The organism is Chryseobacterium sp. CBo1 (assembly GCF_001693475.1).
In the GTDB taxonomy this organism is placed as follows: Bacteria; Bacteroidota; Bacteroidia; order Flavobacteriales; family Weeksellaceae; genus Chryseobacterium; species Chryseobacterium formosense.
Map to the genome: position 1 here is coordinate 1 of NZ_MAUH01000005.1, position 57,671 is coordinate 57,671.

Here is a 57,671-nt window from a genome sequence, read left to right on the forward strand (position 1 = left end):
GGGGAATAAAATCGGGGGCGATATCGAAGTATCAATGAAGCGTCTGCCTTTATCCTGCTGCTTTTACTCTTTTGGTTAATTTTTTTAACTAAGTTATTAATCAATTTCACTTAATGCAAACTTACCACTGGAGCGTTATTGATTATTATTTATCTGTTTTATTTTTTGATGAATTTTTTAGTGTATTTATTTTCTTTAGTCTCTACTGTAATAATATAGTTACCCGAAACCAAATGACTCACATTTGCTCTGTTTCCATCTAATCTAAAGTTTACTTTTTTACCAGAAGTATCATAGATTTCAACTTTGGTAAGTGGTGACAATGTTTTAATATTTAAGAAATCACCTGCCGGATTAGGATAAATCTGTAATGCATTTTCATTTTGCTCTACTTCAGGTAATGATTTTGCAGATATTCTGGTAATATTTGTCTGACAGTCTTCAATGATTGCTGAAAATGATGCTCCATATTCTATTTCCGAATCTGGTTCCATTAGAATATATTTACCTGCTTTAAAATCAACAGAATTACCTGATTGTACCAGATAGTGACTTCCTGTATATATATATTCTGAAGCTTTGTAAATAACACTTGGATTGGTTTCGGTGGTGTAAAATGAATAATTCTGCGGACAGTTATTTGCCGGTCCACAAATCGATTCTCTGTCTGTAACAAAAACTACATCTGAAATCGTAATTATACAACCTGAAGTATTAGTGTACGTATAATAAATTGTATGAGTACCCAAACCAGCTGCATTTGCACTAAATGTATTCCCTGAAACTCCATTTCCGGAAAATGTTCCGTTGAAATAAGAACCGGTAAGGTAAAGCGACATATCGCTAATTACATTATTCGGACAAATATATTGCGGAAGATCAAGTGTCATATCAATCGTATTTTCAAGAGCAGTGATTGAAACGTTATCTACAAAATAATAACACGCACCAAAATCATTAGGCACACTGCTGTCATTATAATTATAATAACCACAGCCATTCACTCCTTGTGGAGACGGAGTATTAGAAATAAAATCAATATTACTCAAACCTCCTAAATATAATGTTGTCTGACCTGCAACATTACCTGTCGTAAAATCAAAAGTAATGGTTTTCCAAGTACTTGCACTGGTAGCATAATTAGAATCAGTAAACAGCATCGAAGGATTTGAGATAGGAATTTCACCATATCCCGGATAAGAAGTGCTGTTATTAGATAAATAAGCCTGGAATTTAATTGCATTTTTACTATTCCCTTCAGCTAAAGAAACCTGAAAGCTCAATCTATACTTCGTATTCGGTAATAATGGACTTGCGAGCGTCGTTTTAATCGACTCCGAGTAAATTTGGTTGCCATAACTTTTTCTTACTACCATTCCTGCGTATCCTTTGTTATTTGTAACATTATCCGGTTGGTAACCCATCATATTACAAGGAGTTTTTATCTCAGGATCTCCATAATTTCCATTAAAATAATCTGCACCTCCTGTGATAATATGAGCATCTGACCAATTACAAGCTTTATTTATATTTCCAATACCTTGTGAAGGTAAAAAGCTTTCAAATTGTGGATTAATGACCAAATTCGCATTCGGATTACATCCCGTTCCTGTAGGCGGTGTACAGTTATTCTGCTCATTAATATAAACATAAACGTACGTAATATTTCCTTTTTTCCCGGAAGAATTTACAGGAATATATCTCAATAAATGCAAACCAGCTACAGAACTTGAATAAGTAACAGATGTACCCGCTGTACCTGAAGTAACTGACAGCGTTGCGGTAGAATCAAAAATATCTTCAAGACATTCAAAACCTGCGGCATCAAAGTCATTACTCAGAAGGTTTGATAAATTAATAGCTGTTCCTGGATTTCCGGTAAAAGTGATCGTTCCGTTGGTGTAGTTAATCCCATCATTAGAACCAGCCACACTAATTCCCGTTAATTGCCCCGAATAACTTGTCGTACCATTGTATGTTGTACCAACTCCGAATGTACTGTTTACACTATATCCTAAATCTACCAATACATTTTTCTCTTCTTGTTTAAGATATCTTCTAATCGAATTGGTCGCGTAAGCACTTTCCGTAACAAAATTTGGATTAGAGGACACACAACTGCCATCAAAATGATTCAAACTGCTTGATTCTGTAAATCCTGGAGGAGTAAATACGGGAACATTTGAGAGTCCAACATATCTTATTTTACTACTGCATAGATTATTTGGAGGGCTTAATATACTATTGCTTAAAACATTATTAAACGAATAATTATACATTTCTCCGCAAGCTGAAGCAGCCTTCTTCAACAGAAACTCTGTAGAAGTACTATTCTTTAAAAACGCATCATATCGGGTAAAGTAATTAAATCCTGTTCCAAATTTAGAATTACCCGAAGCATTGATTAAACTTGAAAATCCTACTGCATGGGTTATTTCATGCAAGACTACAGAATACAAGTCATATAAACCAGGAAAAGATGCGACTGAAAGATCAGTATTCCAGTTTATTGAAGAATCTGAAAAATTGAAGGCCATCATCCCATGATAAAACAAGCCGGAAACACCTGAACTCGATCCGTTTGAGTTTACCGGTGAAAAAACACCGTCATATGAATCGGTACCCAAATGAATTGTTTTCCATATTTCATTATCTGAAATACCACCAAATCCTGCTGTAGCATTATAAGGCATGCTGTAGAAAGAGCTTGCAAGACCTAAAACGCCACTTGGAGTATTTGGAGCAGGTATTGCATTATTAATGTTTCTCACCCATATATTTACCTTATTATTTAATCCGTTTGTTTTTAACGGAGAATTGATAAAATCTGAAAGATCATTAAAAACACGGCATACTACATTTCTTCTTGCCATATGTACCGGATTTGATGCATCTTCCATTCCTGATCCCGTTTCAAAGTATAAATTGAAAAAGCCACAAGACATGGGTGCCGGATTTGTAGATTTGTTTGCCGTTCCGCTCAAACTCTCTCTCTTGTTACCAATGAGAATATCAGAAGGATCATATTTGTTACCATAATGATCGAATATGTTATCTAATGTACCACCTGGGCTCATATAGATTTTATCATTTTTAGCTTGCCCTTTTGTTTGACATAAAATATTGGTCAGACAAACCATAAAAATGAAAAATATTGTATGTTTTCTCATATTTTCATTATTTATTATTAGACAAATTATTTTGCTTGGTAAGCAAAGAATTAAGCTTGTTTTTCATATCGTCGATTTCTCTTCGATTTGATTCTAATTCTGTTTTTTGATTTTGATTGATTTTATTTTGGTCGATCAAATACAACGTCAGTTCCTCTACTTTTTTAAGCAAAAGAATATTCATTTCTTTAAGCTCAATACCATTAGCAATCGCTTCTTCTGTGGTAGGAACTTCTGGTAAATGTCCTTTATCAGAAATATAAGCTTGCAAATCATTTAATGGCATAAGCTTATAGTCTTTATTGAAAACATAATCTGCCCAACCATTATTAGCTGCGATTTCTACTTTTATTCTTTCGGTTTTAATGCCGTCTTTTACGAAAAGACGATATTCTTTGCAGCTTGAGCAGTCTACCTCATATGTTCCGACACCAATTTTTGAAGAATTTGAAATGTAAAATGTTGGCTGTGCAATATTGTTATCTGGTTGTATATAAAGAGGATAAATATGCAGACCCTTTGCAAGCTTTGTAATATAAAAATCGATTTCTTCTTGTCGACCATTTCCAAAGATTAAGCTATTTCTTACATTAGGAGCTATCCTGCTATCATAAAATATTCTAATATTACCGGTAGCAACGTTAAGTTTATCGATGTTGGTACCGGTTCCTATACTCACATTTCCTCTTCTGTAAATATGATCTGCGGTATTTAGTGGTCCATCCCATTGCTGAGAAAATAAAGTGTTTGAAAATAAGGCACACGCTGCCAATAGAAAGATTTTTTTCATGGTTTAAAATTTATGATTAGTTAAAGGTTTAATGTAAAAGCTTAAAAATCGATTATTACAAAAATGAAATAGTTTAATCTACATTGAGACTAAAAAATTATTTCAACTATTTAAAATTGAGTTAGAAAATTTAATAATGAGTTTTACATAAATGTGTATGTGATTACATCATTTATAATATTACTCTAAAATGTCATGAATTAATTGAAAAGTAAAAATTTTCAATTAATTAGTTTACTAATACTGGAGTTATTTAGATGTACTAATTTTCTTTTCCAACATTTCGATACGAGTGTTTTGCTCTTCAATATTTTTCTGCTGTTGAAGGGTATATAAAGTAAGCTCTTCGATTTTTTTAAGCAAAAGAATATTCATTTCTTTAAGCTCAATACCATTAGCAATAGCTTCTTCTGTAGTAGGAACTTCGGGCAAATGACCTTTATCTGTAATGTAAGACTGTAACTCTTGTAAAGGCATTAGTTTATAATCTTTTTGAAAAACATAATCTGCCCAACCGTTACTTACTGCAATTTCTACTTGCACTTTTTCGGTTTTGATACCATCTTTTACGAAGAGACGGTAGCCTGAACATTGACTACAATAAAAATTATCTGTTCCCATTCCAACTATTCCAGTAGCCCCCATTGAAAAAGCATTTTTTAATTGTGGATTAGGGTCTACATCACCGAAATATGCTGAAACATACGGATGCAGATATAACTTAGAATCATTAAATTCAAAATGAAAATTTCCATCATCACCCACAATAGTACTACCAACAGGTGATGTAGAGCCCCCACCAAACACAATCTTATTTCCAGAATTACCCGTTAGTCTAAAGTTTCCATTAAGATTTAGCTTATCATTGTTATTGTCAGTTCCTATACTTACTTTCCCATTTCTGTAGATGTGATCGGTTAGATTTGTAGCCCCATCCCACTGTTGTGAAAATAGAGAATTTGAAAACATGGCACAGATAGCCAGTAATGCGATTTTTTTCATGGTTAATATTTTATTGTAATTAGTTTTTTAAAAGTACAAAAAAATATTTATTCACACCATGTTGAAACAAAAAAATCACCCCAAGAGGAGTGATTTTTTGTTTCTGAAGAATCAGCTATTATTTTTTGATGAATTTCTCTGTAGAAATACCGTCTTTTGTTTCAACATTGATTAAGTAAGTTCCTGCAGAAAGACCTCTTACATCAACTTTATCACCCTCTAATTTCACATTTACTTTTCTACCTGTAAGATCTACTACAGAAACTGCATTGATTTTTGAATCTGTTTTGATGTTTAATACGTCGGTAGTTGGATTAGGATAAATTGAAATAGCACTTCTCTTATTTGCCTGAACAGTATTTACATCGCTTACAGATAATGTAGAACTACTTCCAAATTGTGCAAGAATATTATCAACACCCACAGTATTACTATTTGTATTTCCAGTGGTAGTAATATTTTGTACATATATATCTTTTGCAATCATCCCAGCAATTTGATCAGGATCAGTTGAAATAGAGGTTCCACCTCCAGGCCAAGACCATGTCATAGCCCCGGTAGTTTTATTATAGGTAAAAGATACAGAAACCCAAGTGTTCACCGGGAACACGGGTGCATTAGCATCAGCTAAAATCAAATAAAGAGTAGGCGAACCAGCATTATTAAAAGTTCCCAATCCATTTAACTTTTTGGTAGTGACATTATATGTGAATCCACCAAGAGCTATTGCTGTTGTACTAGATGAACTACTATTCCCTACTACAGAAAACCTGTATTCTCCCGAACCATTAGAAGAGCCTGTATAAATTTCTGCATTTGCTTGTATAATGTTATTTGAAGCGTTGGCAGTTATAGCAGGTTGTCTTGCCGCAGTTCTATTGTTTGGATTTGAAGTTGCAGCATAACCATTACCACTTGTTGTTGTTAATGATAGCCCATGTGCAGCATCAATTGAAACAATTTGATAATCCGTAGCTGTACCTCCACCTGTTACCCATGAATTTTGACCTGCAAGGTTCCCTGTAATTAATGTATTAAAGTTTTCATTAACAAGAACTTGAACTTGCCCAAACATCATCATTGTTGCTGAAACCAACAATAAAGAAGATAGAATTTTTTTCATAAAACTTAATTTTAATATTTTAGCGTAAATATAATAAAAGTTTAAATACAAAAACTAAAAATAATGTTAAAAACAAAAATAATCCTCAAGAAAAACTTCATGAGGATTATTTTTTAATAAATTAATTCACTTTCTATTTTGAATAATTCTCAAAAAACATCGGAATACTTTCAATTCCTTTATAGAAATTAAACAAACCGTAATGTTCATTTGGAGAGTGGATGGCATCAGAATCCAAACCAAAGCCCATTAAAACAGATTTCGCACCCAAAACCTGCTCAAACATTGAGGTTATCGGAATGCTTCCTCCTCCTCTATAAGGAAAAACTTCCTTTCCAAAAGCAGTCTGCATTGCATTTTTTGCAGCAGAATATTCTTTTGTATCTGTCGGCAACACATATGGCAAGCCACCGTGATGAGGAGTAACTTTCACTCTTACGTTTGCAGGAGCAATTTTTTCAAAATATTTGGTAAACTTTTCTGTAATTTCTTCCGGAGTCTGATACGGAACCAAACGCATTGAAATTTTAGCAAAAGCTTTAGAAGGAATCACCGTTTTTGCACCTTCACCTGTATAGCCGCCCCAAATCCCGTTGCAGTCTAATGTAGGACGAATTGAAGTTCTCTCTAAAGTTGTATATCCTTTTTCTCCTTCCACATCATTTAAACCAATCGATTTTTTGAATTCTGCAGGATTGTCTTTCAGCTTATTCATTTCAGCTCTTTCCTCATCAGAAACCGTTTCTACATGATCATAAAAACCGTCAATCGTAATGTGTCCATCGTCATCAATCAGCTTAGCAATCATTCTTGACAAAACATGAATAGGATTCGGAACTGCACCACCATACAATCCTGAATGTAAATCTCTGTTCGATCCTTCAACTTCCACTTCTACATAACTCAGACCTCTTAGACCTGTTGTTACAGTTGGTTGTTCGTTGCTGTAAATATGCGTATCGGAAATTAAAATACAGTCACAAGCAAGCTTTTCTTTATTTTCATTTACCCAGCTTCCAAGACTTACAGAACCTACTTCTTCTTCACCTTCTAAAATAAATTTCACATTACAAGGCAGAGAATTCGTTTTCATCATCGCCTCAAAGGCTTTGATCTGCATGAAAAACTGCCCTTTATCATCAGCAGAACCTCTTGCGAAAATTGCTCCGTCGGGATGAAGCTCAGTCTTCTCAATATAAGGCTCAAAAGGAGGCTTTTTCCATAGTTCTAACGGATCTGCAGGTTGTACGTCATAATGACCGTAAACCAAGACTGTAGGAAGATTTTCACCGATGATCTTTTCCCCATACACAATCGGATAACCTTTTGTAGAACAGATTTCAACATGATCTGCTCCTGCATTTTTCAGATGTTCTGCGCAAACTTCTGCACATTTCAGAACGTCATTGCTATACGCCGGATCGGCAGAAATAGAAGGAATTCTAAGTAACTCAAACAATTCATCAACAAAACGCTGTTTGTTTTCGTTGATGTAATTTAATGTTTCTTGCATTGTAAATTAAATTTTGTTAAAATTAAAAAATTTGTCGGGTCACCACAAACAAAAAAAGTTTTTAATTTATTTAAATGAATTATATCTTTTAAAACAAAAATCCCGCAAAAATGCAGGATTTATATTCTTTTATTTCAAAAAAATTAGTGCTCTGCTTTTGCAGGTTCTTCATGTTTTGCAGCTGTAGAATCAGTTTTTGGAGCTTCAGTTTCGTGAGCACCTTGAGCTGGTTCTGCATGAGCCGGAGCAGCAGTTTCATGTGCACCTCCATGACCGTGAGCTTCTGCACCACCTTGGTGATCGTCAGAATATCTTTCAGTACCTTCTTCCATTTTGATGATATTCTTATTTCCTCCAGCCTGGATTTTTTTACAGCTTACCGCTACCGTTGCAAGAGCTAAACATAGAACTAATTTTTTCATATGCAGATTTTTATTTTTAAGGATCAGTCGGAATTATTTTATTCCTGAATTTTTAATTGCCCAAAAGTAAGAAATATTGCATTTTTCGGCAACATTTTTAGACTGATTTTAATATTATTTTACCTTTTTTGGATTGTGTAAAAATAAGATACTGTTCTCCTCCGTCTTTCAGCTGATATTTTTTCTTGATTTCTTCAGGTTTTAAAGGATAATTTTTTGAAACTAAATTAAATTGTGCCTTTTTTTTAATCCGTTTTGAATCAATCACTTCCATTTCTAAAATTCTACCGGGAAAATCTTCAATTTTAATATCAGAAGTGTACAAATGCGTATTCGGATGTAGTTTTTTAAGTTTAAAACGTTCAGAAATCAAATTGAAAATACCGGCTTTCAGAATCGTATTGTTAGGAATATATATGAATTTTTCAGGCTCAGAATATCCTGCTGCCGCATTTTTTTCTTCATTAATTTTAAAGCAAAACTCTTTTTCATCACTTTCAAGATTAACGCACCTGCAAATTATTTCTCCTGAATAGTTTTTAGACAAGAAAACAACAATTTCTTTTACATCATTTCGAACAGCAATAATTTCAATTTTCGAAATATTTTTTAAAACAGAAATCAAATATTTTAAATCTATTAAAGGTGAGAGCTTAATGATAACACTTTCCGAAATCGAAAGCAATTGATCCTGAATTTCCAAGATATTGGGCGAAAGATCTTCCAAAAGGAACACTTTATTTTTGTTCTGATCTCTTCGAGCCGGATCAAGATAAGTAACATCAAAGTTTTCTTTATTCTGCTCCAGAAAATCTTCCAGTTTTTGATTGATAAATTTTGCTTTTTTCCCTAAAATATTCCAATTATGTTCAACAATTTCTAAAAGATAAGAGTTTTGTTCAACTAAAGTTATGTTTTCAAAATTTTTAGCTAAATAATAAGCATCAATCCCGAAACCACTTGTCAAATCGATAAATTTCTTTCCTTTTAAAATTTCTGACTTATAAAGTGCTGTTTTTTCTGAAGAAGATTGTTCGAGATTGAGTTGTGGCGGAAAAATAATTCCATCTTTTAATAAAAACGGAAATTTCTTCTGTGCAACCTGTTTTCCTTTGATCTGCTGAACAATTTCCTGCATGGAAACTTCAGAAAACGGGGATTTTTTTAATAATAAAGAATGCAAATCTGAATGAAGATTCTGATTGATATAGTTTTGAATTTCTTTTTTTGAATGCCACGAATGCACGAATATTTTTTTAAGAATTTGTTATTATTTATTTATTCCCACAGATTTCACGGATTTTCACAGATGCTTATGTTAAAAAGATCAGTGACAATTGTAGTCAAACTGTTTGATTTTTTATTTAATCTAAATTTCCATTTATTTTTCGGAAGATATTTTTAGCTATATAATCAGTATTGAAGTTGACTAATATTCCTAACTTTAAATCTGACAATTTAAGATAGGTAAGTAATTGTTTATGATGAACTTCACTGATTTCTTGGATAGATTTAATTTCTATAATTACTTTATCTTCAACAATTATATCCGCAATAAAACTTGAATCAATAATGGTATCTTTAAATTTTATAGACATTGGAACTTGGTTTCGAACTTTTAATCCATGATTTTCAAGCTCAAACATTAATACTTTTTCATAAACTTTTTCCAACAATCCTGAGCCTAATTCATTATAAACAGAAAATATTGATTTTCTGACATAAAAACTTATCTCATTTTCTTTCATCGTATTTGTGTTTATAAAATTTTTATAGAATAATATACAGAATCATCTGTGAAGATCTGTGCAATCCGTGGGAAACTACTCAAACATTTCAGCCCAACGAACTGCTTTAATTTCCTTTGGATTATATAATTCCTCAATCGATTTTTTAACTTCTAATTTCGGATATAAATTCACTCCGATCAGCTTTATTTTTCCTTCCTCCACCCATTTCTGTTCTTCAACAGCCTGATCGTAAATCTTTTTCTGGATAATTCCCTGTTTTAAAAGTTCGAGATACCCTCCGCTTTCTTCAATTTCAACAAATAGCTTCCAAGACTTTTCGGCTATCTGATTGGTAATATTTTCGATGTAATAGCTTCCATTTGAACCATCTTCAAAAACATTGATGATACTTTCATATGCCAAGACGATCTGTTGTTTGAAAGAAATTTCTTCCGAATTATCCGTACTTTTTCCAACCAGATAATTGTTGCTGTAAACAGCATCTGCTCCACCAATCATCGCTGAAGCCAGTTCTAAAGTCGAGCGGATCAAATTATTTTCATTATCCGAAATCGCTTTATTTCTCAATGAAGTTTCAGCAAAAATGTATGGTATATGATCTAAATCGTATTCTTTTGAAAGTTGATTAAAAACCAATTTAAAAGCACGAATTTTTGCCATTTCAAAGAAATAATTCCCGCCTACTGCAATTCTGAAAATCAGTTTATTGATGATTTCTGCTCCGTAAATTTCAATTAATTCTTTAGTTTTTGCCAAAGCGATTCCCAATTGTTGGTAAATGGCGGCTCCTGCGTTTTGATGAAGTGAAATATCTACACAAATGTTTCTTTTGAAATCTTTTGCTAAAAGTTCTTTCACCAACTGATCATCCATCTCAGCATTTTTCTCATCAAAAACATCGATCAGTGAAAAATACTGATCTTCATCTTGCGGACTGATGTGTTCTGCTAAATCTTTGTTGTTTACGAAAACCGTTTTTCCTACCAGATTTTCAACATTTTCATTCAATAAAAATGCAAAAACATCATCTTCCAGACTTTCATGATAGTTGGCTACCAAATGTGTACTTTCTTCCACTTTTGGAAGATTTGGTGTGGGTTTTTCAACAGAATTATAAAAAGGTTTCACATCAATTCCCTCTAAATTTTCTTTTTTCAGGATGGTGTAGATATCTTCTGTTTTAAGCTGTTTTTTAACAAGATTTTCCCAGTTTGAGAAGGTTTCCGAGTTTGACATGGAATGTGGATATTTGTGAATTGTCAATCGTCAATTTTGTTTCACAAGTGAATTGAATCGACGAAAATTAGACAACTATATTTAAATTTATATTAATAGCAAAGCGAATTGACCATTCATAATTTACTTTGATTATTTCTTCGCAATATGAGCACTGTCTACAACGAGAATGAAAATTTCTTCGTTGGGCTTTTTCATAAAGTAATTTTCTCGGGCGTATTTTTCTTTTTCCGATTTATTATTCATCAGTTTTTTGTAGAATTTATCATTCTTTTCGTACTCTGATTTATAATAATCGAGCTGCTCTTCGTACTTATTGATCTCACCATTCAGCTCGTGAATTACCAAAAAAGAAGTTTTATCAAAGAAAATCATCCACACCAGAAAAAGAAATATGGTAATCACATACTTATTCAGAATATATTGCTGAATAAATTTAAACGTTTCCGATTTGGGTTTAATGTCTTTAATAAGCTCTTTTACTGCCATTTTAGTGTTTTCTTAATGAGTTTTTAATAACGGTGGTTAAAAAATCAATTGCGACAGAATTCTGTCTCATATTCGGAATAATCAAATCGGCTTCGTTTTTCGAAGGTTCAATGAATTCCTGATGCATTGGCTTCAGAGTTGTCTGATAACGGTGTAAAACTTCGTTCAGATCTCTTCCTCTTTCCTGTGTATCTCTCCTGATCCTCCTGATCAGTCTTTCGTCTGAATCGGCATGAACAAATACTTTTAAATCAAATTCCCTTAACAGTTCTTTATTCGTCAAAACAAGAATACCTTCAACAACCAAAACGTTTTTTGGTTCTACTGTTACATGATCTCCGGTTCTTCCGTGTGTTACAAAGCTGTAAATAGGCTGCTCTATAGATTCGTTATTCTTTAATGCTTTTACATGTTGCAGCAATAAGTCAAAATCGATCGATTTGGGATGATCATAGTTCAAAGCTTCCCTTTCTGTAAGCGTAAGGTTATGATTATCATTATAATAATTGTCCTGAGAAAGAATATTCATCCCTTCAATATCAAGTTGCTGAATGATCTTATCAACAACCGTAGTTTTGCCAGAACCCGTTCCTCCGGCAATTCCTATTACAAGCATTCTGTTTGTTTCTTTAGAGTTTTTACAAAGATAGTATTTTATTTAAAAGTTGGATGATGGAAGTTGGTAGCTGGAAGTTTTTTCTGCTGCTTTATGGTTTATATTTAGTTTAAGAATTTTAAGCCGTGAAGTCGTGGCAGATTAAAGCATCGGGTAAACCCGATGAACGCAATTATATAAAATAAATATATAATAATTTGAACTCTGAAAGAGGAAATAGTTATTTTTAAAACCGATTAATATTTAAACAAACTCCAAAAATAAAACTCCAACAATTATGTCGGAGTCTGTTTTATACGATTTCGCTTGTTAAGCTTCTTGCAATTAATTTTTCATGCATCGGTTTCAAAACTTCCATTGAACCTGTTTTTACCGCGCATTTGCCTTTAAAATGAACCAACATCGTGCATTGTTCTGCCTGAATTGGGTCGTGCTTACAAATCTGGATCAATGCCTCGATGACATCATCAAAAGTGTGAATGTCGTCATTATGCAAGATTAATTTGTAAACTTCATCGATATCGTCCAAAACCAGCACTTCTTCTTCATACTGCCGTTTCGGATCTTCATAATCTTTTATGCTGTTATAAAAAATCATTATTTTATATTTAAACGTCTAATTTATCTAAAATATCGTCTACTATATTATTTGGTTCAATATATACCAATTCAACCATTTCGACGCTCTTATTATTCATTTTTAAAATCTTAAAATGATAATTTTCAAGATCAAATTCCTGATTTTCTTCCGGAATATCCTCCAAAGCATGTAAAATAAATCCTGCTAAAGTGTTGTATTCGCTTTCTTCAGAAAGAGTCAATTTTTTAGGCAAAGATTCGTTGATTTCATCTAAGGGCTGAGTCGCTTTTACCCAATAGGTGTTTTCTGCAATTTTATCAACCAGTTTTTCTTCATCATCCTCTTCATCCTGAATTTCACCTACCAGTTCTTCCAAAATATCTTCCAAGGTAATGATTCCTTCGGTTCCTCCGAATTCATCAATTACAATAGCTAAATGCTGTTTTTTCTGCTGGAAAATCTTCAACAAATCTGAAATTTTCTTGCTTCCTACCACAAAGAAAGATTCACGCATCAATTCCCGAAGATCATCATGACTTAATTCCCCTTTTCTTTTAACGAATTCTCTGATGATTTCTTTTGTATAAAAAACACCAATTACATTATCAATCGAATTTTCATAGACCGGAATTCTGGAATATCCGCTTTCCATAATTTTATTGATAATGTCATTCAGATCATCTGCAAAATCAATAGAAGTAATATTCTGTCTCGGAACCATGATTTGTTTCGCTGAATGATCGGTAAAATCAAATGCATTTTTGATGATTTCGTAGTTTTCTTCTTCAATTTCTCCGCTATCGGCTGATTGTTTTACCAAAAGCTGAAGCTCTTCCGTAGAGTGAATTTCCTGTTCGGAAGCCGGATGGATTTTTATTAATCTTAAAAACCCGTTTGACATTAGGTTCATCAACCAAATAAATGGTTTGAACACCGTATAGAAAACCCTTAAAGGAACTGCAGTTGCCATTGTAGTAGCTTCGGACTTACGAATAGCAATCGATTTCGGGATTAATTCTCCAAAAACAATATGCATTACCGTAATAATCAGAAAGCTCAAAACTAAAGAAATCGTAGTAACAGTAGTCTCGGCAAGATTTATACTTAAAGAATGAAATAAATTATCGATAACATGGTGCATAGCACTTTCACCTACCCAACCTAAAGCAAGAGAAGCTAATGTAATACCAAGTTGTGTTGCAGAGAGATACTCATCAAGATGCTTGATAATATGCTCTGCCTGTTTTGCCATCGAATCTCCTTCGGCAGCTTTGAGTTGAATTTGTGAATAACGAACTTTAACAATTGAAAATTCTGCGGCTACGAAAAAGCCATTTAACAATACAAGAAATAAGGCTAGCAAAAGCCTGACTATGTCCGAATCCATTTAGAAAATTATAATTTATTGTACAAAGATATACAAAAATATAATAACAAAAAAAGCACCGAACGTATCGATGCTTTTGTATTTTTGAATATTTTATTACGAGTTTTTCAAAGCTTCTGCTCCTGAAACGATCTCTAAGATTTCGTTTGTAATAGCAGCCTGTCTTGCTTTGTTGTAGAAAATAACCAAGTCGTTTTTCAGAGCCTGGGCGTTGTCGGTTGCTTTGTGCATTGCCGTCATTCTCGCACCGTGTTCTGAAGCTACAGAGTCTAAAACAGCTTTGAAAACCTGAGTTTTAATAGATTTAGGAATCAAATTATCCAAAATCTCGTTTCTGTTCGGCTCAAAGATATAGTCTGTTTCTACTTCAGTCTCTTCAGTTTCGACCATTGAAATTGGTAAAAGCTGTTCTGTAATCACTTCCTGAGTAGCAGCGTTGATGAATTTATTATAAATTAAATACACTTCATCAAATTGGCCATTCAAGAATTTTTTCATTACAGTTTCTGTAATATTAGAAACTCTTTCGAAATTCAGGTTATCAAAAACGGCACTTTCATTTGAAAATACAGTACGGTTTTTTCTTATTGCGTCGTAAACTTTTTTACCGATGGTAAGAACTTCAATTTCGTACTGAGAATTATTCTGAAACTGGTGGTTTAATTCTTTTACCACAGAAGAGTTGAAAGCACCCGCCAAACCTCTGTTTGAAGTTACAGCAATGAAAAGCACTCTCTTTACTTCTCTTTTCTGAGCATAAACAGAAATCTGATCAGGATCTGAACTGGAATTTACATTCTGGATGATCTCCTGAAGTTTTTCAGAATAAGGTCTTAACATTACGATTGCATCCTGAGCTTTTTTAAGTTTCGCAGCGGAAACCATTTTCATAGCTCTTGTAATTTGCATCGTAGATGAAATTGAACTGATTCTTCCTCGTATTTCTTTTAAGTTTGCCATTCGAAGGATTCAAAGTTTAATATTCCTAATTCAAAATTTTGAACTTTGAATTAGGAATTTTGAATTAATTTTAGTTATATTTTGCAGCTAAATCATTAGCAGCCTGCTTAAGAACACCTGTAATATCGTTATCAATTTTTCCGGCTTTTAGAGCAGCCATCGTTTCAGGATGCTTTGATCTTAGGAATTCGATATATTCGATTTGGAATTCTTTTACTTTTTTGATAGGAACGTTTCTCATTAAGTTCTCAGTACCTGCATAGATCATAGCAACCTGGCTATCAACAGGAAGTGGAGAGTTAACTGGTTGCTTTAACAACTCAACGTTTCTTTCACCTTTAGAGATAACTGCTAAAGTAGAAGCATCAAGGTCTGAACCGAATTTAGCAAACGCTTCCAATTCTTTATACTGAGCCTGGTCTAATTTAAGTGTACCAGAAACTTTTTTCATTGATTTGATCTGAGCATTACCTCCAACACGAGATACAGAAATACCTACGTTGATTGCGGGACGAACCCCAGAGTTGAATAGATCAGACTCTAAGAAAATCTGTCCGTCAGTAATCGAAATTACGTTTGTCGGAATATACGCAGAAACGTCACCCGCCTGAGTTTCGATAATCGGAAGTGCCGTTAATGAACCACCACCTTTTACTAAAGGTTTTAAAGATTCAGGTAAATCATTCATCTGGCTTGCAATAGTATCATCAGCGATCACTTTTGCAGCTCTTTCCAATAATCTTGAGTGAAGATAGAAAACGTCTCCAGGATAAGCCTCACGTCCCGGTGGTCTTCTCAATAGTAGAGAAAGCTCACGGTAAGCAACAGCTTGTTTAGATAAATCATCATAAACAATTAGAGCAGGTCTTCCGGTGTCTCTGAAATATTCTCCGATAGAAGCTCCTGCCATTGCAGAATACACCTGCATAGGAACAGGATCTGAAGCATTAGCTGCAACAATTACTGTATAAGCGAGCGCCCCTTTATCTGATAAAGTTTTTACAATCTGAGCTACAGTAGAAGCTTTCTGCCCGATTGCAACATATATACAATATACTGGCTGACCAGCATCATAAAATTCTTTTTGGTTGATGATCGTATCGATCGCAACAGTAGTTTTACCTGTCTGTCTGTCACCAATGATAAGCTCTCTCTGACCTCTTCCTACAGGGATCATAGAATCGATTGCAACGATACCTGTTTGTAAAGGCTCAGTTACCGGCTGTCTGTAGATAACTCCCGGAGCTTTTCTTTCCAGTGGCATTTCGTATAATTCCCCAGCGATAGGACCTTTACCATCGATTGGGTTACCAAGAGTATCAACTACTCTACCCAACATACCTTCTCCTACTTTAATAGAAGAGATTCTGTTTGTTCTTTTTACGGTATCACCTTCTCTTACCAATTTACTTTCACCCAAAAGAGCAACACCTACGTTGTCTTCTTCAAGGTTTAGTACGATACCTTCTACATCGCTAGCAAATTTTACCAACTCACCGTATTGTACATTTTCTAACCCGTATACACGAGCAATACCATCACCGATGGTAAGAACTGTACCTACTTCCTCAACGTTTGATTGAGTATCGAAGTTGGCCAATTGCTGTTTTAAGATCGCAGATACTTCTGCCGGATTTATTTCTGCCATTGTATGGTTGTTTTTCTTTTTAAATAATTAATTATCTTCCTAAACTAATATTAAAACCGTTTCTTGGTCTTGACTCTTGAATAATAACTGTTTGATTATTATTTTTAATTCTTTTTGAAAAGTCATTGCCATATTTATCAACTAAAATATTTAGTTTATCTAAATTAAATGAAAAATCAGAATTAAAAATATTAGCTTTATAAATAACTTTCAAAATATCTTCAGGTAACTGTCTTATTTCAATTGTTTTATCTGTTCCAATAAATTTTACACGAAAATAATTTGGATTATTAGAATCATTATTGAAAATCATATTACTAGTTAAATCCTGAATAATATACTTTATGAATATTATTTCGTTCTTATTATTATCATAAATTGAATAATCTGAAACATTATCTTTCTCAGCAAATAACCATTCTTTGTTATCAACAAAGACAATGTTCTTCTTAATTTTAACTTTTTGCCCAAAAGCAAAGCAAGAAACGAGAAGCAAAGCTCCTAATAATATTTTTTTCATCGTTATTTGTGTTTTAATTTAACTGAAAGTCTTTTTTAATCTTATTCAATTTTGATTTTACAGAGGCATCAACCTGCTGGTCTCCTACTCTTAAAATGTAACCTCCTAAAATAGCAGGATTTACATTTACCTCAAGATCAAATTGTGCGTTTTGGTTTACAAGATCTGTAGATCTTAAGATTTGCTCAATGTTTTCATTGGAAATCTGCGTTGCCGTAGTCAAAGTAATTCTTTGAACTCCTTTGATGTCTTCAACTTTATTGATGAATTGCTGAGCAACATTTTTAAGCTGATTTTCTCTTCCGTGCTTGATAATCAGTTTGATTAAATTCTGAGAAACCGGTGAGAAACTTTTGAAAATCTCGCTGGCTACTTCAGTTTTCTTGTTTGCATCAATGTAAGGTGTCAGAAAAAACTTGTTCAAATCTGCAGATTCAGACATAATCTTTACAACATCTTTCATTTCTGAAAAAACAGCATCGGTTTGTCCGGATTCGTTTGTGAAATCCAACAGACCTTGTGCGTATCTTTTAGCTACTTTAGATGTAAGCATTCTTAGTTAAGATTTGATTTGTTTAAATAATTCTGAACCAACTCATTCTGAGCTTCAGTGTTGTCTAATTTTTGTTTAAGAATAGATTCTGCAATATTTACAGACAAAATTCCGATCTGAGATTTGATGTCTGCCATTGCAGCATTTTTCTCAGCATTGATGGTTTGTCTTGCAGCTTCGATTAATTTATCTCCTTCAGACTTAGCAGCATCTTTAGCTTCAGCTACGATTCTGTCTTTAATTTCTCTGGCTTCTTTTAAGATAGCATCTCTTTCGATTTTAGCCTCACGCATAATTCTTTCGTTATCCGCTTTAAGAGTTTCCATCTCTTTTTTAGCCAATTTAGCCTGATTAAGAGCATCCTGAATATTGTCTTCTCTTGTTTTTACTGCACTTAGGATTGGTTTCCAAGCGAAAGATCTAAGAAGAACTACTAATAATAAAAATACTACAGCTGTCCAGAATATGTTACCAATTGAAGGAGTTAATAATTCCATTTTATATCAATTATTTTTTTAATTTGTTTTAACTTTTTTAAAAGAATTCTACAAACCAACCGTTTGTAGAATTCTGTTTGTTTACTATCCGTTTCCTAGTAATGCTACTACGATACCGAATAGACCAGCACCCTCGATAAGAGCTGCTGCGATAATCATTGCAGTTTGGATTTTTCCTGATTGCTCTGGTTGTCTTGCAATACCTTCCATTGCGCTACCACCAATTTTACCAATACCTAATCCTACACCTAGAACTGCTAAACCAGCTCCGATTGCTGCGATACTACCTGTCATAATATTATAATTTAAAAAGTTGTTTTATAATTTAATTCTAATTAATGATCGTGGTGAGGCTCTTCTACAGCCGACCCGATGAATAATGCCGTCAACATCGTAAAGATATAAGCCTGTAAAGCCGCTACCAATACTTCCAAAACATAAATGAATAATGATAAACCTAATGACACCGGAGTGATTGCGTAAGTCTGCATGATGAAAATCAAAGCAATCAAACTCATGATGATGATGTGTCCTGCTGTCATGTTAGCAAAAAGACGAATCATCAATGCGAAAGGTTTAGTAATAATTCCTAATAATTCTACGGGTACTAATATAATATAAACCAAGATTTTCCCAGCGAAAGGCATATTGCTTCCCAATGGATCAAACATGTGCATCCAGTATGTTTTTCTACCGCTCAAGTTTACAATTAATAAAGTAAATACTGCAAGAACCATTGTAAATGCAATGTTACCTGTTGTATTAGCAGCTCCGGGAAGTAATCCTAAAATATTAAGAACCCAGATAAACAAGAACAATGTAACCAAATAAGGAACATATTTTCTGTATCTTACAGAACCGATGTTTTGCAGAGCAATTTCGTCTCTTACAAAAACGACAATCGGCTCGATGAATTTTGCGATTCCTGAAGGAACCTGAGATTTTTTATAACTTGATGCTGAAGCAAAACCGATGATTAATAAAATAACTGCAGCTAAAAGCATTTGAGCAACTACTTTAGTAATAGAAAAATCTAAAGGTTGAGCATTTGTCGGATGACCATCGTGCATATCTAAATCACCAGCAGCATTTGTAGAATAAATTTTGTTGTGGTGTACTTTGTAGAAACTTCCGTCTACTTCAGCAACCTTTTCTTCTTCGTGTCCGAATCTTTCAGAACTGAAAACTTTCAAACCGTTGTCCCAAAGAATTACAGGTAAAGAAATTCCTACAGAATTGTGACCTTCACCCCAAAGATGCCAATTGTGTGCATCCGCAATATGGTGCATAATAAATGGAACCGGATTGTACTTTTCATCCTTTGCAGCTTCCGCAGTACCTTCGTGAGTTTCCGCAAAAGAGAAGCAGAAAACAAAAAGATAAAGGGCGATTAACAGTTTTTTAAAACTCATGACTAGACTTTATTTCTAAAATTTTTGCAAAAATATAAATTTTTATTCGATTTTTAGTAATTCTTCAATTTTATATTACATGATATTAGTCTTGTTTTTTGACTAATTTTAAAACAAAAACGACTTCCACCAAAAGGTAAACCCAGTACAGAACGAAGTACGGCACAATGTTCAGCCTGAATTCTTTCTGAAACACAGCAATATAACCCATTGCGAAAAATTTAAAAACGACGAACCCAAGGAAAATAAATCCTATTACATTCTTTTTTTCAAAAGCAAAAACAATCAAAATCGTTAATAAACTAATCAGCGTAATAAAAAATATAAGAATATGGATTTTATAATTGAGCTCCACTACATTATTTTCTGCCAACTGCCACTGCAAAGCAAACAGCACTGCAGAAATCAGCAGAAACAATCCTAATCCTTTTAAAACAACAATCAATTTTTTCATTGGCTGCAAAACTACCAAAATTTATCAATATCAAAAGTTTTAAATAAAATCGTCTTAGGCTACTAGAAAAAAGTGTTTTTGAAATACATTTTAGAAATTAACCCAAAATTTTTTAAATATGAATCATCTCAAGGTTATTAGATATAAAATTATTATTTTTGCAAACCATTAATATAGAAACAGTATGTTTAATAGTTTACAGGATAAATTAGACAAAGCCCTTCATAATATTTCCGGACGTGGAAAAATCACTGAAATCAACGTTGCGGAAACCGTAAAAGAAATTCGCAGAGCATTGGTAGACGCCGATGTTAACTATAAAGTTGCTAAAGACCTTACCAAAAGAGTTCAGGATAAAGCGTTGGGACAAAACGTTCTTACTTCGCTTACTCCGGGACAGCTGATGACGAAAATCGTTCATGACGAATTGGTAGATTTAATGGGTGGTTCTCAGGAAGGAATTAATCTTTCAGGCAAACCTTCTGTTATTTTGATTGCCGGTCTTCAGGGTTCAGGTAAAACGACTTTCTCAGGAAAATTGGCTAATTATTTAAAAACTAAAAGAAATAAAAAGCCATTATTGGTTGCTTGTGACGTTTACCGTCCTGCTGCGATTGATCAGCTTAAAGTTTTAGGTGGACAGACAGGAGTTCCTGTTTACACGGAAGAAGGAAACATGGATCCTTCAGTGATTTCTCAAAATGCGATTAATTTTGCTAGATCGAACGGTCACGATATTGTAATCGTCGATACGGCAGGTCGTTTGGCAATTGATGAGCAGATGATGAATGAGATTAAAACTGTTCACACCACCATTAAACCAAACGAAACACTTTTCGTTGTCGATTCAATGACAGGTCAGGATGCGGTAAATACTGCAAAGGCTTTCAACGACACTTTGAATTTTGATGGAGTTGTTTTAACAAAATTAGACGGTGATACCCGTGGTGGAGCTGCTTTAACGATTCGTTCTGTGGTTGAAAAACCAATTAAATTCATCTCGACAGGTGAGAAAATGGAAGCTTTAGACCTTTTCTACCCGGAAAGGATGGCAGACAGAATCCTGGGAATGGGAGACGTTGTTTCCTTAGTAGAAAGAGCTCAGGAACAATTTGACGAAGAAGAAGCTAAAAAACTTCACAAGAAAATCGCTAAAAACGAATTTGGTTTCGATGATTTCTTAAAGCAGATCAACCAGATCAAAAAAATGGGTAATATGAAAGACTTGATGGGAATGATTCCGGGAGTTGGAAAAGCCATTAAAGACGTTGAAATCAGCGATGATGCGTTTAAGCATATCGAAGCAATTATTCATTCAATGACTCCTGATGAGAGAAGAAGACCTTCAATTATCAATACTCAAAGAAAAAACAGAATTGCGAAAGGTGCAGGAAGAAAAATTGAAGACGTAAATGCATTAATGAAGCAGTTTGACCAAATGGGAAAAATGATGAAGATGATGCAAGGACCACAAGGAAAACAAATGATGCAGATGATGAGCAAAATGCCAAATATGCCTGGAATGGGTGGAATGTTTGGAAAATAATTTTTGCAATTTGCTAATGGTTTTTGCTGTTGGCTTTAGATAAATAAAACTCTCAGATTTTTTCTGAGAGTTTTTTGTTTAAATTATTATATGTAAAGTTGATAGGATTGCATCCTATCCTTTAGAAAATCGTCCCTTCGGGACTCTTTTTAAATGATTATTAAGCTTTTCTCTCTAAATTTAAAACCTGTATCGGCTGATAAACAACGGGAACATATTCTACCAAGACATCATTTCGGTCTAATCCGAAAGCGTCTTCATCTTTTTGGGCATAATTCTTTAAGAAGAAATAAGAATTCAGAATGACACCTTCTTTCAAAGCAAACTCATTTTCGACAGAAAGAAATTTTTCGATCAGAATAAATTTAAAATCGATGGTCGGATTATATTTTGTAGAGCCGTTGTTTCTTAAATGTAAATTCAGTTCTTTATTGGCAATCAGATCATCAATAATTTTCTCGAAGTACAGTTCGGTTTTTGGCTGAATTCTGAAACCGATATTCAACACAATCTTTATCACTTTATCATCCACCAATTCGGAAACTTCATAATCTAAAGTATAAGGATGATTGGTTCTATTGATATGGAAAAACCAATACACATCGGCTCTTTTCGGTTTTTTATCGAAAATAGAGTTGATGATTTTCTCTTCAATCTGATCTCTTCTGTCTGCTTTTGTCAGATAAATAAGGTGCGTTGTATATTTTGGAATTGTTTCATCGTGACTCAATTCTACAATTTGGTTCGCAAACTTACCAAGGTCTGTAAATTTCGTGTATCGGTTGTTAATTTTTCGCCCAAAATAACTGATATACATCACCATAAAAAAGATTCCACCCACAAAAACCGTGATATAGCCACCTTCCTGAAATTTAACCAAATTCGCAATGAAAAATGAAATTTCAATAATGATGAAAACAGAAAGCAATAAAAAGACGAAAATTTTATTCCATTTTAATTTATAAACCAGGAAAAATGATAGTAAAAATGTCGTCATCATCATGGCTAAAGTGATTGCCAAACCATAAGCCGCTTCCATTCTTGAAGAGGTTTGAAAATATAAAACCACAAGCAGACATCCCGCCCATAAAATATTGTTCACACTTGGAATGTAAATCTGACCTTTCGTTTCCGTAGGCTGTTTTATGGCCACTCTTTGCCAGAAATTTAAACTGATCGCTTCATTAATTAATGTAAACGAACCACTGATCAAAGCCTGAGAAGCCACAATTGCCGCTAAAGTAGAAATAATAACGCCGGGAATCAGAAACCATGAAGGCATCATTTCAAAAAACGGATTTCTTCCTTCCAATAAAGGATTTCCCTGGTGAAGAAGCCACGAAGCCTGTCCGAGATAATTCACAATCAGGCAAACTTTTACAAATCCCCATGTAATTCTGATGTTTTCTCTTCCGCAATGTCCCAAATCGGAGTACAAAGCTTCCGCTCCGGTTGTACACAAAAATACTGCTCCCAAAAGCCAGAAACCTTTCGGATATTGCGATAAAAGTTCGTAAGCGTAATACGGATTTAAGGCTTTAATCACCGATGGATAATGCACAATCTGGCTTAACCCCAAAACCAGTAAAACCGTAAACCAAACCATCATAATCGGACCAAAAGCCCGTCCCACATTTTGCGTCCCGAAACGCTGTAAAAAGAAAATCAGTGAAATAACGGCGATTACAATCGGAACTACCGGAACGTGCTCTACTCCCTTAATAATTCCCAAACCTTCAATCGCTGAAGTGACGGAAACTGCAGGCGTTATAATCCCATCAGCTAACAATGCAGCCGCACCAATCATTGTGGGAATTACGATTTTTCTGCCATATCTTCTCACTAAAGAATAGAGAGAGAAAATTCCGCCTTCGCCTTGGTTATCGGCTTTCAGTGTAAGCCATACGTATTTAACAGTTGTTTGTAAGACCAAAGTCCAAAAGATGCAGGAAACACCACCTAAAACCAATATTTCACTGATGTTTCTTTCACCAATAATGGCTTTAAAAGTGTACAACGGACTCGTACCGATATCACCATAAATAATTCCCAAAGCTACCACCAACGAAGCAAGTGTAACTTTTTGTTTGATGTCTGTTTTCACAAATTTTACATTTAATTTCAGCTACAAAATTGCTCTGAAATCTGTTGGTAAAATGTAAATTTTTGGTGGGGTTGTATAAAGATTTTATAAAGATGGGCAATTTCAATGATATTTGAATTTTTAAGAGATTGTTTACTAATTTTAGAAAATTAATATTGAAGTAAAGAATATTACTTAATATTGCTACCTTTAATTATCATATGATTATAAATAACTACAAATGAACTGTATATTTTGTAAAAAAGATTCAACCAATTCTAAAAGTGTTGAGCATATTATTCCAGAATCATTTGGAAATAAAAAACATATATTAAAAAAAGGAATGGTGTGTGATAGGTGTAATAATTATTTTTCTACAAAAATAGAAAAGGAAGTTTTAGAACTTGAATTTTTCACTAATATTAGATTTAGAAATTTTATTCCTTCAAAAAAAAATCGAATTCCTAGGGGGAAAGCAATTTTACCAAAAACTAAATATTTAGCAGAAGTTGATTTAAATGATGGCATTCAAGTAACTCTTGATTCTAAAAGCTTTAATTTGATAGAAAAAGGTGAAATTACAAGTATTATAGTCCCTTATAAATATGACTACCCTAAAGATAACATCAGTGTATCAAGGCTATTAGCAAAAATGGCTTTTGAAATGCTTGCTTTAAGAGTAATCAAAACAAATAAAGATATGATTGATTTTGTTAACGAACCGCAATTTGATAAAATAAGAAACTATGTTCGAAGTAATCCAAAAAATGAAAACTGGGTCTATTCTTCAAGAAAAATATATAGTGAAAATGAAAAATTTTATTTGAAAGATGGAAAATCAGTTGATATGATTTTTGAATGTGACTTTTTAGCAACTAATCGACAAGAGCTATATTTTGTATTTGCTTACAAAGGAATTGAATTTGTAATTAATATGGCAGGTTCTTCAATAGATGGATATTTGGAGTGGTTAAAATTACACAATGACATTAGTCCGCTCTACAGAAAGGGAAGTAATTTCGGATACGACTTAACACCAGAGTTTTTGAAAAATAATTGATGAAAATTTTAAATATTAATAATCATCACTTCCCAAACCTATATCCCACTCCACTTTCCGTAATAATATACTTCGGCTGATTGGGATTATCTTCAATTTTCTTGCGTAAAGTTCCGACAAACACCCGTAAATACTGAGTTTCGGTCTGAAAACCGACACCCCAGATTTCTTTTAAAATAAACTGATGTGTTAAAACCCGGCCTTCATTTCGGGCAAAAAGTGAGAGCAAATTAAACTCTGTGGAAGTCAGTTTCAGGACTTCATCCTTTTTCTTGGCGGTGCGGGAAATAATATCAATTTCCAGTTCACCGATTTTGATATTGGATTCATCGTTTTCGGTGCTGTTTCTACGGATGGCAGCACGAATTCTCGCCAAGAGTTCAGCAGTACGGAAAGGCTTCGTTAAATAATCTGTAGCACCATTATCCAAAGCCGAAACAATGTCTTCCTCATTATCAATTACCGAAAGAATAATAATCGATTTATTGTACCATTCCCGAAGTTCTTTTAGTACGATATGTCCGCTTTTATCGGGTAATCCGAGGTCTAGAATAATCAGTTCGGGAGGATGATGGGCTGCAGAAATCTGCGCTTCTTTTCCCGTCGTTGCCAAACGAACTTTATAGTCGTTGCTTTCTAAGGTAATCTGTAGCAGTTTTCGGATTTGCGCTTCGTCATCGACGACCAAAATTTCGTGCTTATTCATTTTTCAGATGGTTAATGTAAGAGGTTTCTGCAGGAATTTCTATCTTAAAAACCGTTCCGTTCGGATGGTTATTCTGTAATAAAATTGTCCCATTTTGTGCTTCTGTAAAGCCTTTTACGATCGATAATCCCAATCCGCTTCCCCCGGTTTTACTGTCTGGAAGTCTTCGGAATTTGTCGAAAATCAGTTGATGTTCGCTTTCAGGAATTCCGTTTCCATTGTCTGAAATAATAATCTTACAGTTTTCAGATTCGTGAAAAATTTTAATTTCAATAATAGAATTTGACGGTGTATATTGTACGGCATTATGCAAAAGATTCAACAAAATCTGCTCGGTAAAACCAATATCCAATTTAAAAAGCGGAAGATTTTCATTAACGGTATAATTCAATTGATGCCCATCACAGTTTTCAATTTTCTGAATAACGGAATTCACCAGTTCATTCATATCACACCAATCTGATTTCGGCTTTAAAATTCCGCTTTCGATACGGCTCATGTTGAGAATATTTTCAACTTGTCTGTTCAGACGAACGGTGGCAATATCAATATCATTTAATAAATCTAATTGCTGCTCATTATTCAACTGTAAATTGGAATCTTTCAACGTATCGACGGTTCCTAAAATTGTGGAAATCGGCGTTCGTAATTCGTGAGATAACGAGTTTAAAAGCGTATTGTATAGTTTTATAGTCTGTTCTTTTTCTTCTTTATCTCTGGCTTTTCGTTCTGCCTGTCTTATTTTAAAGGTTAATACAGCATTAAGAGACGCCACAAAAAAATACGATAGAAATGTCAAAAGATCTTCCGTACTGCTTATGTGTAAAGTAAATTGGGGCGGAATGAAGAAGAAGTTCCAGATAACCGCACTCAAAAAAGCCGCTAAAAGCACCGGTAAAATATCAAACAGCATCGCAACTACCGAAACGGTGAGTAAAAGGATTAATGCTGCAATTCTGTAGTTTATCTCTTCTTTTATAAGGAAACAAAGCACAGAAACTGTAAGTACAGAAAGCGTACTTAATGCATATTGCCGGTATTGTAAGGTTGCAGAAGTTTTCAAGTTTGATCTAAAAAGAAAGTAAAATTAGGTATTTAGCTATAAAGATTTTATAAATATTTTCCCAATGTGAATATTTAAAGTGATTCAAGAAAGATTAAGCTGAGTTTAAAATAAAAAATCCCGAGAAATATTCTCAGGATTGATATTCAGTTTAAAGTAGAGATTATTATTTATCTGTTTTCTGAGCTTTAGACTTGATGAAATAAGAGAAACCAATGTTTGCTCCGAAAGTTTTCACGTTTGTCTTAAGTTCTGTTCCGAAATAAGTTTCTTTGTTTGAGAACTGATCATAAGAAAGTCCTAAGTTGATACCCAATGACTGAGTTGCCATATAAGTAACCCCTCCTTTCACCTTCCAAGCCAGACCGTCTGTTGTAGATTCCATAGATTCTGATACTCCCATAACATCTACAGAACCTTTGTTTTTAACCGATGCATACCCGATTCCTGCTCCTAAAAACGGAACAAATTTAGAATCGTTTGCAAAATAATACGTAGCAGTTGGCATTACAGCCAAACTTGTTGTTGTAGATTTTGCACCTTCAAATTTTGTAGTCGCTGTGGTAAAACCAAGATCGATCCCTACTGCCAATTTGTCGATCACAAAATATCCTACAGACGGCGTTAAAGAAAATGTGCTTACTTTAGGACCATCTGCAGATTCTCCTTCCGCTTTGTAAGTTGTGTTCACGTTGTTGAAACCCATTCCTGTGTTTCCGCTGATTACCCAATCTCCTTTAGTCATTTGAGCATTTGCCAAACCGAAAAGTGCAATTGCACCAACTAGTAATGATTTTTTCATAGTATTGATATTTGAGCCGCGAAAATACAAAAAAAATCCTGAGAAAAATCTCAGGATCTTGATTTATTTTATGTTTGCTGATTATTTAGCGAAAACATATTTCACACCGATACCTACGTTTGCAAGGTTTAAACCGAAGTTGTAGTTGTTTGTAGCATCACCTTCTTTTGGTTTATAGTTGTTATAACCAAATTCTCCGATAGTTGCTTCAATAGTCCAGTTTTTGTTCAAGAAATAATCCAAACCTGGCTTAACAGTTACACCTACTTGAGTATATTTAGCTTCAGTAGATACTGTAGTCGTTGATACAGTAGATCCTGTAGTAGTAACAGAAGTACCTTCTAATTCTGATTTACCAAACTGCATAGGAACTGCTAATTGACCGAAGAAATATAATTTATCAGACAAAGTCCAGTATTTTCTAACGAAAGGCTCAACTACAAAAGCAGGTTGCTTGAATTTTGTTGTATTAACAGTAGTTGTAGGACCAAATGTAAGAGTTTCAACTTCTGTATTTGTTTGAGTTTTGTAACCAACACCTACTCCAACTGCTAAATTTGGAGCAACAAAATATCCTACTGTAGGAATTACATTAAGTTTCTCTTCTTTAACATTACCATTTTGAGTTTCTTCCTGAGAATAATTTACTGTTCCTGATAAATAAACAGTACCTTTAGCGATTTGCGCATTAGATAAACCGAAAAGTGCAACAGCACCAGCTACTAATAATTTTTTCATTTTTTAATAATTTTATACTTTCTTGACTGCAAATTTATAAGGGTATATTCTAATATTAAAATTTGTTAACATGATTAATATCACTGTTAAACAAAGGCTTTTTATTAATTAAAATCGCATTGCAGAGATTTAATTATCTTTTTTTCAACAATAGCCAAAAAAAAACTCCAATTTTTCAACTGGAGCTTAATATGATCTGTATTTTAGATATTTTACTTTCCTAAAAAGAAATTCACGCCAAGATTAATAGCACCAAAGTTTGAATCGATTCTTCGGTCTCTGTCTCTGTCCCAGTCGCCTCTCTCACTGCCGATATTCTGGTAACCTAAATATAATTCAGCTCTAGACATCTGAAATCCTACTTTTGGATACACATATAAACCGCTGTCGATACCATCTTTCGTAGAAATTGCTCCACCAAGATCAAGACCAACGAATAACGGAATGCCATTAAATTTATATTTTCCAGACGCTGCCAAAGGGATAAATCCGAAATCATCCCATCTGTCTTTACCAAAAAAATGAGAATATCCTGTCGCAACCCCCACATCAAGACCTTTCATGATATTCCACATATAAGATGCATCAACACCCAATGTAAAAGCTGAAATATTTGCAGCATCACCCACCGGAGCACCGATGTGACCGCCCAATTTAAATCCTTCTTGCGCCTGAGCTACCCCTCCAAAAAGGGCAAAAGCACCCAGCAATAGTAATTTTTTCATTGTAATAATTTAAAATTTTGTTATTAACTCAATGCTTCCTTTATAGCAAACACAGTGCCGCAGAAGTTTTTTACAAAAAAAAAGCAAGACAAAACTGTCTTGCTGTATGATAATTGCTTGAGTGGTAATTTCTTAGTTCCCTCCGAACTTGAAACCTACACCAACTTGGAAGAAGCTGTTTTTCAAAGTTTCATTCCCTTCTGGATTTTTAATAAGATTTGATACTCCTAAATTATATCTTGCATCGAAAAACAAACCATTTTCTAGAGTATATTCAGCACCTACAAACGGAGCCAAATTTAATGTGTTAATATTATCTTTCACATCTTCAGTTGTGCTTGTAGACTCTGAGAATGATTCTCCCATAGCTGATCCTGATAATGTAGCACTCGCTTCAATTTTTGCAGACGTTACAATTCCAACATTAAGACCTAATCCAAAAGCTAAGTTCTCAGTAGCATAATATTTAGCACTAACCGGAATTTGAACAGTTCCTAACTTCCAATCTGATTTTTGCGTACCTGTAATAGTTACTCCCATTTCAGTATATGAAACTGACTCTTCTTGCTTACCTCCTAATGGTGAATATAAAACTTCTCCTTGTACTGCAAACCTATCATTGAATTTATATTCAGCCATTGCTCCAGCATAAAAAGTTGATTTTGAATCAAATTTATATGATTCCCCTTCACCTTCTGCTTTAAGCATTGATAATGAATAACCCGCTTTTGGACCAAATTTGAATTCCTGTGCATTTGCAATAGCTCCCATCATTGCAACAGAAGCAATAAGTAATAATTTTTTCATAGTTTAAATTAATTTTTTAACATATTTTAAGAGTTCAAATATATCACTTTTTATAGAACTGCAAAATATTTTTAAAAATTATTGAACTTTTTTCAAAATTATTCTCTGTTACGCTTATCTTCTTCGTTATATGCCAAGATGATTTTCTTTACTACAGGGTGTCTTACAACATCTTCTTCGGTTAAATACACAAAGCCAATTTCTTTCACATCTTTCAAAATTCTCATCGCTTCTTTTAAACCTGAATGCTGTTTCGGAGGCAAATCGATCTGTGTAGGATCTCCGGTAATGATAAATTTAGCATTCATCCCCATTCTCGTCAAAAACATTTTCATCTGAGCGTGGGTTGTATTCTGAGCTTCATCCAATATAACAAAAGCATCATCCAAAGTTCGACCTCTCATGAAAGCCAAAGGAGCTACTTCAATCACCTTTTTCTCCATAAAGCCTTCCAGTTTTTCATGCGGTATCATATCGCGAAGCGCATCATATAAAGGCTGTAAATAAGGATCAAGCTTTTCTTTAAGATCTCCTGGTAAGAAACCCAGACTTTCCCCCGCTTCCACAGCAGGTCTCGTTAAAACAATTCTTTTAACTTCTTTATCTCTTAAAGCTCTTGCCGCCAAAGCAACACTGGTATAGGTCTTGCCCGTTCCTGCAGGTCCAATGGCAAAAACCATGTCTTTTTTCTCGGTTTCTTTAACGAGTTTTTTAAGATTTGTCGTTTTTGCTTTAATGATTTTCCCATTTACACCTTTTACGATAATATCCTGGTCAAAAACCAAATGTTTCTCGTTCTCATCTTTAAGATTAAGGAAGTTCTCAATATCTTTTAGTCCGATAGAATTATTTTTAGAGATAAAAGCAACAATATCATCCAGTTTTTGTTTAAATATATCTAAAGCTTCCTGATTACCCATCGCAAAGATAAAATGATCACGACCTGTAATTTTAAGCGTCGGAAAGCTTGATTTTATTAAATTGAAATATTGGTTATTAACTCCGTAGAAGTTTTTAGAATCTATATCTTCTAATTCATAGGTTAATTCAAACATGCAAATATTTTTATTTTAGATTTTAAATTTAAAAGTTTTTTTTCAAATTTAAATCAAATTCTTATCCACAATAGCCGTTTGTTTCTTTTTATTTTAGATAAATTTGCAGTTCTATCCCTTTTATTCATGTCAATTATTACCCTCACTTCAGATTTTGGAAGATTAGATTACAGAGTTTCAGCAATGAAAGGAAAAATCCTGTCTTTAAATCCTGAAGTCAACAGCGTTGATATTACCCATGATATTCAGGCATATAACCTTATTCAGACGTCTTATATCGTAAGAAATGCTTACCGGTATTTTCCAAAAGGAACGATTCATATTATTTCTGTGGACAGCTTTTACCACAAATCGAGAAAAAATATCCTTTATAAAGCAGACGGACATTATTTCTTAGCTGCTGACAACGGCCTTTTAAGTTTGATTTTTTTCGATATTAAACCTGAAGCGATCTACGAAATTACTTTAAACAATAGGTTTGATGATATTGTCAACTTTACTTCAACCGATGTTTTTGTTCCTGTTGCTGTACATCTCGCAAATGGTGGACTTCCTGAAGTAATCGGTAGAAAAATAGAGACTGCAAAACAGCTTTTATTCCCGAAACCTGTTTATAATGAATCTGAAAAGATGATAATCGGCGAAGTAATGTACATTGATAATTTCGGAAATATAATCTCAAATATCAATAAAGATTCTTTTGAAAGTTTAGCAAAAGGTTTTGAAAATTTCACCATTAAATTCAGGAATTTAAGCCTGTCAAAAATCTATTCCAGTCACACAGAAGTAGTCGTTGATTGGGAGCGGGAAACCGATTACCATGGGCAATCTGCAGCAATATTTAACGACAGCGATCAGTTGGAATTAACCATTTATAAAGGCAGCAAAAAAAATGGTGCTAAAACCCTTTTCGGGCTGAATGTGGGAGAAAATATTTACATCGAATTTTTCTAAAATTATCTATTTCATAAAAAAACCGATTTTTTTTATATATTTGTCAAAATCTAAAATTTAAAAATGGCAGAATACAAATTATTGCTTCCTTCGATGGGTGAAGGCGTGATGGAAGCTACAGTTATTACTTGGTTATTCAATGAAGGAGATCAGGTAAAGGAAGATGATTCGGTAGTAGAAATTGCAACAGATAAGGTAGATTCAGACGTTCCGACACCAGTTTCGGGAAAAATCGTAAAAATCCTTAAGCAGAAAGATGAAGTTGCAAAAGTAGGTGAAGCCATCGCTATTTTAGAAATTGAAGGAGAAGGCGGAAATACGGCTTCAGAAGAAGTAAAAACTGAAACTCCGGTTACCGCTCCCGATGCAGAAACTTTGAAAACTATTGAGCAGCCATTGCAAGTTGCTGCCTCTACAGAATTTTCGGGAGACTTATACCTTTCTCCACTTGTAAAATCAATTGCACAACAGGAAAATATTTCTGAATCTGAACTGAAAACGATTAAAGGAAGCGGTTTAGAAGGAAGAATTACCAAAGAAGATATTTTAGGATACGTTGCAAACAGAGGAAATCAGCCTGCTCCACAAGCTACTCCTGCTCAACAAACTGCTTCAGATCCTGCTCCAAAAGCTGCTGTAAGTTCGACTCCGGCAACAACCATTTCAACTTCTGCAGGTGATGAGATCATTCCGATGGACAGAATGAGAAAAATCATCGCTGAAAATATGGTGAAAGCGAAGCAAATCGCTCCTCACGTAACGTCTTTTATTGAAACTGATGTGACCAATGTTGTAAAATGGAGAGCTAAAAACAAAGATCTATTTGAAAAACGTGAAGGTGAGAAATTGACTTTCATGCCGATTTTTGTAAAAGCCATCGTAAAAGCGATTCAGGATTTCCCAATGATCAATGTTTCTATCAACGGAGACAACATCATCAAAAAGAAAAATATCAATATCGGTATGGCAACTGCTCTACCTGATGGAAATTTAATTGTTCCTGTTATTAAAAATGCAGATCAGCTGTCGTTGTCAGGTTTGGCAAAAGCGATCAATGATCTGGCTTACAGAGCAAGAAACAAAAAATTAAGACCGGAAGATACTCAAGGTGCAACGTATACGATTTCAAACGTAGGAAGCTTCGGAAACCTTATGGGAACTCCGATTATTCCTCAGCCTCAGGTTGCAATTATGGCAATCGGAGCAATCGTTAAAAAACCTGCAGTTCTTGAAACTAAAGATGGCGATGTAATTGCGATCCGTCAGTTGATGTTCATGTCTCACTCTTACGACCACAGAGTTGTAGACGGTTCTCTTGGAGGAATGATGCTGAAGCATGTTCATGACTACCTTGAAAACTGGGATTTGAATACAGAGATATAAGTAATGAATAATTAGTAATAAGTAATTTTTTACTTTACTGCTTATTTTAATACAAACCTTCGAGTTTTCTCGGAGGTTTTTTTGTTTAAATTTTTACAATTAAATTTAATATTGAATTCCGTTAAAAGCTTTCATATTACTAAAAATTAATTTAGATTTGAAATATGCGCAGAATTTTGGTCTCCATTCGAAAAGGACTTAAAAAATCTTTCGACAACATCCGAAACGAACAGCTGAAACAAAATCTGCTTCAGGCAATTCCGTTTTGGATTGGTTCTGTCATTACCGGTTTTTTTGCCGTGATGTACGCTAAGATATTTTCATGGGGAGAAAACCTGCTTCATTTTATTTTAGACTGGCACGATTGGATGATTTTCATCATCGCACCGATTGGTTTTGTTTTATCATGGTGGCTGGTAAAGGAATTCGCACCCAATGCCAAAGGAAGCGGAATTCCGCAGGTGATGGCGGCTGTAGAACTTGCAAATCCTAAAGAACACAAAAAGATCCGAAGTCTTTTAAGTTTAAAAATTATCGTATTTAAGATTATTTCATCTGTTATTTTAGTTATTGGAGGCGGTGCTGTGGGACGAGAAGGACCAACAATTCAGATCGCAGGTTCCATTTTCCGAAAAGTAAATGAATATCTTCCGGATTGGTGGCCGAAAATATCTAAGAAAAACATGATTATGACCGGAGCCGCAGCCGGACTTGCAGCAGCTTTCAACACGCCTTTAGGTGGAATTGTATTTGCTGTCGAAGAACTTTCAAAAACTCACATTAATTACTTTAAAACAGCTTTGTTTACAGCGGTTATCATCGCTGGTTTAACAGCTCAGACTTTAGCCGGTTCTTATTTATATTTAGGTTACCCAAAAACAAATGATGTTTCATTAATGGTCATGTTTCCGATTGTTCTTGTTGCAGGAGTTGCAGGAATTTTAGCTAGTCAGCTTTCCGTAATCATGTTGAAAATGAATGACTGGAAGAAGAGAAATCTTAAAACAAACAGAGCGAATGTTATTTTTTTAGTAGGCTGTGCTCTTTTAATCGCCTGTGTTTCTTTTTTCATCAGCCGTGAAGTTTTGGGCTCAGGAAAAGAGATTATGGAACGTGTACTATATACTCAGGATAAACATGAAGATTGGTATGTTCCGATTTTAAGAATGTTTGGCCCTGCCTTATCATTTACTTCAGGGGGTGCAGGAGGAATTTTCGCACCTGCTTTAACAGCCGGAGCAAGTATCGGATCTGTAATTTCCGGAATTATTGACTTAACACCCAATGAAACAAACGTCGTTATTCTTGGCGGAATGGTTGCCTTTCTTACAGGCATTACCCGCGCTCCGTTTACATCTGCAATTATTGTCCTGGAAATGACCGACAGACATTCTCTGATTTTTCACTTAATGCTTGGAGGAATGGTTTCTTCAATTGCTTCTATTTTAGTGAGTCGTCATTCTTTATATGATGTCCTGAAAATCAATTTTTTAACAGAAATTAGGAAAGATTAAAATTTCATTAAAAAACAACCAAATAAATTCACCGAAAAATGAGTTTTTAATATTTTTTATTAACTTGTCTACAAATTCAAAAAATAACTTAATATGAAAAAACAATTACTCAATGTATTATTTTTAGCATTTCCTGTATTTGGCTTTAGCCAGATATTTCAGGAAAATTTTGATGGAAACGGTCAGGGAATTTCAGCATGGACTATAATCGATGTAGATGGACTAACCCCTGCGACAAGTGTGAATTTTATTACAAATGGCTGGAACCGAATCGACAGACAAGGAACTAATGGAAGTTTTGGAGGTCCCGCAGGAAATTATGCAGCAATGAGTACTTCCTGGTATACACCAGCAGGAACTTCGAACGATTGGCTAATATCGCCTACAATACCTGTTTCCGGAGCTTCACCAACTTTATACTGGGATGCAAAAGCGCAGGATGGAGATTATCCTGATGGTTACAAAGTAATGCTTGCTCCCAATGGAGGAAATACTGTGAATGACTTCACCGTTGAACTTTACAATACTGCTGGTGAAAATAAATACTGGACAAGCAGAGCTGTAAGTTTAACTCCATATATCGGTCAGAATATAAGATTTGCTTTTGTAAATAACAGTAACGATAAATTTATGTTGATGGTAGATAACATTAAAGTAGATTACACTTATGTTGCACCACCACCTTCTTATTGTGGACCGCTTGTATTTGCAGATTTTTTCGGTGATGACGGTGATGAACCAATTACTTTGGTAAATTTTGCAGGAATTAATAATACAACCAGTGCAACTGCATATTTAGGAAACAGCCATGAATATTTCCTTTCACAAACTGCTAATGTAGCCAGAGGACAGTCTTATGATATTACTTTAAAAGGTAACACGGGAGGAAATTACACAAACCGTTTTGCAGTATTTATTGACTGGAATCAAAATGGTAATCTAAGTGATGCCGGAGAAGTATATACTGTAACACAAACGATTGTAAATTCCACGGGTACAGATGCAATTCAGGCAGTACATTCTATAGCTGTTCCTCCAACAGCTCTTCTTGGAAACACCAGAATGAGAGTTAAAAAATTAGATACAACAACTGATCTTACACTTCCTTGTGAAGATGGTAGTTATGGACAAGCAGAAGATTACACTGTAAATGTTTCTGCAGCTCTATCTGTAAATGATTTGGCTAAAAAAGATGAAAATCTCAAAATATATCCAAATCCTGTATCGGATATTTTAAATATCAGTTCAGACTCAAAAATAAAATCTGTTAAAATTTATGATGCAAGTGGTAAAAATGTTTTAGAAACGGAGAAAACAAATATTAATGTTTCAGGATTAACATCTGGAACCTATGTTGTGACAGTACAAACAGAAACAGGCTTACAATCTGCGAAAATTATAAAAAAATAGAGATTTCTTTCATTAGAATTATTTTAAGACCTGCAAAAGCAGGTCTTTTTTGAATTATATGAGCTATTATATTGCATATAATAAATATATTGCCTATTTTTGCACCTCGAAATAATTAACAAATTCATTTACATTATGAACAATTACGAAACTGTTTTCATTTTAACTCCCGTTCTATCTGAGTCACAGGTAGAGGAAGCAGTGAACAAGTACGTGGATCTTTTAAAAGAAAAGAACTGCGAAATCGTTGCCAAAGAAAATTGGGGACTAAAAAAATTAGCTTATCCTATTCAATTAAAAAAGAATGGATTTTACACTTTAATTGAGTTTAAAGGTGAAGGTACTGTAGTTGCTGATTTAGAATTGGCATTCAAACGTGACGAGAGAGTAATCCGTTACCTTACTACAAAACTTGATAAGCACGCTGTAGAGTATGCTATCACTAGAAGAACTAAAGTAAAAGCAGCTAAAGCTTAATTATTAACCCTATTTTTTAAAAAAGACAAGACATGGCAATAGATGATATGGCTAAACAAGCCTCAGCTGGAGGAGAATCTGAAGTAAAATTCCTTACTCCGCTTGATATCAATACAAAATCTGAAAAGAAATATTGTAGATTCAAAAAATACGGAATTAAGCACGTTGATTACAAAGATGCTGATTTCTTATTACAGTTCGTAAACGAGCAAGGTAAAATTTTACCAAGAAGATACACCGGAACTTCTTTGAAATACCAAAGAAAAGTTTCTTCTGCTATCAAAAGAGCTAGACACTTAGCTTTGATGCCTTACGTAGCTGACTTATTGAAATAAGACAAAAAATAAATAAAAGAAGAGAGCAATCTCTTCTTTTGTTGCTGAATTAATTAATAAATTCTAACGAAGTAACGAGTACCCGGAATATAAACCGAAACTCGGAACTCTAAAACGGACAACAACAATGAACATTATTCTAAAAAAAGACGTTGAAAATTTAGGTCTTGAATTCGACACAGTAAACGTAAAGCCTGGTTATGCTAGAAATTTCTTGATTCCTCAAGGATTTGCACTTTTAGCTACTCCTAAAAACATTGCAGCTCTTGAAGCTACTTTAGAGGCTAGAAAAGAAGAAGAAGCAAAATTAATCGCTACTGCAAACGGTGTGGTTGATCAATTGAAGAAAACTTCAATCACTATTCCTGCAAAAGTAGGTACTGGTGATAAATTATTCGGTTCTATCAACAATGCTGATTTAGCTGAAGCTCTAGGAAAAGCAGGTGTATCTGTAGATAAAAAATACATCAAAATCCCTGGAAACACCATTAAGAGAACAGGTAAATTCACTGCTCTTGTTAGACTTCACAGAAATGTTGAGTACAACTATGAGTTCGATATCGTATCTGACGCTCCGGTTGAAGCTCCTAAACCAGCTGCTCCTAAAGCTAAAGTTGAAGAAACTCCTTCTACTGAAGAAGCTTAATCAAAAAGACGAGATTTTCTCACTATATAAAACCACTTCAGTTGAAGTGGTTTTTCTTTTATGTCATTACAACAAGCATATATTGAAGTTGTTTCATTTTAGAAGCTATTTCCCGCTCTCCGCACTCGCTATTTTTTGTTTTCGGCGGCGGCAAAGCCGCCGCCGAAAACAAAAAATGAGCTCAAACAATTGCTGCGATTGGGGCTATGATTGCAGCCCGTTATTCATAATAAGAATTTAAAACAAACATTGTCTTTCACTTTCAAACTAACGGTAAATATTACTTATAAAAAAATAAAAGGCAGAAAATTTGCTATAAATCAGGAAATTCAGTTTATGGAAATTCAGGAAATCGTATCGAAGCAGAAAGAGTTTTTTAAAACACAGCAGACAAAAAATCTCAGATTCAGAAAGATGTATCTTGAAAAACTTCGGGATATTATTCTTCAGAATGAGAATCTTCTCTATGAAGCTATTGATAAGGACTTTGGTAAGTCTAAATTTGATACTTTCACCACCGAAATTTCCTTTATATTAAATGATATTAAATATTATCTGAACAATTTAAAATTGCTTTCAAAACCTAAAAAAGTACGTACCAACATTGTTAATCAAATCGGAAAGAGCAGAATCTGTTCTGAACCTTTAGGAAATATTCTTGTTATCGGAGCGTGGAATTACCCTTATCAACTGTCGCTCTCTCCTATTGTTGCAGCTTTGGCAGCTGGAAATTGCTGCATTGTAAAACCAAGCGAAATCGCTGAAAATACAATGAAAGTAATGGTAAAAATCATCAATGAAAACTTTCCTTCGGAATATTTATATGCTTATGAAGGCGGAATTGATGAAACAACCGAACTTTTAAAACTAAAATTCGACAAAATATTTTTTACAGGAAGTACAAAAGTCGGGAAAATCATATACGAAGCTGCGGCAAAAAATTTAACGCCCGTAACTTTAGAATTAGGCGGAAAATCTCCGGCAATTATTACCAAGGAAGCTAATCTTGAAGTTGCCGCCAAAAGAATTGTCTGGGGAAAATTTTTAAATGCCGGACAAACCTGTGTGGCTCCCGATTATTTATTGGTAGAAGAATCTGTTCAGGAACAGTTTTTAGAGATGCTTAGAAAATATATTCAGGAATTTAAATATGAAATAAATTCTGAAAATTATACAAGAATTATCAATTCAAAGAATTTCGAAAGGCTTACTAAGCTTATCAATAAAGATAAAATTTACTTTGGAGGAAATTCAGATCAGGAAAAATTATACATCGAACCCACAATTTTAACGAATGTCAATTGGAATGATGACGTGATGCAGGATGAAATTTTCGGACCCATTTTGCCAGTTATTTCGTTTACCAATTTCAATCTTGTTTTAAATGAAATTTTAGAACACGAAAAGCCTTTAGCGGCTTATTTATTCACTCAAAATTCCGAAGAGAAGGAAATATTCAAAAATAAACTTTCATTTGGCGGAGGCTGCATCAATGACGTCATGATGCATTTAGGAAATGAAAACCTCCCGTTTGGCGGAGTCGGAAATTCAGGAATCGGTAATTATCACGGTAAATTTGGTTTTGAAACATTTTCTCATCAAAAAGCCGTTCTGGAAAAAGCAACCTGGGGCGAACCAAATATTAAATATCCACCCTATTCTGAGAAAAAATTAAGTTGGATCAAAAGATTTCTATAAATAAAAAACCGGGAGAAAATTCCCGGTTAATTTTTTAAGATTTCGTTGGAGTCCATTTGTTGAAAAACTCTTTTACTTTTTCTAAGCTGTATCCTTTTCCTTCTTCCAAAACATCACTCTGCTGGATATGGAGTGTCTTTCCGTTCTTATCTAAGATGATGAAAACCGGATACCCAAACTTTTCACCCGGATTACTGTATTTTGCAAAAGTTTTTTCGTTCTTATTATCCGGCGAATAGTTCAGATGATAATATTCATAGTTTTTATCAACAATATTCTTCAACTCGGGTGTTGTTTGTACATACTGATTGAATCTCAAGCACCAAATACACCAGTTCCCACCTGCCTGAATTATGATATTCTTATTTTCTTTTTTTGCTTTTCCAATTAAAGCCTGAATATCTTTTTCTGCATCCGCTTTAGGATCATAAGGTTTAGGCAGCTTTGCTTTTTCTTCAGCTGCTTTCTTTTTTGCTTCCAGCTCTGCATGATCGGTTTTTACCAACAAAGTTTTATCCTTTTCCCTTACATTTGATTCACTCTTCAGATCCTGAGAAAATCCGAGAAAACCAATTCCTATAAAAGCTGTAACTATCAATTTTTTCATAACATAAAAATAAAAAAATAATAGTATTTACAAGCAAAAATAGAACCATAATTTTATTATCCGTAAATTTGCCTGTTTTATGAATTTCCTGATAAAAATATTATACTTAATTTCAAAGCTCCCGCTGAAAATCTTATACATTTTTTCAGATATTATCTTCTTTTTGAATCATTACATCGTCGGATACCGAAAAAATGTAATTACGAAGAATTTAAAGAATTCATTTCCTGAAAAATCAGATGAGGAAATCAGAGAAATCAGAAAGAAATTCTATTTAAATTTTTCAGATTATCTGGTAGAAACGGTGAAATCGTTCAGCATTTCCGAAACAGAATCACGTGTAAGGATGCAACACATCAATCAGCATTTGTTTCATGAAGCAAAAGCTGAAGGCAAAAATATCATTTTAATGGCAGGACACGTTTTCAATTGGGAATGGATGAATGCTTTAGCAACGCTTACACCTCAAAAAAACTCACATCCTGTTTACAGAAAGGTAAACAGCAGTTTTTGGGAAGATCAGATGAAAAAAGTCCGCAATAAGTTCGGAAATGAAGCGCTTGAAGCTAATGAAGTTATTTTAAATATTTTCAGAAAGCAAAACGATGGCGAATCTATCTATATGTTTGTTGCCGATCAGACACCACATTCTTCACATGTGAATTACGGATTAAAATTTCTTAACCAGAGAACTCCAGCTTTCATTGGTTACGACAAATTAGCTACCCGAATGGATCTTATCTTTATTTATTGCGAAATGAAAAAAGTAAAAAGAGGGTATTATCAGGTAAATTATCACAGGATCTATCCGGATGGTGAAAAATTTGTGAATAATGAAGTGGTACAAAAATTCCATCATCTTCTTGAAAATACCATCAGAAAAAATCCCGACAATTATCTTTGGTCGCACAGAAAATGGAAGTATCAGGATTCTATTAAAACGTATGAAGAGTAAATGAGAGAAGAATCTAAAAATCTTGCCGTAGTTATCTTAAACTGGAACGGGAAAAACTGGCTTCAGAAATTCCTTCCGGGTGTTGTACGGTTTTCTGATGATGCTGAAATATATGTCATTGATAACCATTCAACAGATGATTCGGTTGAATTTTTAAAACAGAAATTTCCTTCGGTAAAAATCATTATTAACGACAAAAATTATGGCTTTGCAGGCGGTTATAACGAAGGTTTAAAAAAAATAAACGCAGAATATTACTGTCTTCTGAATTCTGATGTAGAAGTTTCTGAAAACTGGATTAAGCCGGTTTTAAATTTATTTAAAAAAGATTCAGCGATTTCTGCTATTCAACCTAAAATATTATCATTTAATAATAAACAATATTTTGAATTTGCAGGAGCTGCAGGCGGATTGATTGATAATTTGGGCTATCCTTATTGTCGAGGAAGAATTTTTGACGATTTGGAAGAAGATAAAGGTCAGTACAATGACGAAACAGAAATTTTCTGGGCTTCAGGATGTTGTTTTTTTATCAGATCTAATGATTTCTGGGAGCAGAATGGTTTTGATGAACGATTTTTTGCACATCAGGAAGAGATTGATCTTTGTTGGAGATTAATTAATTCAGGAAAGAAAGTATTTTACACCGGAAAATCTGAAGTTTATCACGTCGGAGGTGGAACTTTAAACAAGCAAAGTGCTCAGAAAACTTTTTTAAACATCCGAAATAATCTTTCGATGATGTTGAAGAATTTACCCTTTCCGAAACTGATCTGGCTGATATTTTTCAGATTGTGTTTAGATGGTATTGCTTCCTTTTACTTCGCTTATAAAAATGGTTTTTCACATCTTTGGGCAGTAGCAAGAGGACATTTCGGGTTTTATGCTCAGCTTTCAGGAACACTGAAACGCCGGCAAAAGCATCAAAAAAGCCACTATTACCAAACAAAATGGCTTATTTTTAAGCATTTTTTAGGAGGTAAAAATTAATTTAAACCAAACACACTCTATTAAATGGATTTCTGCGCCATCGATTTTGAAACTGCAACCTTTGAGAGACATTCAGCCTGTGAAGTCGGAGTTTGTATTGTACAGGATTCCAAAATTGTTGAAACCAAAACATGGCTCATAAAACCTCCCAGTTTTCCTTATTTCAATCAAAGAAATATTGATGTACACGGCATTCTTCCGAGTGATGTAAAAGATGCTCCTACTTTCGACGAAATATGGTATGAAATTGAAGAATTGATGTATGGGACTTTAATGATTGCCCATAACGCAAGTTTTGATGCAGGTGTTTTGCGTGGCTGCCTTGATTTTTACGGAATGTTTGCTCCGAAATTAAATTATTTGTGCAGCATTCAGCTGGCAAAAAAATCTTGGAATTATCTCCCTAAATATGGTTTAAAACATCTTGCAGAATACCATGACATTCAGTTTAAACATCACAGAGCAGGAGATGATGCAGAAGTTTGTGCAAAAATTGCACTTTTAGCTTTCGAAAAATTGTTTCTTACAAGCAATGATGAAATTACAGATTATATGAAGCAGAAAATTAAGATATTGTAATTTCTAACAGACCACACAGATTTTCACAGATGTTTGAAAATAGGTTATTTAAGCTTGCCCAATTAATTACTTAAAACTTCAGATAAGAGATTAAATTTAGGGATATCAATTTCGAAACTTTCTTTGGTCTGAGAGTTTTCAACAAGGTATTTTCCACTCATATTTCCTACTCCGGAACGAAGCATTACATTTGAAAAGTAAGCAAAATTATCGCCGGGCTCTACATCGGGAGTTAAGCCAATTACTCCGTCACCTACCACTTCCGTATATCCAAAACCTACATCAAAAATCAACCATTTTCTTTTAAGGATTTTTATAGGGAAATCTGCATCATTTTCAATAACAATATTATATTTAAAAACGTGACGGTTTTCTGACGGATAACTGTTCTTGCTATCGTATTCGGGGACGACCGAAACCTTTATATTGGAAGTAATTTTCGAGAACATTTTCATTCAATTTAAATCAATAAATACAAAAACCCCGCCTTTTTTTGAGAGACGGGGTTTGTTATTTTATAAAAAGTACGGATTATAATCCTAAACCTTTTCTTTCGTCTCCGCCTAATAGAATTTCTACCGGATTATCGATACCTTCTTTTACCGCAACAAGGAATCCTACAGATTCTTTACCATCGATAATTCTGTGATCGTAAGACATCGCAACGTACATCATCGGACGAATGACAACCTGCCCGTCAACAGCAACCGGTCTCTGGATAATGTTGTGCATACCCAAAATTGCAGATTGAGGAGGATTGATAATCGGTGTAGACATCATTGATCCGAAAGTACCACCGTTTGTAATTGTGAAAGTACCTCCCGTCATTTCGTCAACTGTGATTTTTCCGTCTCTTACTTTGATTGCTAAATCTTTGATGTTTGCTTCAACACTTGAAAAAGACATATTTTCAGCATTTCTCAATACAGGAACCATTAATCCTTTAGGACCTGAAACCGCAATTGAAATATCGCAGAAATCATAGTTTACTTTGAAATCTCCGTCGATCGATGCATTTACATCAGGATACATTTGTAATGCTCTTGTAACCGCTTTTGTGAAGAAAGACATGAAACCAAGTCCTACTCCGTGTTTTTGAGCAAATTCGTCTTTATATTGTTTTCTTAGTCTAAAGATTTCAGACATGTCAACTTCGTTGAAAGTCGTTAACATTGCTGTTTCATTCTTTACTGAAACTAATCTCTGAGCAATTTTTCTTCTAAGAACTGAAAGTTTAGTTGTTGTAGTAGATCTTGAACCTGTAGCAGAAAGAGGACTTCCTCCTAATGCAGGAACAGCCGCTAATTCAGCATCAGATTTAGAAATTCTTCCATCTCTTCCGGAACCTGAAACCTGAGATGCATCGATCCCTTTTTCGTCAAGAATTTTCTTCGCTGCAGGAGACGGAGTACCTGTTGCATAAGTTTGTGTCGTAGCAGCTGCAACCGGAGCTGCAGGTTTTGGAGCTTCTTGTTTAGCCGGTTCAGCCGCTTTAGGAGCCTCTTCTTGCTTTGGAGCTTCCGCAGCTGGAGCAGATCCCGCGGGTTTTGCAGCATCCATATCGATTAAACAAACTACTTGTCCTACTTGTACTACATCACCTTCTTCTGCTTTTAAAGTGATTACACCACTCTGCTCTGCAGGTAATTCTAATGTTGCCTTGTCTGAATCTACTTCAGCGATTGGTTGATCTTTTTCTACATAATCACCATCTTTCACAAGCCAAGTTGCAATTTCAACTTCTGTAATTGATTCTCCCGGTGAAGGAACTTTCATTTCTAAAATTGACATATCGTATTTTTTATTTTTTTAATTGGATATTATTATAATTAAGCTGTTACAGGTCTTTTAACCGGAGCATCGTCTCTGTCGAAAACTCTGTTGATAACAGCATTTTGGTTTTTCTCAAACATTTTGTGACTTCCCGGAGCCGGAGCACCACTTGGTACCGGAGAAACAACCTGAATTCCTGTATCTCTGAAATTTCTCAGGATATAAGACCAAGCTCCCATGTTTTCTGGTTCTTCCTGAGCCCAAACGATTGATTTTCTGTTTGAATATTTAGCAAAAATAGCTTCGATAGCATCAGTCTGAAGCGGATATAACTGCTCAAATCTTACCAATGCAATATTCTCACAATTTAATTCTTCTTTCTTAGCTAATAATTCGAAATATAATTTACCTGAGCAAAGCACTAATTTTTCAACTTTTGCAGGATCTGCAGTCGGATCATCTAAAATTGGCTGGAATCCTTTGTTTGAGAAATCTTCAAGCGGAGAAACCACTTTTGGATGTCTTAGCAAAGATTTAGGACTCATTACAATTAACGGCTTTCTGAATGCCCATTTCAACTGTCTTCTCAGTAAGTGGAAATAGTTGGCAGGAGAAGTAACATTTGCAACAACCATATTTTCATTAGCACAAAGTGTTAAGAATCTTTCCAGTCTTGCTGAAGAGTGTTCCGCACCCTGACCTTCTGAACCATGAGGCAACAACATTACCAAACCATCCTGAATTTTCCATTTTTCTTCTGCAGCCGCTAAATATTGGTCAACGATAATCTGAGCACCGTTTACGAAATCTCCAAACTGAGCCTCCCAGATCGTCAATGTATTAGGAGAAGCCATTGCATACCCATAATCGAAACCAAGAACTCCATATTCAGAAAGGTGAGAATTGAAAACATCAAATCTGCTTTCAGAAAGTTGTCTCAATGGTACATATTCTTCTTCCGTATCTTCAGTTTTCACCACCGCATGTCTGTGAGAGAACGTTCCTCTTTCCACATCTTCACCGGAAATTCTTACGTTGTGACCTTCAACAAGAAGTGTAGCATAAGCCAACCATTCTCCAAGAGCCCAATCTAATGAGTTTCCTTCAATAGCTTTAAGTCTGTTTTCGAAGAGTCTTGTAATTTTATTTAAAAACTTTTTATCAGCCGGAAGTGTTGACATTTTAATGGCCAATTCTTTCAACTTCTCTAAGTCATATTTTGTATCAACAGCTTCCTGAACTGCCCCTCTTTTCCCAATTGGATAATTCGTCCAGTCATCTGCCATGAAAACGTCCATTACGTTTTTCTCAATTTCTTTAGAAGCATCAAAATCTTTATCTAAAAGAGCTTTGAAATCCGCCTCCATTTTAGCGATCAAATCGTTTGATACAACGCTGTCTTTCAACAAAAGATCTTTGTATATTTCTCTTGGATTCGGGTGCTTAGAAATTGATTTATATAAATTAGGCTGTGTAAATCTTGGTTCATCTCCTTCGTTGTGACCATATTTTCTATAACCTAACAAATCGATATAAACATCTTTACCAAACTTCGCTCTGAAATCAGCTGCGAAATGAATTGCATGAACAACAGCTTCTGCATCATCTGCATTGACGTGCATTACAGGAGATTCTGTTACTTTTGCAACATCTGTACAATAGGTAGAAGATCTTGCATCCATATAGTTGGTTGTAAACGAAACCTGATTATTTACAACGATATGTACTGTCCCGCCAGTTTTGTACCCCTCCAAAGTCATCATCTGAGCAACTTCGTATGCAATACCTTGTCCTGCAATTGCCCCATCACCGTGGATAATAATTGGTAAAACTTTAGAATAATCTTTATACTTATCATCAACTTTCGCTCGGCAAATACCTTCAACCAAAGCTGCAACTGTTTCTAAGTGAGATGGGTTTGGCGTTAAATTAATCGCAACTTCTTCTCCAGAAGCCGTCTTGATTTTTTTTGACGAACCTAAGTGATATTTAACGTCACCAGAAAATACATCTTCTTCAAATTCTTTCCCTTCGAATTCTGAGAAAATCTGTTTGTAAGATTTACCGAAAATGTTTGTCAACACATTCAATCTACCTCTGTGAGCCATTCCTAAAACAACCTCATCAACTCCCAACTGTGAAGATCTTGAAATCAACTGATCCAAAGCTGGAATCAATGTTTCACCACCCTCTAATGAGAATCTTTTCTGACCAACAAATTTTGTGTGAAGATAATTTTCAAATGCAACCGCCTGATTTAATTTTAATAAAATTTCAGTTTTTTCGTTAGCATTAAGATTTGGGTGGTTTTCATTTACCTGAAGCCACTGCTTAATGAAATCTTTTTCCTGAACATTATTGATGTGCATATATTCCACACCGATAGAATCACAATAAATGTTTTCTAAGTGTGTAATTAACTCCTGTAAAGTTGCAGGACCTTTCATTCCTGTTTCAACGGCACAGTTGAATTTTGTGTTTAAATCTGACTTGTCAAGACCGAAGTTTTCGATATCTAAAGTCGGAGTGTAGTGTCTTCTTTCACGAACAGGGTTTGTTTTTGTGAAAAGATGACCTCTCGTCCTATACGCTTCAATAAGATTTACCACCTTAAATTCCTTCTTGATATGCTCCGGAACTTCACCGTTTGAAGCCGCCTGAGAAATCTGCTGAACTGCAGGAGAAGAATTCCCCGAATTTTTAATGTACTGGATGTCTTCTTCATCAGAATAGTTCTCCAATGCAAAATCAAAACCTTGAAAAAAGGCCTTCCATGATGGTTCTAAAGAGTCCGGGAATTTTAAGTATTGTTGGTATAAATCCTCAATTAACTGAGAATGAGCTGCGTTTAGGAATGAAAATCTGTCCATTATTACAGTTTATCTATTATTAAATTTTGTTTATCGAATTAATCTTCAAATTTAATAAAAAAAAACGGGTTAGGATAGTCTCAAACCTTTAAAAAAATTATAAAATCAATAATTGGGAAAAAATCATCTGTAAACTGAAAGAGAAAGTTTCATATTGACATTCTGACCTTCTGCAGGCGACTCGATAAAAGTCTGATAAACATCACCGTAACGCATCTCGTCTTTCTTGGCTTTTTGCATCAGCTGCTGAATTGCCTTTACTCTTCCTTCGTAAGTTCCTTTGTAGTACATTACATAGTTCTGGGTAGGATTTACAGACCTGAAATTGAAATTATTATCCGTAATTCCTACTTTCTTCGACAATGGGATTCCGAAGAAATAAGATACCTCTTTATCTTTAAAATTATCGGCGTCGGTAATCAGCACAGGATAACCTACCTCATCATTTTTTTTACCCAAATCCATCGACACGAAATTATTTACTTTATTGTAATTCATGACGATATTTTTGTACAACGCATCTTTTTTGTTGGAAGCACTTACGTTGACACCCAAAATCATTTTCGCTTCTTCATTTTCAACCATAATGCTGTCGTATTTTATCGCAGCCAGCTGATTGTCTTTCTCTACTTTGTTGCTTAATACATTTTTTAGATTAAGCATGCTTTTATCGATATTTTCAGCAAATTTATCTTCGGTCCAGAAGTTTTGCGCTCTTGAAAGAAGTGGCAATTTTGGAGTATGTACAAACCATTTGATCTTCGTTTTTTCAGCGGAAACTGCTATAAATTTCACATCAATCAAGGTCGGATTTTCGTCCTCATCCTCAAAAAGCTGATATCTCAAAGTCTTATTTGGATTCTCGTAACGGATAAACATTTCGCCGCCATCTTCACTTTTCGGATCATTGTAACTGATTGCACTTCCCTGCCCTTCATAAGGTAGATAATAATCGATCGTAATGGTTTTTGAGCTTGAAAAAAAGTTATTCCAGCGGGTAAAGTTCTGCAGATTATTAAACTGATTAAACACTTTTTCCAAAGGATAATCTATTTCTTTTTCGATCGTAAACTCTTTACTTTCATCCACAAAGTAATACATGGAAGCCGCATAAGCTCCGATCAGAAATACCACAATTACCGCTATGATTTTGAAAAAACGCATCGCACAAAAGTAAGACAAATAAAAAAAGTGACCAATATCTTTGGTCACTCTTCTTTTTTATTTTTGATGGATATTAGATTCAATTGCATAGATTTTGATTAATTGCTAAATTTCAAAATTATCACTCCTCAGAACACCCAGCTTCCGGCATCAAGCATCCAGCTTCTATCCGATATGAGTTCCAGGAGTTAAGACTGCTCCTTTTTTAACAACAACAATACCGTCCTGTACGGAATGAGTTCCGTAGTCTCCATCTTTAAGGTGCTTTCCACCGATGATCCTTACATTATCTCCGATGTAGCAGTTTTTATCTAAAATTGCCTTCTCAATATAACAGTATTTCCCGATTCCCATGTTGGGTAAACCTTTGCTGTCATTCATTACAATATCACTGGTATTCTGATAGAAATCTGCACCCATAATGTAAGAATTCACAATAGTGCTTCCTTTATCTATTCTTGTACGGTTTCCTATTACAGAATTTTCGATTTTATCTGCCAAAATAATACATCCGTCACCAAAAACTGCTTTGCTTACGTATGAACCATTCACTTTTGATGGCGGAAGCATTCTTGCACGTGTGAAAATTGGCGCTGAGGAAAATAAATTAAACTGAGGGAAATCATGGCAAAGATCCAGATTCGCTTCATAGAAAGATTCAATAGTTCCTATATCCGTCCAGTAACCTTCATATTGATAGCTTAAAGTTTTGTATTTCCCGATAGAATTAGGGATGATGTCTTTTCCGAAATCGTCTCCCGCTCCCTCATCAAACATCTTTTTAAGAATTGTTTTTGAGAAAATATAAATTCCCATTGATGCTAAAAACTCTTTGCCTTTGGTCTTGTTTTCGTCTGAAACTTCTGATTGTAAGCCATTCAGCTCATCAAATCCGGGTTTTTCTACGAATGAAGTAATATTTCCTTCATCATCCGAACTTAGAATACCAAAACCTGTAGCATCTTTTGCAGTTACAGGAATGGTTGCAATGGTAACATCTCCACCGTTTTCGATATGAAAATCAAGCATTTCATTAAAATCCATCTGATAAAGCTGATCTCCTGATAAAATCAAAATATATTCATAATCATATTTTTCAAGGTGTTTCATAGACTGACGAACTGCATCTGCCGTTCCCTGAAACCAGCTGTCACTGTCAACATTTTGTTCTGCCGCCAAAATATCTACAAAACCCTGACTGAAAATATCAAAATGGTAAGAATTTTTGATATGTGAGTTTAATGATGCTGAATTAAACTGCGTTAAAACAAGAATTTTATTTAAACCAGAATTTAAACAGTTTGAAATCGGTATATCTACCAATCTGTATTTTCCGGCAATAGGTACAGCAGGTTTTGATCTCGTGTACGTTAACGGAAAAAGTCTCGTCCCTCTTCCTCCCCCCAAAACAATTGAAATGACGTTGTGTTTCATAAATATCTGCGTTTTTATTATTTTATAGTTTGTTTAATATTTAAAAATTTCAGATTATTTTTCTAAATCTATTGATTATATAAAGCTATATATTTTTCTGCGGATTTCTCCCAGGCAAAATCGAATTTCATATTAGATAACACCAAATTTTCCATCTGAGCTTTGTCTTTATAAATATTTAAGCCTCGGCTCATTGCATGAATAATATCGTCTACTCCAGGATAAGTGAAATTTAAGCCGGAACCTCCTGTAGAAATATCTTTTACCGTGTCTCTCAATCCACCTGTATAACTTACAACCGGAACCGTTCCGTATCGCATCGCATACATCTGATTGAGACCGCAAGGCTCGACCCTTGAAGGCATCAACAAAAAATCTGCCGAAGCGTAGATTTTATGGGACAAATGTTCTTTATATCCTATATCTGTAGCAAAATTCGAGTAAACAGCATTCAATTCTTTCATCTGTCTTTCCACATATTCGTTTCCTGAACCCAAAACAATAATGTTTAAACCGCCAAAACTTTGCTTTATACTTCTCCAGATAACATCCGGTAAAAGATCGGCTCCTTTTTCTGTAGCAAATCTACCGATGAATGCAAAAAGAGGAAGTTCAGGATTCAAACCATATTCTTTACAAAGCTTCAGTTTGTTTTTCTTTTTTATTTTTAACGCATTTTTAATAGTAAAGTTAAAATCGATCATTGGATCGGTTTCAGGATTCCACACATCAGTATCAATTCCGTTGATAATACCGTAAGCTTTTGAAAATTCTTCTCTCACCAGACTTTCCAGACCTTTGAAGCTCACAAAAAGTTCTTCCAGATATCCTTCCGAAACCGTCGTAAATGCATAACAACATTTAATCATACTCGCCAAAGGATTGATAAATCCGTTCCAGTCTAAAAGTCCCCATTTGTAATGATCGAAAGCAGGCATATAACTCACCATATCCCAGCTCATCATTCCCTGATATTCCCCGTTATGGATTGTACCGATTGTTTTTACGCCTTTCAGAAATTCAAATTCATAGCAGTTTTCAACCATAAAAGGAACTAAACCTGTATGATAATCGTGGCAATGCAAAACATCCGGACGAATTTTCATCGCCGAGAGCCAATGCAAAATCCCATGCTGAAAAGCCAGAAACTGAAAACTTTCATCCTGATATCCGTAAGGATTTTCGCGATCGAGCAATCCCGGAATTTTCACCATATACAATTCAAATCCCAAAACATTTGTGGTTTCTTTCAAAACCTGAACCTGAAGCATATTGGAACCCTGATGAATAAAGCCGTCAAAAACAACTTCAAAATCATAATCATATACAAAATGCTTGTTGTACCAAGGCATCACTACTTTGGCATCAATATCTTTTATTTTATTCTGATATTTCGGCAGTGCGCCTACTACATCTGCCAATCCGCCAACTTTGGCTACGGGATAACATTCTGTACTGAGGTGAAATATTGTCATTTTTTGTGCTGTTTAATCCTATTTAATTTATATTTTTTATCTTTTCTCTGTTTTAAAACAATCCCCGAAAGTGCAGGAAGGTTTAAGCTGATTGATCTTGGCCGGTTCATCCATTGATCATGATCTTCTCTGAAAATATGAGCTTGTACTCCGCTTCCGCTATATTTTTCGTCATCGGAATTGAGAACGACTTCCCAATGTGTTCCTGCATTCACACCTACTTTATAATCAATTACCCGTGGAGTTAAATTTAAAATAATCATAAAAACATCATCCCTTCTCTTCCCTTTTCTTAAATAAATATAGACAGAATTGTCGGTATCATTGGCTTCAACCCATTCAAAACCTTCCGGTTTAAACTGATTTTCGTAAAATGCAGCCTCGTCTTTATAGAGGTGATTCAGATCTTTAACTAAACTCTGCAACCCTTGATGAACAGGATATTGCAATAAATGCCAATCTAAGCTTTGCTTAAAGTTCCATTCGTTAGTTTGTCCGAACTCATCTCCCATAAACAATAATTTCGCTCCGGGATGCGTAAACATGTACACATACAAAGCTCTGAGATTGGCAAATTTCTGCCATTCATCACCTATCATTTTATAAATAAGGCTGGCTTTTCCGTGTACAACCTCATCATGTGAAAGCGGAATCATATAATTCTCATTATACATATACATCGAGGCAAAACTCAGCTTGTGATGATGTTGTTTTCTGTTGATAGGATCTTCTTTAAAATAAAATAGAGTATCGTGCATCCAGCCCATCATCCATTTCATTCCAAAACCGACGCCACCGTCATGAACAGGTTTCGTTAATTTTGGAAAATCTGAACTCTCTTCAGCAATCGTCATGATATTATTGCCAAATTCTTTGTAAACAGCCGTATTAAATTCCTGAAGGAAAGCTTTTGCTTCGAGATTTACATTTTCACCATAAATATTCGGTTCCCATTCTCCTTCATTCCTTGAATAATCAAGATGAAGCATCGACGTTACAGCATCCACACGAAGTCCGTCTGCATGATAACGATCAAGCCAGAACACGGCATTCGAAATAAGAAAAGATTTCACTTCATTTCTTCCGTAATTAAAAATATAGGATTTCCAGTCAGGATGAAAACCTTTTCGTGGATCTTCATGCTCATATAAATAAGAGCCGTCAAAACGGTGTAATCCGTTTGCATCACCCGGAAAATGAGAAGGAACCCAATCTAAAATAGCGCCAATATCGTTTTTATGAAGTTCATTAATCAAAAACATCAAATCCTGTGGTGAACCAAAACGTGAAGTTGCTGCATAAAAACCTGTAATCTGATAACCCCAACTCGGATCATAAGGATATTCCATCACCGGCATGAATTCTACATGTGTAAAACCCATTTCCTTGATATACGGAACCAGCTTTGCGGCAATATCTCTGTAATTAAGAAATTTCTCGGGATTATCTGCATTTCGCATCCACGAACCTAAATGGATTTCGTAAACAGAAATTGGTGATTCAAGACTGTTTTTTTGCCAGCGTTTTTCGAGCCATTCCTGATCGTCCCATTCGTACCAATTGGTAGAAACCATAGAAGCCGCCTGAAGATTCTGTTCCCAGCTTAATGCATACGGATCACTTTTTTCTAAAATATGTCCCTGAAAGGTTTCAACAGCATATTTATATAAGGTACCCCACGAAAGTGCAGGAATAAATCCTTCCCAGATTCCGGACTTATCCCATCTCGGAAACAAAATATGCTCACGATGATTCCAGTTGTTGAAATTCCCGATTACCGAAACTTTTTTGGCATTCGGAGCCCAAACCGAAAAATACACCCCCTTTACTCCGTCTTTCTCAACAGAATGAGACCCAAACTTTTCGTAGAGCCTGTAATGTTTACCTTCCTTGAAAAGATACACATCATGTTCCGTAAAAAGTGTATAGGTTTTTACAAAATTCATCATATTTGGTTTTTCGGTCTAAATCAGTCGTTATGATCATTTTATTTACTGAATAACGATGACTATCAAATATATGAATTTTAACTCTGCCACACCATAAATTTTATTATTTTTAAACAATATCTTTAAAAAGATTTTTCATAAATTTAAAAGCTTAAAATGTCCGATAAAACACAATGAAATTTACACTGAGCACATCAGAAACAGACAACAGACCAATCTTTATCACAGGAAACTTCAACAAATGGAATCCTAAAGATTATAATTTCCAGCTTCAACAGTCCGATGAAAATACTTACAGTATCGAAATAGAAGATCAGCTACTCTCCGATGAAGTAGAATATAAATTCACCAAAGGCGGTTGGGAAAACGTAGAACTAGACAAATACGGAAGCATCACGCCCAACAGAAAAGTCAAAAAAACTTCAAAAACCACACAGGATTTTGTAGAAAAATGGAGATTAAACTGGGGACCTTTCAAAGATGAATTTTTTCCTATCGTAGAAGTCATTTCTGAAGAATTTTATATCCCACAGCTCGACCGTTTTCGAAAAGTCTGGGCACTTCTACCCCACGATTACTATATTTCAGATAAAAATTATCCCGTTCTTTACTTACAGGATGCTCAAAATCTTTTTAATGAAGGAAGTTCTTACGGAAACTGGGAAATCGATAAAAAACTATCTATTCTTGCGGAATACGGCCGCGGAGATCTTATTGTAATCGCCATTGAACATGGAAGTGAAGACCGTATAAAAGAATATATCTTTGATAATGACCATGTCGCCAATGGTTCGGAAGGTAAAAAATACATCCGATTTATAACCGATACCTTAAAACCTTTTGTAGATGAACATTACCGAACAAAAAAAGACAGAGAAAACACAGGAATCGGCGGCAGTTCTTTGGGTGCACTTATCAGTATTTACAGCGGGTTTCTTTACCCTGAAGTGTATTCTAAATTATTGATCTTCTCACCATCACTTTGGGTAGAACCGAACAATAATTTCCCGATGATGAGTTTCAGAGTTCCTTTTAAAACTAAAATCTATCTTTACGGAGGTGAGCAGGAAGGTTCGAAAATGGTGAAAAGAATTCAGGTTTTTGAAAATTATCTGAAACAATGGGAAAAGAAGAATCTTTTTGATTTTGAATTTAAAACCAGCATCAATCCAGACGGAGCTCACAGTGAATTTTACTGGTCACAGGAATTTCCGAGAGCGATTGAATGGCTGTTCTACAATAACATCGAAAATCCTCTTGACGTAACACCCCATCAGGAAAATATTAAAAATTAATATAATCTAATTATGAAACTAATCAACAAAAAAAATAAACAATACGCTCAGGTTTTTCAGTTATTTACAGAAGAAGCCTGGACTTTAAACCATAAAAATTTTAATAAAAACATTTCACTTCTTTTCTCAGGAAAAAAGCACGAAATTTTCATCGAAACCAGCGAAGAAACCATTACTTATTATATAGGTCTTGGGAAAGAAACTTCTCAGAATTTTGAGTTTCAGCAAATCGGAATTAAATTTTCCCAGACCCAGAAAAAAAACATCCAGACTATTGCTACTCTGTTAATTGCAGATTTTATTCATGAAAACCAGTTTGAAGAATTTGCAAAAGGTCTTCTTTTAGGAACCTACAACTACCCGTTTGATAAAACCCATCCTTTCTGGAACGAGTCTTTCGAGCTTCATTTCGGGAATTTAAGTCCTAAAAAATTAGAAACAATTTCAACAAAAATTGATGCGATCTGTGAAGGCCAAACCGCCTGTATGGATTGGCTTAACAAGCCAGCAAATCTAAAAAGACCTGAAGCCATCAATGCATATCTGAAAAATTTAGCCAAAAAAAATCAGTTAAAATACACCGCTTTCAACAGAAAAAAATGCGAAGAACTTGGTTTGGGAGCTTTTCTGTCGGTTAACCAGGGAAGTGCTTATGACGCTGCTTTTACCATTTTAGAATATAAAACAACTGTAAAGAATGCAAAAACTTTCGGACTCGTAGGAAAATGTGTTCTGTTTGACACCGGAGGAATTTCCCTGAAAGCTTCAGACAATATGCATTATATGAAATCCGATATGGGAGGCGCAACCGCAGTGATTGGAGCACTTATTTACGCATCGCAGATGAAACTTCCCGTTAACATTACAGCTATTTTACCGATTACAGACAATGCAATTTCTGAAAACGCTTATTTACCAAGCGATGTAATTACCGCTTACAACGGAAAGACCATCGAAGTTCTCAATACCGATGCAGAAGGAAGAATGACGCTTGCAGACGGATTGTCTTACCTTTCAAAAAACTACAAAACAGATGTTCTGATCGATCTTGCAACACTTACAGGGAGTTCTGTGAGAATGTTTGGAGACACTTGTGGTGCGATGTTTTCGAATAATGAAGATTTGAAAAATATTTTAATTAAAACCGGAGATAAAACGAATCAGAGATTATGGAATCTTCCGCTTTGGGACATTTGGATGGATGATTTTAAATCTGATGTGGCCGACTTCAAAAACATCTCAATGAAACCCATAGGAGATTGTATTGTCGCCGCCAAATTTTTGGAGCAATTCATCGGAAACCATCCAAACTGGGCACATCTTGATATTGCAGGAGTTGCGTTTGGAAATGTGGGATATGCAAAAGAAAAAGCAGCGACCGGTTTTGGTGTGCAATTATTAGCCGATTTAATCGAAAATTATCATTAAAAATTAGTTTTTTACAGATTTTCTTCTTATACTTGATTAGCAATTTTCAAAAGCACAAAGGTTATCAATTTTTAATATTAAATAATCAATAATCATAAGCTTTTATTTTTTATAATTTAATAAAAATTAAAAATCATTATATGAAGGAGAAAACCATCGTATGTATTTCGTGCTATTATAAAGGGTACGATTTTATGGACGAAATGAAAAAGCTCGGCAATAAAATCATCCTCATAACATCGGAAAATTTAAAAGAAAAAAACTGGCCATGGCACGCTGTCGACGAAGTTTTCTATATGCCGGAAATCAAACCTTCGGTATGGAATCTTGAACATCTTATCCAGGGATTTTCTCATCTGATGAAAACCCGGAAAGTAGATGCGGTTATTGCTTTGGATGATTATGATGTAGAAAAAGCAGCATTGATTCGTGAAACATTCCGTATTCCCGGAATGGGACAAACGACGCACCGTTATTTCAGAGATAAACTGGCCATGCGTCAAAAGGCAAAAGATTCCGGAATCAACGTTCCTGAATTTATTGCTGTGTTTAATGATCAGGAAGTAAAAGAGTTTACAGAAAAAATTTCTCCACCATGGGTTCTGAAGCCACGTTCAGAAGCTTCAGCCTCCGGAATTAAAAAACTGAAAACTCAGGACGAACTTTGGGAAGCTCTGGAAAAACTGGGTGAAGAAAGACATTTATTCCTACTAGAAAGTTTCAAACCCGGCGATGTTTATCATGTTGACAGCTTAACATTTAATAAAGAAATTGTTTTTACTTCAGCATCAAAATACCTTGCTCCGCCCATGCAGGTTTCTCATGAAGGCGGCGTTTTCCGTACCAAAACTTTAGGCAGATATTCCGAAGAATTCAAAGATTTGGAAGAAGCCAATGCCAAAGTTCTGTCTAATTTTGGGCTAATGAATGGCGCCACTCACACCGAATTTATTCGTGGAAAAGAAGATGGAAAATGGTATTTTCTTGAAACCTCCTCAAGAGTTGGAGGTGCACATATTCCCGATCTTGTGGAAGCTTCAAGCAACATCAATATCTGGCGGGAATGGGCAAAAATTGAAGATGCTTTATTAAAAGGAAATCATTATGAGGTATCTAAACCTACAGGATATTATTCAGGATTAATTGTAGCACTCATTAAGGATCTTAGTCCTAATTATAAGGATTTTGAATGCGAGGAAGTTGTAAAATTTCTTCCAATCGATTATCACGTCGGAATTGTTTATAAATCTAAGGACTCTGTAATCGTTCAGGAAAGACTGGATTTTGCCGCAGAAAAAATTCATGCTGAAATGCTGAATGTACTTCCTCCGAAAGACAAACCCTCAAGTTAAATGAATGATAAATTATCAACCATAATTGATTATCAAAAACTTATTACAAACCATGATTCATCAATTTCAAATATAAATTATAAAAATGCCACAAATAGAACATACAGATTACTATTCTCATATATTAGGAACAAGCCTTAAAGTTGAGGTTACAGGACATTTTGGTTATCCTATCATCATGTTCCCTACTTCACAAGGTTTATATACACAAAATCACGATTTCCATCTGAACAGCAGCATCAATTACTTTGTTGAGCAGGGAAAGGTAAAATTATACAACGTTCAGACCATCGATGCCTGGAGTTTTTATGACGAAAAAATTTCTCCACAGCAAAGAATCAGAAATTATGAACGATATGTACAGTTTCTAATTCAGGAATTTGTCCCTTATATCCAAAAACTGCATCAGACTCATCGTGTCGCCATTGCCGGAGCAAGTTTTGGTGGTTATCATGCTGCAAATTTCGCATTCCGGTTTCCGGATGTGATCTCTCATTTATTCTGTCTTTCTGGAGCATTCAGCATCAGAAATTTTATGGATGGATACTCTGATGAACTGGTTTACTTCAACTGCCCAAGAGAATTTGTAAGAAACGATGAAGCCTGGAAATATAAGCATATGCACATTGTTTTAAGCACTTCCGACGAAGACATCTGCAGGGATAAAAACGTAGA

General features: G+C 34.7%; 54 protein-coding genes (1 of these 54 running past the window's edge). 17 read left to right on the top strand and 37 right to left on the bottom strand.

Going from position 1 to position 57,671, the window contains the following annotated elements; genetic code table 11:
- Nucleotides 1-158: 158 nt before the first annotated feature.
- The 21 genes from BA768_RS04610 to BA768_RS04710 all read right to left on the bottom strand — a co-directional run bounded on the left by BA768_RS04610 (nt 159) and on the right by BA768_RS04710 (nt 20,123).
- On the bottom strand, nt 159-3,077 hold the full coding sequence (locus tag BA768_RS04610) for a T9SS type A sorting domain-containing protein (protein ID WP_165601772.1): 2,919 nt from the start codon (nt 3,075-3,077) through the stop codon (nt 159-161).
- A 100-nt stretch (nt 3,078-3,177) separates the two neighbouring features.
- Nucleotides 3,178-3,960, bottom strand: a complete 783-nt coding sequence (locus BA768_RS04615; RefSeq protein ID WP_065719889.1) for a hypothetical protein — start codon at nt 3,958-3,960, stop codon at nt 3,178-3,180.
- A gap of 249 nt (nt 3,961-4,209) precedes the next feature.
- On the bottom strand, nt 4,210-4,962 hold the full coding sequence (locus BA768_RS04620; RefSeq protein ID WP_065719890.1) for a hypothetical protein: 753 nt from the start codon (nt 4,960-4,962) through the stop codon (nt 4,210-4,212).
- A gap of 118 nt (nt 4,963-5,080) precedes the next feature.
- Nucleotides 5,081-6,085, bottom strand: coding sequence for a T9SS type A sorting domain-containing protein (locus tag BA768_RS04625; RefSeq protein WP_065719891.1), 1,005 nt, complete (start codon nt 6,083-6,085; stop codon nt 5,081-5,083).
- Between the two features lie 133 nt (nt 6,086-6,218).
- Nucleotides 6,219-7,598 (bottom strand): dipeptidase, encoded by a 1,380-nt coding sequence (locus BA768_RS04630; RefSeq protein WP_065719892.1) that lies wholly within the window; start codon nt 7,596-7,598, stop codon nt 6,219-6,221.
- Nucleotides 7,599-7,741: 143 nt separating this feature from the next.
- A complete protein-coding gene (locus BA768_RS04635; protein ID WP_065719893.1) occupies nt 7,742-8,020 on the bottom strand; it encodes a hypothetical protein in 279 nt (92 codons plus the stop codon).
- Nucleotides 8,021-8,117: 97 nt separating this feature from the next.
- A complete protein-coding gene (locus tag BA768_RS04640; RefSeq protein WP_034675865.1) occupies nt 8,118-9,266 on the bottom strand; it encodes a class I SAM-dependent methyltransferase in 1,149 nt (382 codons plus the stop codon).
- Between the two features lie 118 nt (nt 9,267-9,384).
- Nucleotides 9,385-9,768 (bottom strand): GxxExxY protein, encoded by a 384-nt coding sequence (locus tag BA768_RS04645; protein WP_034675863.1) that lies wholly within the window; start codon nt 9,766-9,768, stop codon nt 9,385-9,387.
- A gap of 75 nt (nt 9,769-9,843) precedes the next feature.
- Complete coding sequence (locus BA768_RS04650; RefSeq protein WP_065719894.1) at nt 9,844-11,007, bottom strand: methylmalonyl-CoA mutase family protein; 1,164 nt, start codon at nt 11,005-11,007, stop codon at nt 9,844-9,846.
- Nucleotides 11,008-11,139: 132 nt separating this feature from the next.
- Nucleotides 11,140-11,496 (bottom strand): FtsB family cell division protein, encoded by a 357-nt coding sequence (locus BA768_RS04655; protein WP_065719895.1) that lies wholly within the window; start codon nt 11,494-11,496, stop codon nt 11,140-11,142.
- A 1-nt stretch (nt 11,497) separates the two neighbouring features.
- Complete coding sequence (udk, locus tag BA768_RS04660; protein WP_065719896.1) at nt 11,498-12,112, bottom strand: uridine kinase; 615 nt, start codon at nt 12,110-12,112, stop codon at nt 11,498-11,500.
- Nucleotides 12,113-12,404: 292 nt separating this feature from the next.
- On the bottom strand, nt 12,405-12,710 hold the full coding sequence (locus BA768_RS04665; RefSeq protein ID WP_034675854.1) for an ATP-dependent Clp protease adaptor ClpS: 306 nt from the start codon (nt 12,708-12,710) through the stop codon (nt 12,405-12,407).
- 10 nt (nt 12,711-12,720) lie between these two features.
- On the bottom strand, nt 12,721-14,079 hold the full coding sequence (locus tag BA768_RS04670; protein WP_034675852.1) for a hemolysin family protein: 1,359 nt from the start codon (nt 14,077-14,079) through the stop codon (nt 12,721-12,723).
- 96 nt (nt 14,080-14,175) lie between these two features.
- Entirely contained in the window at nt 14,176-15,039 is an 864-nt protein-coding gene (atpG, locus tag BA768_RS04675) for an ATP synthase F1 subunit gamma (protein ID WP_065719897.1), read from the bottom strand.
- A 70-nt stretch (nt 15,040-15,109) separates the two neighbouring features.
- Complete coding sequence (gene atpA / locus BA768_RS04680; RefSeq protein WP_034675846.1) at nt 15,110-16,687, bottom strand: F0F1 ATP synthase subunit alpha; 1,578 nt, start codon at nt 16,685-16,687, stop codon at nt 15,110-15,112.
- Between the two features lie 31 nt (nt 16,688-16,718).
- Nucleotides 16,719-17,207, bottom strand: a complete 489-nt coding sequence (locus BA768_RS04685; protein ID WP_065719898.1) for a hypothetical protein — start codon at nt 17,205-17,207, stop codon at nt 16,719-16,721.
- A 13-nt stretch (nt 17,208-17,220) separates the two neighbouring features.
- Complete coding sequence (atpH, locus tag BA768_RS04690) at nt 17,221-17,760, bottom strand: ATP synthase F1 subunit delta (protein WP_047483438.1); 540 nt, start codon at nt 17,758-17,760, stop codon at nt 17,221-17,223.
- A 2-nt stretch (nt 17,761-17,762) separates the two neighbouring features.
- Nucleotides 17,763-18,257, bottom strand: coding sequence for a F0F1 ATP synthase subunit B (locus tag BA768_RS04695; protein WP_034675838.1), 495 nt, complete (start codon nt 18,255-18,257; stop codon nt 17,763-17,765).
- 84 nt (nt 18,258-18,341) lie between these two features.
- Nucleotides 18,342-18,551 carry an ATP synthase F0 subunit C gene (gene atpE, locus BA768_RS04700; protein ID WP_034675836.1) on the bottom strand — a complete coding sequence of 70 codons (210 nt, stop codon included), beginning with the start codon at nt 18,549-18,551 and terminating at the stop codon, nt 18,342-18,344.
- A gap of 41 nt (nt 18,552-18,592) precedes the next feature.
- The gene (gene atpB / locus BA768_RS04705; protein ID WP_034675833.1) at nt 18,593-19,669 is read right to left on the bottom strand and encodes a F0F1 ATP synthase subunit A; all 1,077 of its coding nucleotides are present in this window, start codon (nt 19,667-19,669) and stop codon (nt 18,593-18,595) included.
- 85 nt (nt 19,670-19,754) lie between these two features.
- Nucleotides 19,755-20,123: a hypothetical protein gene (locus tag BA768_RS04710; protein WP_065719899.1), complete on the bottom strand. Its 369-nt coding sequence runs from the start codon at nt 20,121-20,123 to the stop codon at nt 19,755-19,757.
- Nucleotides 20,124-20,307: 184 nt separating this feature from the next.
- On the opposite strand from BA768_RS04710, the gene ffh reads away from it, so the two are divergent.
- Nucleotides 20,308-21,669 carry a signal recognition particle protein gene (gene ffh / locus BA768_RS04715; protein ID WP_065719900.1) on the top strand — a complete coding sequence of 454 codons (1,362 nt, stop codon included), beginning with the start codon at nt 20,308-20,310 and terminating at the stop codon, nt 21,667-21,669.
- A 160-nt stretch (nt 21,670-21,829) separates the two neighbouring features.
- On the opposite strand, the gene BA768_RS04720 is transcribed toward ffh, so the two are convergent.
- A complete protein-coding gene (locus BA768_RS04720; protein ID WP_065719901.1) occupies nt 21,830-23,773 on the bottom strand; it encodes a KUP/HAK/KT family potassium transporter in 1,944 nt (647 codons plus the stop codon).
- A 220-nt stretch (nt 23,774-23,993) separates the two neighbouring features.
- Between BA768_RS04720 and BA768_RS04725 the strand changes: the two genes are divergently transcribed.
- On the top strand, nt 23,994-24,812 hold the full coding sequence (locus BA768_RS04725; RefSeq protein WP_065719902.1) for an HNH endonuclease: 819 nt from the start codon (nt 23,994-23,996) through the stop codon (nt 24,810-24,812).
- 25 nt (nt 24,813-24,837) lie between these two features.
- Here the strand turns inward: BA768_RS04725 and BA768_RS04730 are convergent, their stop codons facing one another.
- From BA768_RS04730 to BA768_RS04760, 7 genes are all read right to left on the bottom strand, one after another.
- Nucleotides 24,838-25,518, bottom strand: a complete 681-nt coding sequence (locus BA768_RS04730) for a response regulator (RefSeq protein WP_065719903.1) — start codon at nt 25,516-25,518, stop codon at nt 24,838-24,840.
- Complete coding sequence (locus BA768_RS04735) at nt 25,511-26,581, bottom strand: ATP-binding protein (protein ID WP_065719904.1); 1,071 nt, start codon at nt 26,579-26,581, stop codon at nt 25,511-25,513. The genes BA768_RS04730 and BA768_RS04735 overlap by 8 nt, the downstream gene beginning before the upstream one ends.
- 166 nt (nt 26,582-26,747) lie before the next feature.
- Entirely contained in the window at nt 26,748-27,383 is a 636-nt protein-coding gene (locus tag BA768_RS04740; RefSeq protein ID WP_034675819.1) for an OmpW family outer membrane protein, read from the bottom strand.
- A gap of 81 nt (nt 27,384-27,464) precedes the next feature.
- Nucleotides 27,465-28,121 (bottom strand): outer membrane protein, encoded by a 657-nt coding sequence (locus tag BA768_RS04745; protein ID WP_065719905.1) that lies wholly within the window; start codon nt 28,119-28,121, stop codon nt 27,465-27,467.
- A gap of 212 nt (nt 28,122-28,333) precedes the next feature.
- Nucleotides 28,334-28,846, bottom strand: coding sequence for a hypothetical protein (locus tag BA768_RS04750; protein WP_065719906.1), 513 nt, complete (start codon nt 28,844-28,846; stop codon nt 28,334-28,336).
- 132 nt (nt 28,847-28,978) lie between these two features.
- Nucleotides 28,979-29,653, bottom strand: a complete 675-nt coding sequence (locus BA768_RS04755; RefSeq protein WP_065719907.1) for a porin family protein — start codon at nt 29,651-29,653, stop codon at nt 28,979-28,981.
- Between the two features lie 98 nt (nt 29,654-29,751).
- The gene (locus tag BA768_RS04760) at nt 29,752-30,708 is read right to left on the bottom strand and encodes a PhoH family protein (RefSeq protein WP_034675807.1); all 957 of its coding nucleotides are present in this window, start codon (nt 30,706-30,708) and stop codon (nt 29,752-29,754) included.
- A gap of 126 nt (nt 30,709-30,834) precedes the next feature.
- Between BA768_RS04760 and BA768_RS04765 the strand changes: the two genes are divergently transcribed.
- The 8 genes from BA768_RS04765 (at nt 30,835) to BA768_RS04800 (ending at nt 39,125) form a co-directional block, all read left to right on the top strand.
- A complete protein-coding gene (locus BA768_RS04765) occupies nt 30,835-31,662 on the top strand; it encodes an S-adenosyl-l-methionine hydroxide adenosyltransferase family protein (protein WP_065719908.1) in 828 nt (275 codons plus the stop codon).
- Nucleotides 31,663-31,725: 63 nt separating this feature from the next.
- A complete protein-coding gene (locus BA768_RS04770; protein WP_065719909.1) occupies nt 31,726-33,045 on the top strand; it encodes a dihydrolipoamide acetyltransferase family protein in 1,320 nt (439 codons plus the stop codon).
- A 164-nt stretch (nt 33,046-33,209) separates the two neighbouring features.
- Nucleotides 33,210-34,559: a chloride channel protein gene (locus BA768_RS04775; RefSeq protein WP_065719910.1), complete on the top strand. Its 1,350-nt coding sequence runs from the start codon at nt 33,210-33,212 to the stop codon at nt 34,557-34,559.
- A 93-nt stretch (nt 34,560-34,652) separates the two neighbouring features.
- A complete protein-coding gene (locus tag BA768_RS21035) occupies nt 34,653-35,969 on the top strand; it encodes a T9SS-dependent choice-of-anchor J family protein (protein ID WP_065719911.1) in 1,317 nt (438 codons plus the stop codon).
- Nucleotides 35,970-36,104: 135 nt separating this feature from the next.
- A complete protein-coding gene (gene rpsF / locus BA768_RS04785; RefSeq protein WP_034675796.1) occupies nt 36,105-36,446 on the top strand; it encodes a 30S ribosomal protein S6 in 342 nt (113 codons plus the stop codon).
- Nucleotides 36,447-36,478: 32 nt separating this feature from the next.
- The gene (gene rpsR, locus BA768_RS04790; protein WP_034675795.1) at nt 36,479-36,781 is read left to right on the top strand and encodes a 30S ribosomal protein S18; all 303 of its coding nucleotides are present in this window, start codon (nt 36,479-36,481) and stop codon (nt 36,779-36,781) included.
- 127 nt (nt 36,782-36,908) lie between these two features.
- The gene (gene rplI, locus BA768_RS04795; protein ID WP_047483507.1) at nt 36,909-37,427 is read left to right on the top strand and encodes a 50S ribosomal protein L9; all 519 of its coding nucleotides are present in this window, start codon (nt 36,909-36,911) and stop codon (nt 37,425-37,427) included.
- 294 nt (nt 37,428-37,721) lie between these two features.
- Nucleotides 37,722-39,125: an aldehyde dehydrogenase gene (locus BA768_RS04800; protein ID WP_262484165.1), complete on the top strand. Its 1,404-nt coding sequence runs from the start codon at nt 37,722-37,724 to the stop codon at nt 39,123-39,125.
- 34 nt (nt 39,126-39,159) lie between these two features.
- Here BA768_RS04800 and BA768_RS04805 read toward each other — a convergent pair whose 3' ends face one another.
- Nucleotides 39,160-39,732: a thioredoxin family protein gene (locus tag BA768_RS04805; RefSeq protein ID WP_065719912.1), complete on the bottom strand. Its 573-nt coding sequence runs from the start codon at nt 39,730-39,732 to the stop codon at nt 39,160-39,162.
- Nucleotides 39,733-39,811: 79 nt separating this feature from the next.
- Between BA768_RS04805 and BA768_RS04810 the strand changes: the two genes are divergently transcribed.
- The 3 genes from BA768_RS04810 to BA768_RS04820 are packed head-to-tail and all read left to right on the top strand — an operon-like array spanning nt 39,812 to nt 42,256.
- A complete protein-coding gene (locus tag BA768_RS04810) occupies nt 39,812-40,687 on the top strand; it encodes a lysophospholipid acyltransferase family protein (RefSeq protein ID WP_065719913.1) in 876 nt (291 codons plus the stop codon).
- The gene (locus BA768_RS04815; protein WP_065719914.1) at nt 40,688-41,677 is read left to right on the top strand and encodes a glycosyltransferase family 2 protein; all 990 of its coding nucleotides are present in this window, start codon (nt 40,688-40,690) and stop codon (nt 41,675-41,677) included.
- Nucleotides 41,678-41,701: 24 nt separating this feature from the next.
- The gene (locus BA768_RS04820; RefSeq protein ID WP_034675785.1) at nt 41,702-42,256 is read left to right on the top strand and encodes a 3'-5' exonuclease; all 555 of its coding nucleotides are present in this window, start codon (nt 41,702-41,704) and stop codon (nt 42,254-42,256) included.
- 62 nt (nt 42,257-42,318) lie between these two features.
- Here BA768_RS04820 and apaG read toward each other — a convergent pair whose 3' ends face one another.
- From apaG to glgB, 7 genes are all read right to left on the bottom strand, one after another.
- Complete coding sequence (gene apaG, locus BA768_RS04825; RefSeq protein WP_065719972.1) at nt 42,319-42,705, bottom strand: Co2+/Mg2+ efflux protein ApaG; 387 nt, start codon at nt 42,703-42,705, stop codon at nt 42,319-42,321.
- A gap of 82 nt (nt 42,706-42,787) precedes the next feature.
- Nucleotides 42,788-44,047 carry a 2-oxoglutarate dehydrogenase complex dihydrolipoyllysine-residue succinyltransferase gene (odhB, locus tag BA768_RS04830; protein WP_065719915.1) on the bottom strand — a complete coding sequence of 420 codons (1,260 nt, stop codon included), beginning with the start codon at nt 44,045-44,047 and terminating at the stop codon, nt 42,788-42,790.
- Between the two features lie 38 nt (nt 44,048-44,085).
- On the bottom strand, nt 44,086-46,899 hold the full coding sequence (locus tag BA768_RS04835) for a 2-oxoglutarate dehydrogenase E1 component (protein ID WP_034675783.1): 2,814 nt from the start codon (nt 46,897-46,899) through the stop codon (nt 44,086-44,088).
- A gap of 123 nt (nt 46,900-47,022) precedes the next feature.
- Complete coding sequence (locus tag BA768_RS04840) at nt 47,023-48,111, bottom strand: polyketide cyclase (protein WP_228388294.1); 1,089 nt, start codon at nt 48,109-48,111, stop codon at nt 47,023-47,025.
- 117 nt (nt 48,112-48,228) lie between these two features.
- On the bottom strand, nt 48,229-49,497 hold the full coding sequence (locus tag BA768_RS04845; RefSeq protein ID WP_034675780.1) for a glucose-1-phosphate adenylyltransferase: 1,269 nt from the start codon (nt 49,495-49,497) through the stop codon (nt 48,229-48,231).
- A 68-nt stretch (nt 49,498-49,565) separates the two neighbouring features.
- Nucleotides 49,566-50,972, bottom strand: a complete 1,407-nt coding sequence (locus BA768_RS04850; protein ID WP_065719917.1) for a glycogen synthase — start codon at nt 50,970-50,972, stop codon at nt 49,566-49,568.
- The gene (gene glgB / locus BA768_RS04855) at nt 50,969-52,918 is read right to left on the bottom strand and encodes a 1,4-alpha-glucan branching protein GlgB (RefSeq protein WP_185114192.1); all 1,950 of its coding nucleotides are present in this window, start codon (nt 52,916-52,918) and stop codon (nt 50,969-50,971) included. The genes BA768_RS04850 and glgB overlap by 4 nt, the downstream gene beginning before the upstream one ends.
- Before the next feature lie 176 nt (nt 52,919-53,094).
- Here glgB and BA768_RS04860 point away from each other — a divergent pair, with 176 nt between their 5' ends.
- The 4 genes from BA768_RS04860 to BA768_RS04875 all read left to right on the top strand — a co-directional run.
- On the top strand, nt 53,095-54,216 hold the full coding sequence (locus BA768_RS04860) for an alpha/beta hydrolase-fold protein (RefSeq protein ID WP_065719919.1): 1,122 nt from the start codon (nt 53,095-53,097) through the stop codon (nt 54,214-54,216).
- Between the two features lie 12 nt (nt 54,217-54,228).
- The gene (locus BA768_RS04865; RefSeq protein ID WP_065719920.1) at nt 54,229-55,644 is read left to right on the top strand and encodes a leucyl aminopeptidase family protein; all 1,416 of its coding nucleotides are present in this window, start codon (nt 54,229-54,231) and stop codon (nt 55,642-55,644) included.
- Nucleotides 55,645-55,784: 140 nt separating this feature from the next.
- Nucleotides 55,785-56,996 (top strand): acetyl-CoA carboxylase biotin carboxylase subunit family protein, encoded by a 1,212-nt coding sequence (locus BA768_RS04870; protein ID WP_065719921.1) that lies wholly within the window; start codon nt 55,785-55,787, stop codon nt 56,994-56,996.
- An 85-nt stretch (nt 56,997-57,081) separates the two neighbouring features.
- Nucleotides 57,082-57,671: the 5' portion of an alpha/beta hydrolase-fold protein gene (locus tag BA768_RS04875; protein ID WP_065719922.1), read on the top strand. The gene runs 121 nt beyond the window's last position; 590 of the gene's 711 nt are visible here — the first part of the coding sequence; its start codon is at nt 57,082-57,084; its stop codon lies beyond the right edge, outside the window.

Bases quoted from the DNA above. Each gene is read 5' to 3' on its own strand.
- BA768_RS04625 (WP_065719891.1), bottom strand. From the start codon at position 6,085: ATGAAAAAAATTCTATCTTCTTTATTGTTGGTTTCAGCAACAATGATG.
- BA768_RS04655 (WP_065719895.1), bottom strand. From the start codon at position 11,496: ATGGCAGTAAAAGAGCTTATTAAAGACATTAAACCCAAATCGGAAACG.
- BA768_RS04670 (WP_034675852.1), bottom strand. From the start codon at position 14,079: ATGGATTCGGACATAGTCAGGCTTTTGCTAGCCTTATTTCTTGTATTG.
- BA768_RS04745 (WP_065719905.1), bottom strand. From the start codon at position 28,121: ATGAAAAAATTATTAGTAGCTGGTGCTGTTGCACTTTTCGGTTTATCT.
- BA768_RS04820 (WP_034675785.1), top strand. From the start codon at position 41,702: ATGGATTTCTGCGCCATCGATTTTGAAACTGCAACCTTTGAGAGACAT.
- BA768_RS04755 (WP_065719907.1), bottom strand. From the start codon at position 29,653: ATGAAAAAATTATTACTTATTGCTTCTGTTGCAATGATGGGAGCTATT.
- BA768_RS04610 (WP_165601772.1), bottom strand. From the start codon at position 3,077: ATGAGCCCAGGTGGTACATTAGATAACATATTCGATCATTATGGTAAC.
- BA768_RS04775 (WP_065719910.1), top strand. From the start codon at position 33,210: ATGCGCAGAATTTTGGTCTCCATTCGAAAAGGACTTAAAAAATCTTTC.
- BA768_RS04665 (WP_034675854.1), bottom strand. From the start codon at position 12,710: ATGATTTTTTATAACAGCATAAAAGATTATGAAGATCCGAAACGGCAG.
- BA768_RS04630 (WP_065719892.1), bottom strand. From the start codon at position 7,598: ATGCAAGAAACATTAAATTACATCAACGAAAACAAACAGCGTTTTGTT.
- BA768_RS04770 (WP_065719909.1), top strand. From the start codon at position 31,726: ATGGCAGAATACAAATTATTGCTTCCTTCGATGGGTGAAGGCGTGATG.
- BA768_RS04685 (WP_065719898.1), bottom strand. From the start codon at position 17,207: ATGAAAAAAATATTATTAGGAGCTTTGCTTCTCGTTTCTTGCTTTGCT.
- BA768_RS04740 (WP_034675819.1), bottom strand. From the start codon at position 27,383: ATGAAAAAATCATTACTAGTTGGTGCAATTGCACTTTTCGGTTTGGCA.
- BA768_RS04835 (WP_034675783.1), bottom strand. From the start codon at position 46,899: ATGGACAGATTTTCATTCCTAAACGCAGCTCATTCTCAGTTAATTGAG.
- ffh (WP_065719900.1), top strand. From the start codon at position 20,308: ATGTTTAATAGTTTACAGGATAAATTAGACAAAGCCCTTCATAATATT.
- odhB (WP_065719915.1), bottom strand. From the start codon at position 44,047: ATGTCAATTTTAGAAATGAAAGTTCCTTCACCGGGAGAATCAATTACA.
- BA768_RS04710 (WP_065719899.1), bottom strand. From the start codon at position 20,123: ATGAAAAAATTGATTGTTGTTTTAAAAGGATTAGGATTGTTTCTGCTG.
- BA768_RS21035 (WP_065719911.1), top strand. From the start codon at position 34,653: ATGAAAAAACAATTACTCAATGTATTATTTTTAGCATTTCCTGTATTT.
- BA768_RS04865 (WP_065719920.1), top strand. From the start codon at position 54,229: ATGAAACTAATCAACAAAAAAAATAAACAATACGCTCAGGTTTTTCAG.
- BA768_RS04805 (WP_065719912.1), bottom strand. From the start codon at position 39,732: ATGAAAAAATTGATAGTTACAGCTTTTATAGGAATTGGTTTTCTCGGA.
- atpE (WP_034675836.1), bottom strand. From the start codon at position 18,551: ATGACAGGTAGTATCGCAGCAATCGGAGCTGGTTTAGCAGTTCTAGGT.
- atpA (WP_034675846.1), bottom strand. From the start codon at position 16,687: ATGGCAGAAATAAATCCGGCAGAAGTATCTGCGATCTTAAAACAGCAA.
- glgB (WP_185114192.1), bottom strand. From the start codon at position 52,918: ATGAATTTTGTAAAAACCTATACACTTTTTACGGAACATGATGTGTAT.
- atpG (WP_065719897.1), bottom strand. From the start codon at position 15,039: ATGGCAAACTTAAAAGAAATACGAGGAAGAATCAGTTCAATTTCATCT.
- BA768_RS04850 (WP_065719917.1), bottom strand. From the start codon at position 50,972: ATGACAATATTTCACCTCAGTACAGAATGTTATCCCGTAGCCAAAGTT.
- BA768_RS04725 (WP_065719902.1), top strand. From the start codon at position 23,994: ATGAACTGTATATTTTGTAAAAAAGATTCAACCAATTCTAAAAGTGTT.
- udk (WP_065719896.1), bottom strand. From the start codon at position 12,112: ATGCTTGTAATAGGAATTGCCGGAGGAACGGGTTCTGGCAAAACTACG.
- BA768_RS04765 (WP_065719908.1), top strand. From the start codon at position 30,835: ATGTCAATTATTACCCTCACTTCAGATTTTGGAAGATTAGATTACAGA.
- BA768_RS04760 (WP_034675807.1), bottom strand. From the start codon at position 30,708: ATGTTTGAATTAACCTATGAATTAGAAGATATAGATTCTAAAAACTTC.
- atpH (WP_047483438.1), bottom strand. From the start codon at position 17,760: ATGCTTACATCTAAAGTAGCTAAAAGATACGCACAAGGTCTGTTGGAT.
- BA768_RS04620 (WP_065719890.1), bottom strand. From the start codon at position 4,962: ATGAAAAAAATCGCATTACTGGCTATCTGTGCCATGTTTTCAAATTCT.
- rpsF (WP_034675796.1), top strand. From the start codon at position 36,105: ATGAACAATTACGAAACTGTTTTCATTTTAACTCCCGTTCTATCTGAG.
- BA768_RS04750 (WP_065719906.1), bottom strand. From the start codon at position 28,846: ATGAAAAAATTACTATTGCTGGGTGCTTTTGCCCTTTTTGGAGGGGTA.
- apaG (WP_065719972.1), bottom strand. From the start codon at position 42,705: ATGTTCTCGAAAATTACTTCCAATATAAAGGTTTCGGTCGTCCCCGAA.
- BA768_RS04845 (WP_034675780.1), bottom strand. From the start codon at position 49,497: ATGAAACACAACGTCATTTCAATTGTTTTGGGGGGAGGAAGAGGGACG.
- BA768_RS04870 (WP_065719921.1), top strand. From the start codon at position 55,785: ATGAAGGAGAAAACCATCGTATGTATTTCGTGCTATTATAAAGGGTAC.
- atpB (WP_034675833.1), bottom strand. From the start codon at position 19,669: ATGAGTTTTAAAAAACTGTTAATCGCCCTTTATCTTTTTGTTTTCTGC.
- rpsR (WP_034675795.1), top strand. From the start codon at position 36,479: ATGGCAATAGATGATATGGCTAAACAAGCCTCAGCTGGAGGAGAATCT.
- rplI (WP_047483507.1), top strand. From the start codon at position 36,909: ATGAACATTATTCTAAAAAAAGACGTTGAAAATTTAGGTCTTGAATTC.
- BA768_RS04860 (WP_065719919.1), top strand. From the start codon at position 53,095: ATGAAATTTACACTGAGCACATCAGAAACAGACAACAGACCAATCTTT.
- BA768_RS04645 (WP_034675863.1), bottom strand. From the start codon at position 9,768: ATGAAAGAAAATGAGATAAGTTTTTATGTCAGAAAATCAATATTTTCT.
- BA768_RS04810 (WP_065719913.1), top strand. From the start codon at position 39,812: ATGAATTTCCTGATAAAAATATTATACTTAATTTCAAAGCTCCCGCTG.
- BA768_RS04730 (WP_065719903.1), bottom strand. From the start codon at position 25,518: ATGAATAAGCACGAAATTTTGGTCGTCGATGACGAAGCGCAAATCCGA.
- BA768_RS04650 (WP_065719894.1), bottom strand. From the start codon at position 11,007: ATGTCAAACTCGGAAACCTTCTCAAACTGGGAAAATCTTGTTAAAAAA.
- BA768_RS04815 (WP_065719914.1), top strand. From the start codon at position 40,688: ATGAGAGAAGAATCTAAAAATCTTGCCGTAGTTATCTTAAACTGGAAC.
- BA768_RS04615 (WP_065719889.1), bottom strand. From the start codon at position 3,960: ATGAAAAAAATCTTTCTATTGGCAGCGTGTGCCTTATTTTCAAACACT.
- BA768_RS04695 (WP_034675838.1), bottom strand. From the start codon at position 18,257: ATGGAATTATTAACTCCTTCAATTGGTAACATATTCTGGACAGCTGTA.
- BA768_RS04635 (WP_065719893.1), bottom strand. From the start codon at position 8,020: ATGAAAAAATTAGTTCTATGTTTAGCTCTTGCAACGGTAGCGGTAAGC.